This is a genomic window from Rhizobium sp. L43 (assembly GCF_002531725.1).
Taxonomy (GTDB): domain Bacteria; phylum Pseudomonadota; class Alphaproteobacteria; order Rhizobiales; family Rhizobiaceae; genus Rhizobium.
On the sequence record NZ_NWSQ01000018.1, the window covers coordinates 1 to 57392 of the forward strand.

General features: G+C 62.4%; 48 protein-coding genes and 2 pseudogenes (1 of these 50 running past the window's edge). 19 read left to right on the forward strand and 31 right to left on the reverse strand.

The genetic code is table 11. From position 1 onward, the window contains the following. Nucleotides 1-1157 precede the first annotated feature (1157 nt). Nucleotides 1158-2237, forward strand: a complete 1080-nt coding sequence (locus CO667_RS22680; protein ID WP_097620526.1) for a YihY/virulence factor BrkB family protein — start codon at nt 1158-1160, stop codon at nt 2235-2237. An 87-nt stretch (nt 2238-2324) separates the two neighbouring features. Then, the gene (locus tag CO667_RS22685) at nt 2325-3608 is read left to right on the forward strand and encodes a cystathionine gamma-synthase family protein (protein WP_097620527.1); all 1284 of its coding nucleotides are present in this window, start codon (nt 2325-2327) and stop codon (nt 3606-3608) included. A gap of 48 nt (nt 3609-3656) precedes the next feature. Here the strand turns inward: CO667_RS22685 and CO667_RS22690 are convergent, their stop codons facing one another. The 5 genes from CO667_RS22690 to CO667_RS22710 form a co-directional block, all read right to left on the reverse strand. Next, a complete protein-coding gene (locus tag CO667_RS22690) occupies nt 3657-4070 on the reverse strand; it encodes a cupin domain-containing protein (RefSeq protein WP_097620530.1) in 414 nt (137 codons plus the stop codon). Between the two features lie 47 nt (nt 4071-4117). Next, complete coding sequence (locus tag CO667_RS22695; protein ID WP_097620531.1) at nt 4118-4882, reverse strand: SDR family oxidoreductase; 765 nt, start codon at nt 4880-4882, stop codon at nt 4118-4120. 544 nt (nt 4883-5426) lie between these two features. Next, nucleotides 5427-6626: a thiolase family protein gene (locus CO667_RS22700; protein ID WP_097620532.1), complete on the reverse strand. Its 1200-nt coding sequence runs from the start codon at nt 6624-6626 to the stop codon at nt 5427-5429. Continuing rightward, on the reverse strand, nt 6604-8127 hold the full coding sequence (locus CO667_RS22705; RefSeq protein WP_097620533.1) for an AMP-binding protein: 1524 nt from the start codon (nt 8125-8127) through the stop codon (nt 6604-6606). Before CO667_RS22705 ends, CO667_RS22700 begins: the two co-directional genes overlap by 23 nt. Nucleotides 8128-8155: 28 nt before the next feature. Continuing rightward, nucleotides 8156-8566, reverse strand: coding sequence for a thioesterase family protein (locus CO667_RS22710; protein WP_097620534.1), 411 nt, complete (start codon nt 8564-8566; stop codon nt 8156-8158). Nucleotides 8567-8620: 54 nt separating this feature from the next. On the opposite strand from CO667_RS22710, the gene CO667_RS22715 reads away from it, so the two are divergent. Beyond that, a complete protein-coding gene (locus CO667_RS22715; RefSeq protein WP_097620536.1) occupies nt 8621-9589 on the forward strand; it encodes a zinc-dependent alcohol dehydrogenase family protein in 969 nt (322 codons plus the stop codon). 72 nt (nt 9590-9661) lie between these two features. On the opposite strand, the gene CO667_RS22720 is transcribed toward CO667_RS22715, so the two are convergent. Continuing rightward, nucleotides 9662-10021, reverse strand: a complete 360-nt coding sequence (locus tag CO667_RS22720) for a helix-turn-helix domain-containing protein (RefSeq protein ID WP_097620538.1) — start codon at nt 10019-10021, stop codon at nt 9662-9664. Between the two features lie 136 nt (nt 10022-10157). Here CO667_RS22720 and CO667_RS22725 point away from each other — a divergent pair, with 136 nt between their 5' ends. Next, on the forward strand, nt 10158-10616 hold the full coding sequence (locus CO667_RS22725) for a nuclear transport factor 2 family protein (RefSeq protein WP_097620539.1): 459 nt from the start codon (nt 10158-10160) through the stop codon (nt 10614-10616). 56 nt (nt 10617-10672) lie between these two features. Here the strand turns inward: CO667_RS22725 and CO667_RS22730 are convergent, their stop codons facing one another. Genes CO667_RS22730 through CO667_RS22750 form a run of 5 tightly spaced genes read right to left on the reverse strand, consistent with a single transcriptional unit; the run spans nt 10673 to nt 15317 of the window. Further along, nucleotides 10673-11410 (reverse strand): DUF1868 domain-containing protein, encoded by a 738-nt coding sequence (locus CO667_RS22730; RefSeq protein ID WP_179874202.1) that lies wholly within the window; start codon nt 11408-11410, stop codon nt 10673-10675. A 16-nt stretch (nt 11411-11426) separates the two neighbouring features. Then, the gene (locus CO667_RS22735; protein WP_179874203.1) at nt 11427-12518 is read right to left on the reverse strand and encodes an extracellular solute-binding protein; all 1092 of its coding nucleotides are present in this window, start codon (nt 12516-12518) and stop codon (nt 11427-11429) included. Nucleotides 12519-12550: 32 nt separating this feature from the next. Further along, nucleotides 12551-13375, reverse strand: coding sequence for an ABC transporter permease (locus CO667_RS22740; protein WP_097620542.1), 825 nt, complete (start codon nt 13373-13375; stop codon nt 12551-12553). Continuing rightward, complete coding sequence (locus CO667_RS22745) at nt 13375-14250, reverse strand: ABC transporter permease (RefSeq protein WP_245433225.1); 876 nt, start codon at nt 14248-14250, stop codon at nt 13375-13377. Before CO667_RS22745 ends, CO667_RS22740 begins: the two co-directional genes overlap by 1 nt. Further along, on the reverse strand, nt 14247-15317 hold the full coding sequence (locus tag CO667_RS22750; RefSeq protein ID WP_179874204.1) for an ABC transporter ATP-binding protein: 1071 nt from the start codon (nt 15315-15317) through the stop codon (nt 14247-14249). Before CO667_RS22750 ends, CO667_RS22745 begins: the two co-directional genes overlap by 4 nt. 118 nt (nt 15318-15435) lie before the next feature. Here CO667_RS22750 and CO667_RS22755 point away from each other — a divergent pair, with 118 nt between their 5' ends. Then, nucleotides 15436-16581 carry an ROK family transcriptional regulator gene (locus tag CO667_RS22755; protein ID WP_143540742.1) on the forward strand — a complete coding sequence of 382 codons (1146 nt, stop codon included), beginning with the start codon at nt 15436-15438 and terminating at the stop codon, nt 16579-16581. A gap of 12 nt (nt 16582-16593) precedes the next feature. Here the strand turns inward: CO667_RS22755 and CO667_RS22760 are convergent, their stop codons facing one another. From CO667_RS22760 to CO667_RS22775, 4 genes are all read right to left on the reverse strand, one after another. Then, complete coding sequence (locus CO667_RS22760; RefSeq protein ID WP_097620546.1) at nt 16594-17061, reverse strand: response regulator; 468 nt, start codon at nt 17059-17061, stop codon at nt 16594-16596. A 263-nt stretch (nt 17062-17324) separates the two neighbouring features. Further along, the gene (locus tag CO667_RS22765) at nt 17325-19265 is read right to left on the reverse strand and encodes an ATP-binding protein (RefSeq protein ID WP_097620547.1); all 1941 of its coding nucleotides are present in this window, start codon (nt 19263-19265) and stop codon (nt 17325-17327) included. Next, complete coding sequence (locus CO667_RS22770) at nt 19262-19924, reverse strand: response regulator transcription factor (RefSeq protein ID WP_097620548.1); 663 nt, start codon at nt 19922-19924, stop codon at nt 19262-19264. The genes CO667_RS22765 and CO667_RS22770 overlap by 4 nt, the downstream gene beginning before the upstream one ends. Further along, nucleotides 19921-21063 carry a sensor histidine kinase gene (locus tag CO667_RS22775; RefSeq protein ID WP_245433227.1) on the reverse strand — a complete coding sequence of 381 codons (1143 nt, stop codon included), beginning with the start codon at nt 21061-21063 and terminating at the stop codon, nt 19921-19923. Before CO667_RS22775 ends, CO667_RS22770 begins: the two co-directional genes overlap by 4 nt. Nucleotides 21064-21248: 185 nt before the next feature. On the opposite strand from CO667_RS22775, the gene CO667_RS22780 reads away from it, so the two are divergent. The 4 genes from CO667_RS22780 (at nt 21249) to CO667_RS22795 (ending at nt 23231) form a co-directional block, all read left to right on the forward strand. Beyond that, complete coding sequence (locus CO667_RS22780) at nt 21249-21704, forward strand: SgcJ/EcaC family oxidoreductase (RefSeq protein ID WP_097620551.1); 456 nt, start codon at nt 21249-21251, stop codon at nt 21702-21704. A gap of 220 nt (nt 21705-21924) precedes the next feature. Then, a complete protein-coding gene (locus CO667_RS22785; RefSeq protein WP_097620553.1) occupies nt 21925-22482 on the forward strand; it encodes a DUF3299 domain-containing protein in 558 nt (185 codons plus the stop codon). An 81-nt stretch (nt 22483-22563) separates the two neighbouring features. Then, nucleotides 22564-22824, forward strand: coding sequence for a type II toxin-antitoxin system VapB family antitoxin (vapB, locus tag CO667_RS22790; RefSeq protein ID WP_097620554.1), 261 nt, complete (start codon nt 22564-22566; stop codon nt 22822-22824). Next, entirely contained in the window at nt 22821-23231 is a 411-nt protein-coding gene (locus CO667_RS22795) for a type II toxin-antitoxin system VapC family toxin (RefSeq protein WP_097620556.1), read from the forward strand. The genes vapB and CO667_RS22795 overlap by 4 nt, the downstream gene beginning before the upstream one ends. A 277-nt stretch (nt 23232-23508) precedes the next feature. Here the strand turns inward: CO667_RS22795 and katG are convergent, their stop codons facing one another. Continuing rightward, on the reverse strand, nt 23509-25698 hold the full coding sequence (katG, locus tag CO667_RS22800) for a catalase/peroxidase HPI (protein WP_097620683.1): 2190 nt from the start codon (nt 25696-25698) through the stop codon (nt 23509-23511). 144 nt (nt 25699-25842) lie between these two features. Between katG and CO667_RS22805 the strand changes: the two genes are divergently transcribed. Beyond that, entirely contained in the window at nt 25843-26757 is a 915-nt protein-coding gene (locus CO667_RS22805) for a hydrogen peroxide-inducible genes activator (RefSeq protein ID WP_097620557.1), read from the forward strand. Nucleotides 26758-26814: 57 nt separating this feature from the next. On the opposite strand, the gene CO667_RS22810 is transcribed toward CO667_RS22805, so the two are convergent. From CO667_RS22810 to panC, 3 genes are all read right to left on the reverse strand, one after another. Then, nucleotides 26815-28218 carry a VWA domain-containing protein gene (locus CO667_RS22810; protein WP_097620559.1) on the reverse strand — a complete coding sequence of 468 codons (1404 nt, stop codon included), beginning with the start codon at nt 28216-28218 and terminating at the stop codon, nt 26815-26817. Nucleotides 28219-28442: 224 nt separating this feature from the next. After that, nucleotides 28443-29264 (reverse strand): 3-methyl-2-oxobutanoate hydroxymethyltransferase, encoded by an 822-nt coding sequence (panB, locus tag CO667_RS22815; protein ID WP_097620560.1) that lies wholly within the window; start codon nt 29262-29264, stop codon nt 28443-28445. Further along, the gene (gene panC / locus CO667_RS22820; protein ID WP_097620562.1) at nt 29261-30211 is read right to left on the reverse strand and encodes a pantoate--beta-alanine ligase; all 951 of its coding nucleotides are present in this window, start codon (nt 30209-30211) and stop codon (nt 29261-29263) included. Before panC ends, panB begins: the two co-directional genes overlap by 4 nt. A gap of 233 nt (nt 30212-30444) precedes the next feature. On the opposite strand from panC, the gene CO667_RS22825 reads away from it, so the two are divergent. From CO667_RS22825 to CO667_RS22835, 3 genes are all read left to right on the forward strand, one after another. After that, entirely contained in the window at nt 30445-30927 is a 483-nt protein-coding gene (locus CO667_RS22825; RefSeq protein WP_097620563.1) for a ProQ/FINO family protein, read from the forward strand. Nucleotides 30928-31102: 175 nt separating this feature from the next. Beyond that, nucleotides 31103-32089: a cytochrome c peroxidase gene (locus tag CO667_RS22830; RefSeq protein WP_097620565.1), complete on the forward strand. Its 987-nt coding sequence runs from the start codon at nt 31103-31105 to the stop codon at nt 32087-32089. A gap of 10 nt (nt 32090-32099) precedes the next feature. Further along, the gene (locus CO667_RS22835; RefSeq protein WP_097620566.1) at nt 32100-33905 is read left to right on the forward strand and encodes a methyl-accepting chemotaxis protein; all 1806 of its coding nucleotides are present in this window, start codon (nt 32100-32102) and stop codon (nt 33903-33905) included. Nucleotides 33906-33916: 11 nt separating this feature from the next. On the opposite strand, the gene repC is transcribed toward CO667_RS22835, so the two are convergent. From repC to CO667_RS22880, 9 genes are all read right to left on the reverse strand, one after another. Continuing rightward, nucleotides 33917-35203, reverse strand: a complete 1287-nt coding sequence (gene repC / locus CO667_RS22840; RefSeq protein WP_097620568.1) for a plasmid replication protein RepC — start codon at nt 35201-35203, stop codon at nt 33917-33919. A gap of 221 nt (nt 35204-35424) precedes the next feature. Continuing rightward, nucleotides 35425-36393, reverse strand: coding sequence for a plasmid partitioning protein RepB (gene repB, locus CO667_RS22845; RefSeq protein ID WP_097620570.1), 969 nt, complete (start codon nt 36391-36393; stop codon nt 35425-35427). A gap of 69 nt (nt 36394-36462) precedes the next feature. Continuing rightward, nucleotides 36463-37671 carry a plasmid partitioning protein RepA gene (gene repA / locus CO667_RS22850; RefSeq protein WP_097620571.1) on the reverse strand — a complete coding sequence of 403 codons (1209 nt, stop codon included), beginning with the start codon at nt 37669-37671 and terminating at the stop codon, nt 36463-36465. A 241-nt stretch (nt 37672-37912) separates the two neighbouring features. Then, complete coding sequence (gene ugpC, locus CO667_RS22855; protein ID WP_097620573.1) at nt 37913-38974, reverse strand: sn-glycerol-3-phosphate ABC transporter ATP-binding protein UgpC; 1062 nt, start codon at nt 38972-38974, stop codon at nt 37913-37915. A 22-nt stretch (nt 38975-38996) separates the two neighbouring features. Then, complete coding sequence (locus CO667_RS22860) at nt 38997-39851, reverse strand: sugar phosphate isomerase/epimerase (protein ID WP_097620574.1); 855 nt, start codon at nt 39849-39851, stop codon at nt 38997-38999. Nucleotides 39852-39897: 46 nt separating this feature from the next. Beyond that, on the reverse strand, nt 39898-41136 hold the full coding sequence (locus tag CO667_RS22865; RefSeq protein ID WP_097620576.1) for an ROK family transcriptional regulator: 1239 nt from the start codon (nt 41134-41136) through the stop codon (nt 39898-39900). A 41-nt stretch (nt 41137-41177) separates the two neighbouring features. Beyond that, entirely contained in the window at nt 41178-42020 is an 843-nt protein-coding gene (locus CO667_RS22870; RefSeq protein ID WP_097620578.1) for a carbohydrate ABC transporter permease, read from the reverse strand. Next, complete coding sequence (locus tag CO667_RS22875; protein ID WP_097620579.1) at nt 42017-42946, reverse strand: sugar ABC transporter permease; 930 nt, start codon at nt 42944-42946, stop codon at nt 42017-42019. Before CO667_RS22875 ends, CO667_RS22870 begins: the two co-directional genes overlap by 4 nt. A gap of 227 nt (nt 42947-43173) precedes the next feature. Then, nucleotides 43174-44472: an ABC transporter substrate-binding protein gene (locus tag CO667_RS22880; protein WP_097620581.1), complete on the reverse strand. Its 1299-nt coding sequence runs from the start codon at nt 44470-44472 to the stop codon at nt 43174-43176. 343 nt (nt 44473-44815) lie between these two features. Between CO667_RS22880 and CO667_RS22885 the strand changes: the two genes are divergently transcribed. Next, the gene (locus tag CO667_RS22885) at nt 44816-45862 is read left to right on the forward strand and encodes a Gfo/Idh/MocA family oxidoreductase (protein WP_097620684.1); all 1047 of its coding nucleotides are present in this window, start codon (nt 44816-44818) and stop codon (nt 45860-45862) included. A gap of 11 nt (nt 45863-45873) precedes the next feature. On the opposite strand, the gene CO667_RS22890 is transcribed toward CO667_RS22885, so the two are convergent. Together CO667_RS22890 and CO667_RS35955 are read right to left on the reverse strand one after the other, a co-directional pair. After that, entirely contained in the window at nt 45874-47013 is a 1140-nt protein-coding gene (locus CO667_RS22890; protein ID WP_097620583.1) for an ROK family transcriptional regulator, read from the reverse strand. 209 nt (nt 47014-47222) lie between these two features. After that, nucleotides 47223-47409 (reverse strand): annotated as a pseudogene (locus CO667_RS35955) (hypothetical protein). Between the two features lie 345 nt (nt 47410-47754). Between CO667_RS35955 and CO667_RS22900 the strand changes: the two are divergent. The 4 genes and pseudogenes from CO667_RS22900 to CO667_RS22915 all read left to right on the forward strand — a co-directional run bounded on the left by CO667_RS22900 (nt 47755) and on the right by CO667_RS22915 (nt 55436). Continuing rightward, on the forward strand, nt 47755-50781 hold the full coding sequence (locus tag CO667_RS22900) for a glycoside hydrolase family 38 C-terminal domain-containing protein (RefSeq protein WP_097620585.1): 3027 nt from the start codon (nt 47755-47757) through the stop codon (nt 50779-50781). Nucleotides 50782-51125: 344 nt separating this feature from the next. Then, nucleotides 51126-53165, forward strand: coding sequence for a methyl-accepting chemotaxis protein (locus CO667_RS22905; protein WP_097620685.1), 2040 nt, complete (start codon nt 51126-51128; stop codon nt 53163-53165). A 96-nt stretch (nt 53166-53261) separates the two neighbouring features. After that, nucleotides 53262-53912: pseudogene (locus tag CO667_RS22910) on the forward strand (ABC transporter permease); the annotation flags it as partial. Between the two features lie 18 nt (nt 53913-53930). Further along, nucleotides 53931-55436 carry an ABC transporter ATP-binding protein gene (locus CO667_RS22915; RefSeq protein WP_097620588.1) on the forward strand — a complete coding sequence of 502 codons (1506 nt, stop codon included), beginning with the start codon at nt 53931-53933 and terminating at the stop codon, nt 55434-55436. Nucleotides 55437-55496: 60 nt separating this feature from the next. Here the strand turns inward: CO667_RS22915 and CO667_RS22920 are convergent, their stop codons facing one another. Beyond that, nucleotides 55497-56135 (reverse strand): TetR/AcrR family transcriptional regulator, encoded by a 639-nt coding sequence (locus CO667_RS22920; RefSeq protein WP_097620590.1) that lies wholly within the window; start codon nt 56133-56135, stop codon nt 55497-55499. Nucleotides 56136-56270: 135 nt separating this feature from the next. Here CO667_RS22920 and CO667_RS22925 point away from each other — a divergent pair, with 135 nt between their 5' ends. Continuing rightward, on the forward strand, nt 56271-57392 hold the start of the coding sequence (locus CO667_RS22925) for a beta-glucosidase (protein ID WP_097620592.1). The gene runs 1341 nt beyond the window's last position; 1122 of the gene's 2463 nt are visible here — the first part of the coding sequence; it begins with the start codon at nt 56271-56273; the stop codon falls past the right edge of the window.

The following is a 57392-nucleotide window of genomic DNA, read 5'->3' on the forward strand; positions in this document are numbered from 1 at the left end:
GGCAAATCAACGACCCAACAGAATCACAATCCAATCGCCGCCGCCAGCAAACATTCACAGGCTCTCAGGATGAGGCTCTTTTGGGCGGTGGTCCCGGCTTCTGTGGTCGAGCCATAATCTGCAGCGCTGCGCATCGAGGCGCAGATTCCTGACGTTCGTCCTCAGATGCCTCCTGCTGGGCACTCAAGGTGCTTGGAGGTTGGCCGAGGGGTCTTCGGCCGGTTGTCCGCGGACAATCGGAAGACTAACCTCCGGTGCGCCCGCCTCGCCCTTCGAGGCCCCTTGCGGGGCACCTCAGGATGAGGCTCTCTTGGGCGGTGGTCCTGGCGTTCGTGGCCGAGCATAATCTGCAGCGCTACGCGTCGAGGCGCAGCTTCCTGGCGCTCCTATAGGAACGGCCTTCTCCGTGGTTCCTTTGAAGGCGGCATTCTCCTGCGTCCCTCATCCTGAGGTGCATAGGCCGAAGGCCGGAGCCTCGAAGGACGCGCTCCAGCGCTGCTCCTGCATTCAATCGGCGTGGGCGCACCCGCCTCGTCCTTCGAGGCCCCTGCGGGGCACCTCAGGATGAGGCTCTCGTGGGGTGCGGCATTCCTTCGCGGCTGTTGTTGGGGCAGAGCCGGCCAGTTGTCCGCGGACAATCGGACGATCGAACGGCGGCGCTCGGTTCGTTGCAGTGGGCAATATTTGGCCGGGGATAATCGGAGCCGCCATTGCGGGCCGTTGCCGCCGGCGCTATTGTTGAGGGCGGGCGCCGTTTGGTTTGTCGTGCTCTCAGTAGTCGCCGGATGGCTGACGCTAGTCTCTGGCGGGCGCGAAAGTTAGATGAGGCTGACCGGATTTCAGCTCTAAAAAGGTGTGCGATACGCCCTTTTCCGCCTCTTGAACCGTCAATGCGCGGCCCCGCCGACAGGTGTCGAAATTTCCCTCACGCAGCAGTAACGAAACTAAAGTCCGAGTTCGGTTCCGTAGCGCGTGGGAAACTCAATAAAATCAGCGGATTGCAATCTGCGAGGCGCTAGGCGTTCTGCGGCGCTGTTGGCTGCAATCGCCCTCCCCTGCGCTCCAAACCACACGAGAAAGCAACGGCTTGCATCCTTTTGCGGCACCCCGCGTTATCCACCAGCAAATCAGAGGATAGCAAATCAGGGGATAGGGTAATGGCAGATGTGCTTCCGCTCAAGAGGGTCTCCATCGCCGCCGCGATGATGGCCGCAGCGGTCGGGGCATTTGTGTTGATGCAGGCAAGGCAGGCCGGTTCGCCGGCGGCGTCGGCGGAGAGCGGCAGTGCGGAGGACGAGCATGGGCGCAACGCCGCCGTGCCCGAGGCCATACCGTTGCGCGGCCTTCGCGATGTGTTCTGGCGCCTTTATCATGAGGTGCTGGATGACCGGGTCACGCTGATTGCCGCGGGTGTGACCTTTTATCTGCTGCTGGCGCTGTTTCCGGCGATGGCGGCTTTGGTCGCTCTCTACGGGTTGGTCGCCGATGCGACCACCATATCCGAACACCTTCGCGAACTGGCGGTGCTGATGCCGCCGGGAGCCTTCGACCTGCTGGCCGACCAGATCAAGGAACTCGTCAATCGGCGCGACAGTGCGCTCGGCATCACCTTCTTCGTCGGTCTCGGCATTGCGCTCTGGAGCACGCATAGCGGCACGCTGGCGATCTTCGACGCGATGAACGTCGCCTATGAGGAGACCGAGAAGCGGGGATTGGTCCGGCTGAACCTGATCGGCCTCTGTTTCACGCTGTGCGCCATGCTGCTGACGGTTGTCATGGTGGTGCTCATCGGGGTGATGCCGGTCGTGCTTTCCTATCTCTGGCTCGATCAATTCAAGGAGCACATGGCGCTTCTCCTGCGGTGGCCGCTGCTTCTGCTCGTCGTCGCGGTGGCGGTGACGTCGGTCTATCGCTTCGGTCCCAGTCGGCAGCCTGCCAAGCTTCGGTGGATGACCTGGGGCGCGGTTCTGACGACGGTCGCATGGGCGGCCATGTCCCTCGGTTTTTCCTTCTACCTCGATCATTTCGCCAATTACAACGCGACCTACGGCACGCTCGGGGCGCTGATCGGCTTCCTCGTTTGGATCTGGCTTTCCGTCGTCATTCTCGTCATCGGCGCAGAACTCAACGCCGAACTGGAACATCAGACCGCGAAGGACACGACGACGGGACCGCCACTGCCGATGGGCGCGCGTGGCGCCTATGTTGCCGACACTTTGGGTGAGACCGTGGGCTAAGCGTTAAGGAGCGGCATCGATCATTGCTCCGCCAACGCGATTTTGATGTACCTTATCCCTTGGGCAATCCCGACAGAGGAGACGATCATGACGGCCCCGCATCCTTCCAAAACCCATATCGGCAATCACGCACTGCATCCCGAAACGCAGATGCTGAATTACGGCTACGATCCCGAACTCTCGGAAGGGGCGGTCAAGCCGCCGGTATTCCTCACCTCGACTTTCGTCTTCAATTCCGCCGAGGATGGCCGCGACTTCTTCGATTACGTCTCGGGCCGCCGCGAGCCGCCGGCGGGCAAAGGCGCCGGCCTCGTCTATTCGCGTTTCAATCATCCGAATAGCGAGATCGTCGAGGACCGGCTTGCCGTCTATGAACGGACGGAAAGCGGCGCGCTGTTTTCCTCCGGCATGGCGGCGATCGCCACCAGCCTGCTGGCCTTCGTCCGGCCGGGCGATGCGGTTCTGCATTCGCAGCCGCTCTACGGGGGAACGGAGACGTTGCTCGCCAAGACCTTCCTGAACCTCGGCGTCGCCGCCATCGGCTTTGCCGACGGTGTCAGCGAGGGTTCGGTGCAGAAGGCGGCGGAAGAGGCGATGGCCAAGGGCCGCGTCTCCGTCATCCTGATCGAGACGCCCGCCAATCCGACCAACAGCCTGGTCGACGTCGCGATGATCCGGCGCGTGGCCGACGCGATCGGCGCAAAGCAGGGACATGTGCCGATCATCGTCTGCGACAACACCCTGCTCGGCCCGGTTTTCCAGCGGCCGATCGAGCACGGCGCCGATATCTCGCTCTATTCGCTGACCAAATATGTCGGCGGCCATTCCGACCTGATCGCCGGCGCTGTTCTCGGCCGCAAGGCAATCGTCAAGCAGGTCAAGGCGCTGCGCGGCGCGATCGGCACGCAGCTCGATCCGCATTCCTGCTGGATGCTCGGCCGCTCGCTGGAAACGCTGCAGCTGCGCATGGAGCGGGCAAACAGCAATGCCCGCGCCGTCGCCGATTTTCTGCGCGATCATCCGAAGGTCGAGAAGGTTCACTACCTGCCCTATCACGATCCGGATTCGCCGGCCGGCCGGACCTTCAGCGCGCAATGCAGCGGCGCCGGCTCAACCTTCTCCTTCGACATCCGCGGTGGCCAGCCGGCCTCGTTCAAATTCCTGAACGCGCTGCAGGTCTTCAAGCTGGCGGTCAGCCTCGGGGGCACGGAATCGCTGGCGAGCCATCCGGCCGCCATGACGCATTCCGGCGTGCCCGCCGATGTCAGACAGCGCATCGGCGTTCTGGAATCGACGATCCGCCTGTCGATCGGCATCGAGCATCCGGATGATCTGATCGCCGACCTGGAGATGGCATTGCAGGCGGCCTGAGGCGGTGGGGGAAACGATGCCCGGCGGCGCCGGGCATCGGGTGTGACGTCACTTGTCGTCGATCGTCAGTTCTTTCTCGTCGGTATCCAGCACGAAAACGGCAAGCAGGCGCGCCGGCTTTGTCTTGCTGGCGTTCTTGCTGACGGCGTGATGATCGCCGGGAAATTCGGGAAAGCTTTCGCCGGCCTTATAGACCTTCTCCGGCCCGTCATTCACCTTGCTGGTGATCGCCCCTTCGAGAACGGTGGCGTAGATGAAGGCCGAGGCCGGGTGGGTATGGCCGGGCGACGATCCACCCGGCGCATATTCGACGAGCACCGCCTTCATGCTCTTGCCGGGAACATTGGGAAGCTTCTGGTCGAATACGACGCGCACCTTCGCGTCGCCGCCTGCGGCGTGAGCCTGCGTGCCGGCGGCAAGGACAATGGCGAGTGCGGTCGCCGAGATCATTTTTCTGAGCATGTCTGTCTCCTCAATTGATGGGAATGGGTCGTCAGGCGCCCGGTATATCAGGCGCTCTTTTTCTGCGGCGGCTGCCGGCTCAGCCAGTCGTCGAAGCGGATCCGGCCGAGCCGCGCATTGGGCCCGGTCACCAGCGAGGCGTCCTCGAGCTCGACGCCGAAATAGCGGGCGTGCGGATCGGCCACCACCTGGCGTGGATCGTTCGTCGCCTTGAACAGGCGCGTAACGATGTCGGTGAGGCGGATTTTCTCCGGCCCGCCGATTTCGATCGTGGCGTTGACGGGTGCTGCCAGCGCCACCTCGGCCATGACGTCGGCGACATCGTCGGAGGCGATCGGCTGCACATAAGCCGGCGACAGATGTGCGGTCTGGCCTACGGTGCCCGACTGGGCGATGCCTGCCATGAATTCATGAAACTGCGTCGAGTGCACGATGGTGTAGGGGATGCCAGAAGTCTTGATCAGTTGTTCCTGGGCCATCTTGGCGCGCATATAGCCGCTGCCCTGAAGCCGCTCCATGCCGACGATCGACAGCGCAATGTGATGCTTCACGCCGGCGGCAGCCCCTGCCTTGAGCAGGTTGCGGCCGGAGGTCTGGAAGAATTCGAGGACGGCCTTGTCCTCGAAGGAAGGCGAGTTGGCGAGGTCGAGCACCACTTCAGCGCCTGCGAGCGCTTCGGCGAGCCCCTTGCCGGTGATCGTGTCGACGCCCGAATTCGGCGAGGCCGGCAGGACGTTATGCCCCTTGCTGCGCAGTCTTTCCACGGTCTTCGAGCCGATGAGGCCGGTGCCGCCGATAATGACGATCTTCATGGGTAGTCTCCTTGTCTTTCGCGAGGAATGTCCTCTGTTGACGTGAGGTAGCTGAACGAAGGCGAGCAGGACCTGCTCGGAGTGCCGAAACCGTGACGGAGCCAAGCGGCTTCATCGGCCGGAACCGATCGGCATGAGAATGCGCCGGATCGCGGCTTCGAACCATTCTCCCTCAGTCGCTGTCGCCCTATGCCAAGGTGTAGGGCGGCTCGCGCTGCGATCGAGCCGCCTTGCGGAAATGGAGGAGATTTGCGTCAACCGGCATGGCGAGGAACGGAGACGGTGCGGAAGGATAGGCCGCGGGTTCTCGATTCCCTCTTCTCCCCTCGGGGAGAAGGTGCCCGTAGGGCGGATGAGGGGGGCCGGCTACGCCGGTCCTTCAGTAAAGCACATGCTGGACTTCGACCGACGCGCTGGGCATGGCGTTGCGGGATGGCTTATAACGGAGAGGATGTTTCGTGTGGCCCCCTTGCCGGCACCTTCTCCCCGAGGGGAGAAGAGGAGATGCCGCGCCGTCTCCGTTCCTCGCAATACTGTCGTCTCGTCAGGAAAGCCTGACAGCCTCGAACAGTGCCGTCAGACCGATGCCGCCGCCGATGCCGATCATGGCGAGGCCGGTTGTGGCGGGTAGCCAGCGATCCCCGCGGACCAGCTGAGTATATAGCCGGCTAACCAGAATCGCGCCGGAGGCGCCGAAGGGATGACCGAGCGCCAGGGCGCCTCCTTCTCGGTTGACCGTGTCAGCAGGGATGTCGAGCTGATCCAGCGATGCCAGAACCTGGGCGGCGAAAGCCTCGTTGAATTCGATGGCATCGATGCCGGGGAGCGAGAGGCCGGGCTGGCGCTGCATGAGCTTCCTGGTCGAGGCGACCGGGCCGATGCCGAGCAGGTTGGGGTCGACGCCGGCCGCAGCGCTGTCGATGAAGGCGAGGCCCTTGTCGATGCCGAGGCTTTTGGCCATGCCGCGGCGCATGACGAGCACCAGGCAGGCGCCGTCATTCATAGGGCAGGCGTTGCCTGCCGTCACCGAACCGTCGGCCTGGAAGACGGGCTTCAGGTTTGCCAGTGCTTCAATCGAGGTCGTGGGGCGCGGACATTCGTCCCGTTCCACCACACCATGCCCGGTGGGGATTTCGACGATCTCCGGCCGGAAGAGACCGGTCTCCGCCGCCGCGACGGCGAGGCGATGGCTGCGCAGCGCGAATTCATCCTGCCTTTGGCGCGATATGCCGAACGCACGCGCGACGTTTTCAGCGGCAACGCCCATCTCGGGATCGCCGATCGCCTCAGGGGAAAACCGGGCGCGGCCGTAAAAGCGCGGCAGTGCGCCATTGGCTTTCGGCCGTTCGACCCGCCATGGCGCGGTGCTGACGCTCTCGACGCCGCCGGCCAGGAAACAGGCTCCCGCCTTCGCCTGGATCAGCCGCGCGGCCATGATGATCGCTTCGAGGCCGGAACCGCATTGCCGATCGATGGCGACACCGGGAACCGCCATCGGCAGGCCGGCGGTAAGTGCTGCCAGCCGGCCGATATTGCCGCCGCCGCCGGCGGCATTGCCGACCAGCACGTCGTCTATCGCCTCGGGCGCAATGGCTGTTTCGGCAACGATCCGGCGGATGATCGGGGCAAGCAGGTCTTCGGCTGCGACCGTCGACAGCGAGCCGAAGGCGCGGCCGATCGGCGTGCGGTAGGCGGCAACCACGACCGGCTGCCAATCCTCGTCAGGCTGATAGGCGTAGGACAAGACCGTCTCCCGAAATGACCGCAGCTTCCACCTGTCCCCTGGAAATCTTGCCGCTGCTCGTCATCGGCCAGGAGGCGATATGGTAGAACTGCCTGGGGATCTTGAACCTGGCGAGCACCAGTGCGCAATGGTCGGCCAGCATTTTCGCGTCTATCGCTTCGCCGGAGACGACGGCGACGATCCGTTGGCCGTAATAGGCATCCGGCAGCCCGAAGACGACGGCGTCTTCGACCCCGGGGCAGGCTTTGAGCGCGCTCTCGACTTCGGCGGGATAGACGTTGTTGCCGCCTGATATCATCATGCCGCCTGCCCGGCCGATCACCCGCAGCATACCATCGGCGTCGAGTTCGCCGAGATCCCCGACCGTGGCACCGGCCTCGGTGACCCGGAACGCCTGACCGTCGTCGCCCCAGAGATAGCCGTCGGCGATCAGGTCGCTGTCGACGAAGATGGTGCCCGGCACATCGGTGCCGACATCGTTTCCATCGGGATCGCGAATGGAAATCTCGACGCCGGGATAGGCCTGCCCCACCCGGTCGATCGGAAAATCGATCGCGCCGCCGACAAGCGTCGAGACGGTCATAAAGCCGATTTCCGAGGCGCCGTAATATTCCCGGATGCGCGCCCTCGGAAAAAGCCGCCGCATGGACTCGACCCCGTTGACGTCGAGCTTGGCGCCGGCGGTCAGCACGTCGCGCAGGGCGGTCAGAGCGGGTTCGGCGGACCAGGCCCTGGCAATGCCGGCTATATGGGTGGGGACGGCAACCAGCCGCTCGACCGCTTCGAAGGAGAGAATGTGCGCGACGGCAGCGGCATCCCATTTCCGGATCGAATGGAAGGTGGCTCCGGCATCCAAGGCTTCGACCATGGCGTAAAGCGCCAGCCCATGCGCCAGGGCTCCGGGGCATAGGGTCGACGGGGCGTTTTCGAGTTCGAACACCACGTGGCCGCGATCGAGGCTGCGGCGCCATTGCTGGCGTGAGCGGTAATAGGCTTTCGGCTCGGCAGTGGTGCCCGAGGTAAATCCGATCAGGAAGATGCCTTCGGCATCATCAGGCAGATCGCCTTCCGGCTCGGCGAGATCGAAGGGCTCCGCTCCGGCGGTGACGACCGATATTCCGAGCCTGCGGCCGATTTCGGCGCTCAGGCCCGCATCGTCGTCGACGACAAGCACGTCAGGCGCCAGCCGCTCGAGAACGCGTTCGATCCTTTCTGCCGGCATCATCGGGTCGATCACCGCGCAGGCATTCGGCAAGGCGGTGGCGGCGACGAAATATTCGGCGAAGCCGATATGGTTGCCGAGGCTGAGGGCCGTGAGTTTCTCGACGCCGGGCAGATCGAGCGTGCGGCGGGTCGAGTGCGGCAATTGCCGGAGAAAGCGGTAAATCGCCTTGGCGCGCAAAGCGAGTTCGCCATAGCTCAGGCAGCGGCCGTCGATCACCAGGGCCGGCTTGTCCGGCCTGTGCATTGCATGTCGAAGAAGCTGCGCGTGGATCGGCATGGACACCCGCTGGTTTGAAGATCGGCCGTCAGGCTAAAGCGGCTCTGGTGGTGTCGGGGATCGGCGTGGGGCGACTGTCGGAAAGGCCGACGCAGACCCAGACGAGCCCCGCCGATGCGCAGTGAGCGCCATCGCGCCGGCGGAAGAGTTCGATCGTAAAGGACAGGCTCGTACGCCCGATTTTCTCGACGGCGACCTTGGCGTCGACGACATCGTCGACGTCGATCGGGTTGTGAAAAGTGATCTCGGCCTTCTTCACGTGATAGGCAACGCCCGAGGTGGTGTGGCGGAAATGGCCGAGGATTTGCCGATGCCGCAGGAATTCGACGACCGCATCCTCGCAATAGTCGAGGTAAACCGAGTTATGGACATGACCATAGATGTCGATGTCTCGCATCGAGACCCGGAACGATGCTAAAGGCCTGTCGTCAACGCTCATTCGATCACCGAAATTTCGAAGGCGTGTTCTAACCGCTGTTATCAGGGGGATGCAATGCAATATCAGGCGGTCGTGCGAAAATTCGGCCCGGCCGAGGAGGTCGTCGGGATCGAACGGGCCGAACTGCCGGCGCTCGCGCGCGGCCAGGTGCGGGTGCGCCTGCTGGCGCGGTCGATCAATCCCTCCGATATCATCACCATATCGGGCGCCTATGCCGGACGCACCACCCTGCCCTTCATTCCCGGCTTCGAAGCCTTCGGCGTGGTCGAAGCGTGCGGTGAAGAGGTTTACGGGCTTGCGCTCGGCACCCGTGTGCTGCCGGTGCGCAGCGCCGGCGGATGGCAGGAATTCAAGGATACCGATCCCGGCTGGTGCCTTCGTGTTCCGGACACGCTCTCCGATTTCGAAGCGGCGACGAGCTATGTCAACCCGATGACGGCCTGGCTGATGCTGCACATGAAGATCGGGCTGAAGCCGGGCATGCGCATCGCCATCAATGCCGCTGCCTCGTCGATCGGATCGATCCTGATCGGTCTCGCCAATGCCGCGGGCGTCGAGCCGGTGGCAATCGTCCGCAGCGAAGAATCACTTGAGCGCCTGCGCGGCCGGCTCGAGGCTGTTATTGTCGACAGGGCGGACGGTGATCTCGCCGCCGGGCTTGCCGGCCGACACGGGCTCGACGCGGTGCTCGATTGTGTCGGCGGCGCGCGCGCCTCCGTGCTTGCCGATGCGCTCAAACCCGGCGGGCATTTCGTGCATTACGGACTGCTTTCGGGCCAGAGCATTCCGGCTTCTTTCTGGGCCTCCCATCCCGATGTCACCTTTTCCTATTGTCATCTCCGGGAATGGGTCCATGCCGAAGCGATTGATGACGTCCAGCGCGCTTATTCGGAGATCGCCGCGCTGATCGCTTCGAAGGTGATCGCGACCGAGGTGCGGGAGGTGTTTCCTCTGGAAAGGATCGGCCAGGCGCTGCAGTCGGCCCTTCCGTTCCGGACGGGCGGCAAGGTGTTGCTCGCCTGACGGTGCGGCACCCGCCTCGTCCTTCGAGGCCCCTTGCGGGGCGCCTGAGGATGAGGCTCTCTTAAACTCCCGCTAAGCGGTTTCGTATCGCCGACGCGCGCTCTTGATCGCCGCATGGTTCCGATCGGCCCAGCCGATCAAAGCTCTCATGGGAACCAGGAAGGATTGCCCCAGCTCCGTCAGTTCATATTCGACGCGCGGCGGAACTTCCGGGTAGACGGTGCGGCTGATGAAGCCGTCCTGCTCCAGATGCTTCAGGGTCTTGGAGAGCATCTGTTTCGAGATGTCCCCGATCTCGCGCAGCAACTCGTTGAAGCGCTTCTTCTCATCATCAAGCGCCTCGAGCGCGAGCAGGCTCCATTGATCGCCGATACGATCGAGCACGCCTCTTACCGGGCATCCCAGTTTCGGCTCGTCCGTTTCCGCAGGCATGCCCTCTCCTTGGTCATCGCAGGCTGACCTTGCCACCAAAACCTGCCTTCTTGCTCGGCATCTCCAGGTTTCATAGACCTGACAGATAGTCTCCTTTTTAGACTAGATCGCCGATCCATACCAAGGAGTTTGATGCATGAGATTTCAATCGCTTTTCGCACTCGCCATTCTGGCGGGCATCGCCGTGCCTTCAGGCGTTTTTGCCGCCTCGCGGGACTTGAAGGTCGAGGAAGCCAACCGGAAGCTGGTGGTGGAGTTCTACGACCGCTTCTTCAACAAGCACGATCTCAAGGCCGCCTCCGTTGTCGCCGACGACTACCGGCAGCACAATCCCCAGGTTCCCGACGGCAAGAAGCCTTTGATTTCCTTCTTCTCCGGCTTCTTCAAGGACAATGCCCAATCGAAGGCGGAGATCGTCCGCAGCGCCGGCGATGGCGATCTCGTCTGGCTGCATGTGCATGCGACGAACGGTGCCGATGACCGCGGCCAGGCGATCGTCGATATTTTCCGCGTCAAGGACGGCAAGATCGTCGAGCACTGGGACGTGATCCAGGCGGTTCCGAACGAGGCTGCCAACAAGAACACGATGTTTTAAATGCAATGGGGCCGGCTCCCGGCCGGCCCCATTGTCTCCGCATTGCGCGCCTGGGTTCAGCCGCCTCTTGCCGGGCTCTGCAGGAAGAACTGGCGACGGAAGGCGAACATGTCTGCGAAGCGGCAGAATTCCGCTGCGCCGAGTTCGAACTCCGCCGGCAGGCCGGAGAGGAGTTTGAACAGCAGCGCCGAAAGCGCGGCCTGCTGCTCTTCATCGGGATGGCGGATCAGATAGGCGATGCTGAGGTGAAACACATAGTCCTCATGCCCGGGATGACGGAGCTGAAGCAGCTCCGACAGCCGGTCGCGCAGGTGCCTGAGACGCGTTTCCTCTGCGCTCGTTGCCGGTACGAGCCTGAGGGCGATGCCGTTGACGAGCGGTTGCCAGCCGGCAATGCACAGGCGGTAGGGCGGATCGTAGGAGAGATCGAAGCTGGAAAGCTTGTCGGCGAAGAGCGCATCACATTCGGCCAGGGGCGCATCGAGGCCGAGATCGGCAGGCCAGAAGCCCGGCCGCCGGACCTGGTCGCAGACGCCTTCGAACACTGTCATATGCCAGCTCGACGGCGGCAGCAGCGAATAGAGTTCTGATAGATCGCTTCGCTCCAGCGCGCCGTAAAGGCTCGAAAGGGCGGCATAGAGCCGGCTCGTCGGAGCGAGGTGGCAGATGATCGTATTGCCGGGAAAGGCTCGGACGCTGCCGTCGACATTGAATTTCGTATGGACGCCGGTGGGAAAGGCGCCTTGAGCGCCAGCCGATGGCTGACACTCCTTATGCTCTTGAGATTGCTGCATGATATCGTCTGGTTCCTTACTGACCCATGACGACTTTTTCGAGGAACTGCGCCGTGATGGCGTCGGCCTGCTTGACCGGGAACCAGTCGACCGCATAGGCGCGCTGCTCGGCCGGCACGCCGCCTGCGATTTTCACCGCGTCGCTGTTGACGGGCGCCGAACCCATTTCCTTGGCGAGCATTGTCTGGGTTTCGGCCGAGGTCAGCCAGTCGACAAAGAGCAGCGAAGCGGCCTTGTGCTTGGCATTGGCGGCGATACCGACGACATTGCCGCCGCCCGGCATGCCGAATTTCGGGATGTAGAACTTCATCCGCTTGTCGATCTCGCCCTTCTGCTGCAGGCCGGCGAGATGGTCTTCCCAGGCCGAGACGATCTGGAACTCGCCGCCGTTCAGGCGGGTCAGGCTATCGGCGTTCGACGAAGTGAAGCCGTAATTCGGCTTGTTGGCGGCAAACCAGTCCCAGGCGGCCTGGAAGTTGCCTGCGGCGATATCTTCCGGCTTGACGGTCGAGCGCACCACGGTCTGCAGGAAGGCCTTGCCGGCGCCGCCGCCGCGCGTATCGTTGAAGGCGAAAGCCTGCGGGTTCTCCTTGATCCACTTGGTGAGATCATCGAAGGTCTGCGGCAGCTTTGCCTCGTCGACCTGCGTCGGATCATAGGCAAGACCGGTCTGGTTGCCCCAGAAGGCAACCGCATAACGCTTGCCGTCGCCGCCATTGATCTGAGTGCGCAGCTTGGAATAGCCGGGCAGGATATCGAGCGGGCCGAGGAAATAGGCGGTGACGTCGAACTTCGGCAACTGATCGCCGCCGAGCGACATCACGTCGATATCGCCTTCAGCGCGGTCGAGTTCGGCGAGGAATTTGTTCTGATTGCCGTCAGAGGTGCCGTCGGGAATGGTCACCTTGATCCCGTATTTCTCTTCGAAGCCCTTGCTCAGTTCGCGGAAGCGGGGCTGGAGGAACCAGTTGTACCAGACGACCTCGCCTTCCTGCTTGGCCTGGGCGACGATGTCGTCCCACGGCTTCTTCAGGAGGTCGTCGGCGGCCGCCGCGGGGGTGGCGAAGGCTGCCGCTGCGATCAGCAGCGGGATCAGGCGTTGTGACATGCGATTGCTCCGATGGTTGGATGGGATGGACCTCATCCCTTGCCGCCAAGCGCGACGGCGCCGTTGCTCTTCAGCAGCCGTTCGAAGAGAAGCATCAGGATGATGTTGGGGACGACCAGGATCAGCGACACGACTGCCGCGTTCGGCCGGATGAAATTATAACCCAGATAGGAATAGAGGATGGTCGGAACGGTGGTGAAGTCAGGCGATCCGAGCACGAAGGAGAGGGCGAATTCCTCGATGCTCTGAATGAAGACGATGACCAGCGCCGCCAGGATTCCGGGTTTGAGCACCGGCAGGTAGGCGGCGGAAAAGCGCGCCCAGCGGCTGGCGCCGAGATCGCGCGCCGCATCGATCAGATCCTGGCGGACAAGCGAATAGGAAACGGAGAGAATGCGGATCGCATAGGGCAGGAACAGCACGGTGTGGCCGATCACGATGCCCAGAAATTTGTTGTAGATGCCGATCCGGTTCAAAAGCGCGGTGAAGAACAGCGCGATGACGAAGCCCGGCAGCACGAGCGGCAGGAGCGCTGTGAATTGCGCCACCGATTTGCCCGCAAATTCGAGGCGCCCGAAGGCATAGGCCGTGGGCGCGGCCAGCATCAGCGTGGCGCATGCGACGATCGGCGCCAGCGTATAACTGTTGGCGATGGCGACCGCGAGATTGGTCGTCTCCCACATCTCGGTCCAGCGGCGGAAGGAGAGTTTCTGCGGCAGGAGGTCGGGATAACTCCAGGCTTTGTCGGGATCAACCAGCGACCAGAGCACCGCCATGGCGAAGGGAACGACGAGCCAGACGATCAGCACGAGGCCGAGTCCGATGGCGAGGAGGCGATTCCAGGATTTTTCCGACATCACGCTCTCCTGCCGCCAAAGAGGATATGGGCTGCCGCAGCCAGGATGAGCGATCCGAGCAGGGCTGTGGCCATCAGGACGATCGCGACGACGGCGGCCTCGCTCCATTGGCCGAATTCGTGCTGCACGGTGTACATGTACAGGGCGAGCGAACTGACGCTCGTCGGACCGGCGATCGCCTGGAAGGAATAGTCGCCGGCGGCACCGATGAAGATGATCACCAGGGCGGCCTGCATGGCCTTCAGGGTGAGCGGCAGGATGATCTTGCGGAAGCGCGCCCAGGCGCCGGCGCCGAGATCGCGGGCCGCGTCGAGCAGATCGGTGTGGATCGACCGGACCGCGCCGCTAAGCAGCAGCAGGGCAAAGGGCATGTTCTTCCAGACCTGGAGCAGCATGACGCCGGCGCCATAGCGGTCGTTCTGCATCCGGAAGGGTTTTGAGATCAGGCCGAGGCCGAGAAGCGCCTCGTTCAGAAAGCCGTGGAAGGCGATGAGGTTGACGAAGAGGAAGGCCGCGACCAGGCCCGGCACCATCATCGGCGCCTTGATCAATGCGCCGAGCGTCAACGAGCCGGGAAAGGGATTGCGCAGCCAGAGCGCGATGGGATAGGCGAGCGCCACCGAGACGATCGCCGAGACGAAGGCGATCTTCAGGGAATAGAGGAGGGAGGCCCTGAGCAGCGGACTGGCGAGCTGTTTCGCCCAGAACTCCAAGGAAAAGCCGCTTGCGCCGGCGAAGTTGAAATAGCCGAAGGACTGGGCGACGGCCATGCCGAGCACGGTCCCGACCAGAAGCACGATCGGGCCGATCCCGGTCATCAGCAGCAGGCCGATGAAGATTGCCTGTTTCCAATTGGCGGCGGCAGCGGATGTCAATGCGCCGCCTCCAGGAAACAGAAGCTTGCGGGATCGACGCGCACCATGACGGAGGCTCCGACGGTCAGCGGCCGGCGCGTCTGGATGCGATAGGCGGCATCGCTTTTGCCGCTTCTGACAACCACGTCGGTGACATTGCCCTGGAAGGCCTGGGCCGTCACGACGGCCTGGAATATATTGGATTGCGGCGCTTGCGCCTGCGAAACGATCTCGGCTGCCTCGGGCCGCCAGCAGACGAAATGGTGCGGCGCCTTGGGGTCGCTCTCCGAGCGGATGTCGAATTCCCCGAGATCGGTGCGCACACGCCAGATCGTTTGCCCGGCCAGGCCCAATATATCGGCCCTCAGGATATTGGCGGCGCCGATGAAATCGGCGACGAAACGGCTGGCCGGGCGGTCGTAGATCGCAGCCGGCGTATCGATCTGCTCGATACGGCCGCCATTCAGCACGACGATCCTGTCGGACATGGCGAGCGCCTCGGCCTGGTCATGGGTGACATAGATCGCTGTGAAACCGTGTCTTGCCTGCAGCGCGCGGATTTCGAAGCGCACCTGCTCGCGCAGCTTGGCGTCGAGATTGGAAAGCGGTTCATCGAACAGGATCACACCCGGCCGCATGGCCATGGCGCGGGCAAGCGCCACACGCTGCTGCTGCCCGCCTGAGAGGGCAGACGGCAGCTTCGTGGCATGCGCGGCGAGGTCCACCTGTTGCAGGGCGGCTTCGAGCCTCGCATGGCATTCGGCCTTGCCCGCGCCGTTCTGCCGGGGACCGAACAGGATGTTTTCGGCCACGGTCATGTGCGGGAAGAGCGCGTAGGATTGGAAGCACATTGCCGTGTTGCGGCTCTCCGGTGGCAGCGCGGTGACGTCTTTGCCGTCGATCAGGAAGCGGCCTGACGTGAGCGGATGGAATCCGGCGATCGCCTTCAAAAGCGTGGTCTTGCCGCATCCCGACGGCCCGAGCAACGTCAGGAACTCCCCCGACGCGACGTCGATCGTGATGTCATCAAGAACCCGATGCCCGTTCGGGAAGGTCTTGCTCACGCCCTGGATGGACAGGCTCGCCAATGTTCTCTCCCGATAGACGTAATTAAGTTCACGATGTGCATTTATATTAAGTGCATGACATGAATATGACGACGGCCTATTCTGGGATTCGCTCGTCTCTATCGGAAAGTTCGCCCACTTGCACGCAGATCTGGGACCCTGGCCGCGACCGGTCAGCCTGACCGACATCGAATATGCCGTCCTGCGCCATATCCGCCTGGATCCGGGGAAAAGCCGGACGGAGATTGCCGCAGCGCTCGGCCTGTCGAAATCGATGCTGACCAAGGCCGTCGCCAATTTCGATCGTTTCAAACTGGTCCGCGAGGAACGCGCCACGCTCGATGACGGCGAACGCGGCCAGCCGCCGCTCCGGCTATCGCTGAACGACGACGCCTTTCACAGCATCGGCCTCTATGTCAGGCAGGGGCATTATGCCGTTACGCGCTCCGACCTCAGCGGCAACATCCGAGAGCGCGTGGCGCGGCAGGCTGATGCCGTCATCGAGCCGATCGTCGACGATATCGCCCGGCTGATTGCCGGCTCACCGTCACCGATCCTCGGCGTCGGACATGCGGTTCCCGCCATCGTCGGCGAGGACGGCACGCTGTTCGAGGTAACGCCGACGCAGGCCGCGCTGCCATTGCAGGAACTTGCCGAGACGATAAGCGCCCGCTTCCGGCTTCCGGTCTATTGGGATAACGGCGCCTATTGCGTCGCGGCTTTCGAAGCGCATCGGCCGCGGACACATTATCGCGGCCTGTTCTATATCACGCTGGATTTCGGCGTTGGCGGCGGCCTTTTCGCCAAAGACGCCGTCTTTCGCGGCGCCCATAACCAGGCGGCGAATATCGGCGCGCTGATCCCCGAAACCGGCGATCGGCCAAGCCTTCCCGATCTTGCCCGGCACCTCGGCTGTCCGCTCGACCGGCTCTCGGACGATTTCCTGGCGCGCTTGTTTCACGAGGGGGATAGACGCCTGCTCGACTGGATCGACGATCGCGGCGAGAAACTGTCGAAGCCACTCGCCACGGTGGTTCAGCTCTTCAATCCCGACGCGATTGTCGTCGGCGGTTTCTTTCCGCGTGAAATCCTGGAACGGCTTTGTGCCCGCGTCGACCTCGGTGCTCTCGACGTGCCCGGCCGCCGTCCGCTGATCAGGCCGACATTGTTGGTGACGCAGCTGCTCGGTCCCGCCGGGCTTGCCGAGGCGGCCTCGCTGCTGCCGATCGCCGCCGAATTGCTTGGCCAGCATTCGCCTATGGCGAACGCCCGTCGCCCGAGATAAGGGCGGCTGCGATCAATCGATGCGGGGACGTTCCGATTTCGGCGTCGCCAAGCCGTGTTTGGCAAGCTCCAGAGTCAGGATGCGGGTTTCAAGCAGGTTGAAGATGCGTAAGATCGCTTCGATCGCGTCGAAGGGCTTCGTCAAAAAATCCTTCGCTCCGAGGGAAAGCGCGCGCCGACGCGTCGGCAAGGTCGCATCGGCGGTCAGAACCAGGATCGGCAGGTAGCTGTTATCGGGAATGAGCCTTGCAAAGGTTTCCAGCAGGGCGAAGCCGTCGAGATCGGGCATCATCAGGTCGAGAAGGACGAGATCGACGGGATGCTCGCGGAAGAGCCGCAGGGCCTCGCGCGGCTCGGTGGTGCTGATCAGCGCCGTAAAGCCTTCGCGCTTGAGGATGCGCTCCAGCAGCGAAACATTGGCGGGCTCGTCATCGACAATCAGGATTGTCGATCTGCGCACGATATCGGTGGAATCTGTCATGGACCAAACTTCGTCGAAAGCGATTGCGAACTGATATCAAGCGGCGCGGCCAAATCAAAGGCGATGGCTTCTGGCATCGCCATGTTGCCGAACAAACCACAGCAAAACCCAGGACGTCATCCTCGGCCTTGTGCCGAGGATCTGCGCCGGTCCAATTAAGTGTCTGAAAATAAATGTTTTCCTGCCAAACAATTGTTGTGCTCAGATGCTCGGCACAAGGCCGAGCATGACGGAAGAGACTTCGTCAATCAACTGGCGGTGCCTTACGGCATCGCGACGTCTCGCGCCTCGGCTTCCCCCGTCGCCGCCGGCGCGCGCGGCAGATCGACGTAAAAGGTGGCACCGCCTTCCCTACGATTGCTGAAGCCGAGCGTTCCGCCCATGGCGTCGATCAGATGTTTCGACAGCGCAAGCCCGAGGCCGGTTCCCTCCTGGCTGATCCGTTCGGCCCCCAGCCGGTCGAACGGGGTAAACAGCCGGGCGACGCGGTCGGCCGGGATGCCGGGGCCGGTGTCGCTGACCTCGATGCGGATGCGGTCACCGATTGCGCGGTGGCTGACGGTCACGCTTCCCAAGGGCCGATTACATTTCACCGCATTGGAGAGGAGGTTCAGAAACACTTGCAGCAGACGCCGCCGGTCGGCAAGGACCATCAGATCCGGCTCGGCCGGTGCGGCGACCTCGATGCGGATCTGCTGCTTGCCGCAGAGCGGCCTTGCCAGCGACACGGCTTCATCGATCACTTCGGCAACGGGTTGTGCTTCGACCGAGAGATCCATGCGGCCGGCCTCTATCCTGGCCATATCGAGAACCTCGTCGATCAGGCTCAGCAGATGCCGGCCGGCTCTCAGGATCTGCGCGACGCTCTCCCTGGAATCGGCATCGGTCACGTCCATTTCCAGAAGCTGCGCGAAACCGAGCACGGCATTCAGCGGCGTGCGCAGCTCGTGGCTCATGCGCGACAGGAACTCGCTCTTGGCGTTGCTGGCACGGATCGCATCCTCGCGGGCGGCAAGCAGAGCCTCCTCGAATTGCTTGCGCTCGGTAATGTCGCGGGTGATCTTGGAAAAGCCACGCAGCCGGCCCGTTTCATCTTGCAGCGCGGTGACGACGACATGCGACCAGAACCGCGACCCGTCCTTGCGCAGCCGCCAGCCTTCCGCCTCGGTGCGCCCGTGAAGGGCCGCTTTGGAAAGCTCTTCGGCTGGAAATGTGTCCCTGGTCTGGGCGGGATAGAAGCGGGAAAAATGCTGCCCGACGATTTCGTCTGCACCGTAGCCGGTGATCCGCTCGGCGCCGGCATTCCAGCTCACCACCCGTCCGTCGGGATCGAGCCCGAAGATGCCGTAGTCGCTGACGCCCTCGACCAGTTGCCGGAAGCGTTCCTCGCTCTCGGTCAAATCGGCCTCGCGCTTTTTTAACAGCACGCTCGCATCTTCGAGCGCCTGTTCGAGGCTGCCGAGCTCGTCGCGGAAAGGGTCGGCCACCGTGACGACCTCGCCTTGCGACAAGAGATGCGCCTGGGCCTTCAGCGCATAGACGCGGCGCACGATGCTGGCCGAAAACAGGAAAACGGCGGCGAGCGCGCCGGCAAAACCGAGGAAGCCGGCGGCAATCATCAGGCTGCGCGACAGGGTGCGAACCCGGTCGGCGGCTTGCGTTCTGGCGTGAAGCAGATCGGCCTCACGCCGGTTCATCGCGTCGATCTCCTGTCTCAGCACATCGAGGACCTGTTTGCCTTCGATGAGCTTGGCCGCAAGATCCTCGCGCCCGCCGGCGCGCAGGATGTCGGCCTGTTTCAGGAGTTGGAGACGGTCGACTTTCGCGTCGACCAGGGCTCGGATACGGTCAAGGCGACTCTTCTGTTCTTCATCCCGCAATCGCCGGCCGACTTCGTCGAGCACCAGGGGCAGCCTGTCCTCGGCCCGGTTGAAGGGGTCGAGAAAATCGGTTCTGCCGGTCAGGAGATAACCCCGCATCGCCGTCGCGGCCTCGGCGATCAAGGCGTGGATCTCCTGAATGCCGGACTGGATCTCCAGAGTCACCCGCACCTGATCCTCGGCGATCCGGCTCTGCCGGTCGGCGACGAAAACCGAGGCGAGAGCGGCAAGCAGCAGCGCCAGCGGCACCATGATGATGACGATGCCCTTCGCCCGCAGCGGAAGGTCGGCGAAGCGCAGCGCCCGCCGGCGTGTCCCTGTCATGGCTGCTCTTCTCTCGATGTTGCGACGAGCCCGCCGCGCACGGCCATGACGGCGGCCTGCGTCCGGTCGCCGGCGCCGAGCTTGCCGATGATGCGCTCGACATGGATCTTCACGGTGCCGGGCGAGATCTTCAGCGCCCGGCCGATCTCCTTGTTGGTCAGGCCCTCGGCCACCTTTGCCAGCACCTCGCGCTCGCGCACCGTCAGCGTCTCCAGGGCGCTGCTGTTGGTTTGCGGTTTGGTGGCAGCGCGCCGCAGCAGCCTTGCGACGAGGGGGCCGTCGAAAAAGGCGTCACCCTGCAGGACGCGCCGGATCGTGCGCAGAATATCGTCCCGGCTGGCGTCTTTCAGCAGATAGCCGGTGGCGCCGGCGTCGATCGCCGCCTCCAGATAATCGAGGCTGTCATGCATGGTGATGATCATGACGCGTGTGCCGGGCGACACGCGCCGGATCTCCCTTGTGGCGGCGAGGCCGTCCATGCGCGGCATGCGGATGTCGAGCAGGGCGAGATTCGGTTTGTGGGCCGCGCAGGTTTCCACCGCCTCCAGGCCGTCGCGCACATCCCAGGCGACATGGAAATCGTCCTGGCCGCCAATCATGGCAATCAGCCCGGCGCGGGCGATGTCATGATCGTCGGCAACGAGAATGGATGCGGTCATCCCGATATCGTCTCCTGCTGAAGGGGCGCGAAGGCGCGGACACAGGTGCCGCCCGAAGCTCCGGCGCCGATCTCGATGCTGCCGCCGAGCAGCGCCAGCCGCTCGCGCATGCCGACGATGCCGAGCCGTGCGCCCCACTCTTGATTCTGGGGCTGGCGTGCTTCGCCGATGCCTTTGCCGTCGTCGATCACTTCGAGATGGGCTTCGCCGGCGCTGTCCTCGAAAAGGCGCACGATGAGCCGGCGCGCCCCGGCATGCTTGATCACATTGGTGATCGCTTCCTGCGCGACGCGGTAGAAGATGATCCCGGTCGATGCCGGCCAGCGATCGGCGCAGGCATCGAGATCGGCGATCACCTCCATGCCGTCGATCGCATCGAGGCGGGTGCGCAGCGCCGCCGCAACGCCGAGATCGTCGAGCTCGGGCGGACGAAGATCGGCGATCGCAGCACGAAGATCGGCAACGGAATGGCGCGCCAGTGCCGCGAGCTGGTCGATCTCCGGTTTCAGCGCATGCGCCTCGCCGACGCGGGCGGCGAGATCCTGCAGGCGATAGCTGAGGCCGGCGGCGAGCTGCGCCGAGCCGTCGTGCAGATCGAGCGCCACCCGCTGCCGCTCCTGTTCCTGCGCCTGGATCAACTGCGCAACGAGGGCCGCGAGTTCACTGCGCTGCCGCTCGAGATCGCCGAGCAGCGCCTGCTTTTCCGCGGCCTGCCGTTCGAGATTGCAGGCGTCGGCCAGTTGGCCCGCCACCACCTCCAAGGTTTGCCGGTCGTCGGCATCGATGGTGCGTCCTGTCGACGGCCCGAGGAGCGTCAGATGGAGGTCGGCGCCATCATCCTCGGAGGCAAACAGGATGCTGTCGCCTTCGGGGTTCCTCGACAGCCCGACCGCCAGTTGCACAGGCACCTCCCCCTGCAAGGGCGCAAAGACGAGCCTGGCCTGCATTGCCCCGGCGAAATCGGCAAGCCGGGACAGAACCTCCGGCGCGACCGTTTCGAATGCCTGCGCATCGAGCAGGTTCCGCACTTCGATGATGAAACGCAGCCGCGCCGCCCGTGCTTCCGCCGCTCTGTAAAGGGCTCGCATCTCTGCAACGTCAGGCGAATGGGCCGTATCCGTGTTATGCTCCAGGCCCAAGGGGACTGCTCCTGAAATGAATGACGCGGGCACGATAGTCATTCCCGTGGGAATGTCATCTATGCCGTTCGGCAGATCGGATCGGAGCCACCCGGCAGATGGGGCCGCAGAGCCGGCCACTTAGATATTGGTCATGCGGTTGACCGATGCGATGTCCGCCGGAACCGCCAGATAGGAAGCCAAACATGCGTACGATCATTGCTGCCGCCCTCGTCCTCGGTTTTGTCCAGGTCCAGTCGGCTGCGGCCGCCGAAACAGCGACCTGCGCCCCGGTGAGCGAGGAGCAAGTCGCAAAACTCTTCGACCGCTGGAACGCCTCGCTTGCAACGCTGAGCCCTCAGGAAGTCGCCAAGAACTACAGCGAGGACTCCGTGCTGCTGGCGACGCTCGCAAACAAGCCGCGCCTGACCCAGGCGGAACGCATCGATTATTTCGAGCACTTCCTGGCGAAGGAGCCCAAGGGCCACATCGACAGCCGTGACATCAAGACCGGCTGCAACTGGGCCGTCGACACCGGCACCTACACCTTCACGATGAAAGACGGCTCGAAGGTCCCCGCCCGCTATACCTACACCTACGAGTTCAAGGACGGGAACTGGCTGATCACCTCGCACCACTCCTCGATGATGCCGGAGAAGTAAGGCGACACCAGCCTCTCGCCTCGGCAGGGAGACCCCGCGTTCACCCCACGCGGGGTCTTTCCTCTGTATGACGATGAGGGGGTGCCACACGGCAAAAGCCCATTGCTCTCACTCCAAAGAACACCCAACAAGGCCCGAAGCTTTGACGGCCAAGCGGGATCGGGAGTAGCATCCGCGCGGCAGCGGCAAGGTGGTCAAAGCCGCCGGCCCGGGAGATGCAATGATGAAGCACAAATCTTTCCTCCTGATGTTTGCGGCGCTGGCGTTTGGTTCCGCATGGCCGATTTCCGGCGCCCTCGCCGCAGCTCAGCCCATTTTCTGGAGCGCTTTGCGGCCGGCCGATCAGGCCAAAGCGACGGTGCCGCTGTCGGGCAAGGCGGTGAGCGGCCCACAGGGCGAAACACTCGCCTGGCATGGCGATGAGCATCCGATCGAATTGACCGGTTTCGTTCTGCCGATCGACCAGGATGGCGACCTTGTCTACGAATTCATGCTGGTGCCCTGGGCCGGAGCCTGCAGCCACATGCCCTCCCCTCCGCCCAACCAACTGGTTCGTGTCGTTCCGGAAGAGCCTTTGCATCTCGCAAGACTGTACGAGACCGTCACCGTGACGGGTAGCCTGCGGCCCGGCCTGGATCAGGCGCAATTCTTCATGATCGACGGTAACCGCGTCCTCACCTACGGCTACAGCATAAACCATGCCCATGTCGCGACAGTAACGGCGACGACCGATCCCGATCTGCTGTCACTTTCGCCTTTCGGCATTCTGCCTCGCTAGAAGGTGCAAAGAGGGTTTCTTGCAAAAGCACCGCCAATCGCGTATATACGATAGCATATATACAAACTGCGGAGGGCTCCCATGCCGCAATATGCGCGTGTATTTCAATCCGGCAATTCGCAAGCCGTCCGGCTGCCGAAGGAGTTCCGTTTCGACGTCGACCAGGTGGAGGTGACGCGGGAAGGCGATGCGGTGATCCTTCGGCCGCGGGCCGATCGCGGCATGCGGTGGGCATCGTTGCATAGCGCCTTGGAGCGCGGCCTCAGCGACGATTTCATGGGGGAAGGGCGAGAGCAGCCGGAGGGGCAGGAGAGGCCTGGTCTTCAGGATCTGTTCAAGTGATCACCCATCTCATCGACACCAATGCGGTGATTTCCCTGATCGGCAGGAAATCCGAAACGCTGCTGAAGCGCGTGGTCGACAGCGACGAGGGATCGATCGGGCTGTCGACCGTGGTGATGCACGAGCTCTATTATGGCGCCTATAAAAGCGCGAAAATTTCCTACAATCTCGAAACGCTGCGCTTGTTCATGGCGGATTTCCCGGCCGTCGGTTTCGAGCAGGAGGATGCCTTGGCCGCTGGGGAGATCCGTGCCGCATTGGCGGCGAAGGGAACGCCGATCGGTCCCTATGATGTGCTGATTGCTGCTCAGGCAAGGACGCGGGATCTGGTTCTCGTCACCAACAATGTCGGCGAATTCCGGCGCGTCGAAGGCTTGCGCGTTGAGGACTGGATGATTGGGCGGTAGTAATCCCGGAAGCTTCGGTTCCGTAGCGAATGGCTGGACGCTAACCCCGGACTCCTCCTGTGCCTGTCACAGGAATCCTGCCACCGCGCGTCCGCGCGGTGAATGACTCATTTCGAAGTAAGAACTCTCCCGCGCCCAAGGACTTGGGCGCAATGGGTCCCTGTGACATCCCTCGGGCAAGCCCGAGGAAGGGGATGAGGGAGGAGAAGTAGTCCGTCGAAGAGAAAGAAAAAGCCGGGGCGCAGCGGTCACTGCGCCCGGGCGAAATGCTTGCCGATCAAACGAGGTCGAAACGATCGGCGTTCATGACCTTGTTCCAGGCGCCGACGAAGTCCTTGACGAACTTCTCCTTGGCGTCGGCCTGGCCGTAGACTTCGGCAAAGGCGCGCAGCTGCGAGTGCGAGCCGAAGATCAGGTCGACGCGGGTGCCGGTCCACTTGGCGGCGCCCGTCTTGCGGTCGCGGCCTTCATAGACGCCTTCCTTGCCGGCGAGGGGAACCCACTGCGTGCCCATGTCGAGCAGGTTGACGAAGAAGTCGTTCGTCAGCGTCTCGGGACGCGAGGTGAAGACGCCGTGCTCCGGGCTGCCTGCCTTCAGCACGCGCAGGCCGCCGACGAGGACGGTCATCTCAGGCCCGGTCAGCGTCAGGAGCTGGGCGCGGTCGACGAGCGCTTCTTCCGGCTTCATGAACTGATGGCGCTTGCCGTTCACATAGTTGCGGAAGCCGTCGATACGCGGCTCGAGCGCTGCGAAGGAATGCACGTCGGTCTGGGCTTCGGAAGCATCCATGCGGCCCGGCGTGAAGGGCACGCTGACGGCATTGCCGCCGGCTGTTGCCGCTTTCTCGATGCCGGCTGCACCGGCGAGAACGATCAGGTCGGCGAGCGAGATCTTCTTAGCCCCGGTCTGGGCGGCGTTGAAGTCCTTCTGGATGCCTTCGAGAACGCCGAGTACCTTGGCGAGCTGCGCCGGCTGGTTGGCGTCCCAGTCCTTCTGCGGGGCAAGGCGGATGCGCGCGCCATTGGCGCCGCCGCGCTTGTCGGAGCCGCGGAAGGTCGAGGCCGACGCCCAGGCGGTCGAGACCAGCTCCTGCACGGTGAGGCCGGTGGCGAGAACCTTTTCCTTCAGTTCGGCAATGTCCTTGGCGTCGATGAGCGGATGGTCGATGGCCGGGATCACGTCCTGCCAGATCAGGTCTTCGGCCGGAACTTCCGGGCCGAGATAGCGTACCTTCGGTCCCATGTCGCGGTGGGTCAGCTTGAACCAGGCGCGGGCGAAAGCGTCGGCGAACTGGTCGGGATTTTCGAGGAAGCGGCGCGAGATCTTCTCGTAGGCCGGATCGAAACGCAGCGCCAGATCGCTGGTCAGCATGGTCGGCAGGTGCCTCTTCGCGGCGTCGTAGGCATCCGGAATGGAGGCTTCGGCGTTCTTGGCCTGCCACTGCTTGGCGCCGGCCGGGCTCGTCGTCAGTTCCCATTCGAAGCCGAAGAGGTTTTCGAAGAAGTAGTTGCTCCATTTGGTCGGCGTCTGCGACCAGGTGACTTCGAGGCCGGCGGTGATGGCATCCTTGCCGACGCCGGTGCCGAACGAGCTCTTCCAGCCGAGACCCTGGTCCTCGATCGCGCTGCCTTCCGGTTCGGCGCCGATCAGGGACGGGTCGCCGGCGCCATGCGTCTTGCCGAAGGTATGGCCGCCGGCGATCAGCGCCACGGTCTCTTCGTCGTTCATCGCCATGCGAGCAAAGGTTTCGCGAATGTCGCGGGCCGAAGACAGCGGATCGGAATTGCCGTTCGGGCCCTCGGGGTTGACATAGATGAGGCCCATCTGCACGGCGCCGAGCGGCTCTGCCAGCTCGCGTTCGCCGCTGTAGCGCTCGTCACCCAGCCAGGTTCCCTCAGGACCCCAGAACAGTTCTTCCGGTTCCCAGACGTCGGCGCGACCGCCGGCGAAACCGAAGGTGTTGAAGCCCATGGATTCGAGTGCGACATTGCCGGTGAGGATCAGAAGGTCGGCCCAGGAGATGCGGTTGCCGTATTTCTGCTTGATCGGCCAGAGCAGGCGGCGGGCCTTGTCGAGGTTGGCATTGTCAGGCCAGCTGTTCAGCGGCGCGAAACGCTGCTGGCCCTGACCGGCGCCGCCGCGGCCGTCGGTGATGCGGTAGGTACCGGCGCTGTGCCAGGCCATGCGGATGAAGAGGCCGCCGTAATGGCCGAAATCGGCCGGCCACCAGTCCTGCGAATCCGTCATCAGCGCGTGAAGATCCTTCTTCAGTCCGTCGAGATCGAGCTTCTTGAACTCCTCGGCATAATCGAAGGCCTGGCCCAGTGGATCGGCGCGGCCGGAACCGTGGTGAAGAATCTGCACGTTCAGCTGGTTCGGCCACCAGTCGCGGTTCGTCCGGGCGGTCGGAGCCTTATGCGTGTGGGCAACAGGACATTTGCCTGCGCTGTCAGTGGGGTTGTCCATGATCGTCTCCTTCATTGCTGGATCTGTCTGCCGTTCAAAAAGATGAGCCGGGCTGGCGCCCCACTCTCTCCCCTGCAGCCTTCATATCGGAAGCGTGCAATAATTTTAAGTTGGATTTACTGATTGCTGCGATAAGTTGAGCTTATGAAGAATCTTACCCTGAAACAGCTGCGCTATTTTGAAGCCTTGGCAAGGGACGGCCGTTTCCGCCGTGCCGCCGATGCCTGCGCCATCTCCCAGCCGGCGCTCTCGATGCAGATCAAAGAACTCGAGCAGGAATTGGGCAGCGAACTCTTCGAGCGCAGCGCGCGCGAGGTAAAGCTCACCCCTTTCGGCCAGACCTTCGCGCTGAGGGTCCGCGACATCCTGCGGGCCGTGGACGAACTGGGGGAATTTGCTCGCGCCTCGCGCGATTCCTTCCTCACGCGGCTGCGCATCGGCATCATCCCGACGATTGCGCCCTATCTGCTGCCGGCTATTATAAACGATCTCAACAAAACCTTCGCCGGAATTCAGATCGAGGTGCGCGAGACGCAGACCGGCAAGCTGGTTCAGGAACTGGCGCAGGGCCAGCTCGATTTGGCGATCGTCGCGCTGCCGGTGTCGGAACCCTCGCTCACCGAACTCGAGCTTTTCAGGGAAGAATTCGTGCTGGTCAGGCGGCACGAGGATGGAGACAAGCCCGTGCCCGAACGCGAGGCGCTGCGCGAAATGCGCCTGCTGCTGCTCGAAGAGGGCCACTGCTTCCGCGACCAGGCGCTGTCCTTCTGCAAGGTCGGCCCGGCCCGCCCGCGAGAAATCATGGAAGGCAGCTCGCTCTCGACCCTCGTCCAGATGGTCGGCGCCGGCATTGGCGTCACCCTCATTCCGGAGATGGCCGTTCCCGTCGAAACGCGCTCGGCGCATGTCTCGATCTCCCGCTTCCCCTCGCCGGAGCCGTCGCGAACGATCGGCATGGTCTGGCGCAATTCGACGCCGATGGCCAAGCAGCTGCAGGAGGTCGCCGAGGCCGTGCGCCGCTCAGCTGAGACGATGCGCGAGCAATATGCGGGTGGGTGAAGGACGATGGCTGTCCGGTTGGCGACCATCAACCCGGTCGTTCACTCCCATCGGCAATTACTGCGTCAGCCGCAACGTATTCCCGCGGATCGCAGCGGCGATCGCCTCGTAGACGGTCTTGATGGTGGCAGGCGAGGCGGTGAAGAAATGGGCGCCATTGGTGGCGCAGTTGCGGATGTTCACCACGTCGGCATCGGCGCTATAGGAAAGCGTATAGATTTCGATGCCGCTCTTCTTCATCGCCGTGCATGCCGTCTGCATCGCGGAAGTGGCGACCTGGTTGCACGCCGATGATTTCGTTTGAGAACAGATCCAGTCGAACTTGTCGTTCGGGTCGTATTTCGTGTTCATTTCCCCGTCGGTCATGAACACCATGACTTTCTGCACGGAATCGGAAACGGGTGCAGGCGAGGACTTGTCTCCCCAGACGCCCTGCCATTTCGGCGACAACGTATACCATCCCGCGACCACGCCGGCGTCCAGCCGTGTGGAGCCTTCGGATGTCAGCTGGGTCACGGTGTTTTTCAGATAGGCGAAATCGCCGGTCAGCGGTGTGATCGGCGGCGGACAGAAGCTTGTTCCCGATTTGGGGTTGGCATCCATGGCGACGAAGGCAGATGTGGTCGGCGACGCATCGCTCATGCCGTAAGCGCCGATCGCACCGCTATCCCTGACCTCGACATCCGCGCGCGGCTCGATGCAGCCCATCCAGTAATAATTCTTGGAGGTGGACATGACCGGCGTGATGCCATCGATCCAATAACCGAGCTTGTAGCTGGAGGAGGAATAGACCGATTTGGGATCGGTCCAGCGTTTGGGTACCGCCGCTGTTCCATTATACGATTTGAGCCAGGCCATATTCGCCATGCCGATATTGACGCGGCTTGAAAACGGCACGATGGAAATTTTGGTTTTGTCGACCAGCGACGCGTTGGACGAAAAGGCCTGCAGAAAGCCGGCGACCGCAGTTTGCATGGGTGCAAAGCGGTTCTCCTCGATCATCGAACTCGACACGTCGAGAACCAGCGCGATCTCCAATTGCTTCACCCCCGGCAAGGCTGCACAGGACCTGATGCTGATCGGTACCGACTTGATATTGGCTATTTGCATGAAGGTGGTGGGAACGGCGTCCGCCACGTCGAGGCACAGCTCGGCCTCATCGCTCGAGACTTCGGGGTTGCCGATGACGGCGGTCTTGAGTGTCCCATTCGCGGAAAGGAAGGCGTTGACCGTGCCGGATATGCTCGCCTCCGGCATTCCGTGCTTATATTTCGCTGCGGCCGCGAGCACCGCGGAATCTGCGGCCGACTGCAAATCTACCCGGTCGTTATAGGCTCTGATGAAATCGATGGAGGCGCCGACCGCGAGAAGCAGAGGGACGGCGACCAATATGACGATGATTGCGACGGCTCCGTCTCGATTGTCGATCAGGCGGGAAAGGAAAGATAAGCGGCGTGTCATGGCATCGGCTCGAAATTGGTTTCGAGGCAGCGCTATGGCGGCAACCTTAACGACAGGGAAATGCTCAGCCACCCGCGTGCGGCAGAGCGAATTTTCTGACGCGAATCGTATAGTTGGCTCTATTTATGGATAGCTTCGCGCCCTTGAAGGCGCGCTCGGCCTGCTCTGCGGCTACTCCGCAAGGATCTAAAGCGGAGGAGTGAATCTGAACGATTGCGACCGCTTTAGGAGCGGCGCTTGAACGTATGCTCCGCGGCCGGAAACTTTCGCGACCGCACCTCGTCGGCATAGGCGGAGACGGCCGCGGCGATCCTCTTGCCGAGTTCGTCGTAGCGTTTGACGAAACGCGGGGTGAAATCGTTGAAGAGCCCGAGAATATCGTCGGAAACCAGAACCTGGCCGTCGCAGGCGGCGGACGCACCGATACCGATGGTCGGTATGTGGATGGCCGAAGTCACTTCCCGGGCGAGCGGTTCCACCGTGCCTTCGACGACGACGGCAAAGGCGCCCGAGCCGCCGATAGCATGCGCATCGCGCCGGATCTTCGAGGTCTCGTGTTCGGAATGGCCGACGGAACGAAAGCCGCCCGCGGTTTGAACCTGCTGCGGCATCAGGCCGATATGCCCCATGACCGGAATGCCCCGCTTCGTCAGAAAGGCGATGGTCTCGGCCATCTCCTCGCCGCCCTCCAGCTTGACGGCATCGCAGCCAGTTTCCTGCAGGACGCGCACGGCATTGCGGAAGGCAACCTCTTTCGATTCCTGATAACTGCCGAACGGCATGTCGACGACGACGCAGGCTTTCGTAACGCAGCGCATCACCGCCTTGCCATGGGCAATCATCATGTCGAGCGTGACGCCGATGGTGGTCTCCATGCCGTAGAGCACCATGCCGAGCGAATCCCCGACCAGAAGGAGATCGCAATGCTCATCGAGGAGGCGCGTCATCGGCGTCGTATAGGCCGTCAGGCAGACGATCGGTTTGCCGCCCTTCATGGCTGAGATGCGGGTCGGCGTCAGGCGCTTTTGAGATGCGGTGGCGCTCATTTCGTCACTCCTTTTTCCGGTTGGCCTTTTTCCGCCTGGCCCTTTCCCGGCTGCCCCTTCCCGCCGATAACCCCGGCAATCCGGTTGTTCCCCGTAGCCCGGTTGCTGCCGATCACGCGGTTGTCGAGAAGCCGCGTCGAGCCGAACCGAACGAACAGCGCGACGACGATAGACTCTTCGATCGAGCCGACCGGCTCAAGTGTCGATGCATCCCTGACGGCGACGACCTCGGGTTTTGCCAGAGGCTCGCGACCGAGAAAGGTCGTGAGCTTTGCTTCCAATTCCCTGGCATCCGTCAGGCCGTCGGCAACCAGGCGCTCGGCCTCGTCGAGGGTCTGCGGGACGATCGCCGCGGCACGCCGCTCCTCAGCACTGAGATAGACATTGCGCGACGACAAGGCGAGGCCATCGGCATCCCTGACGGTCGGCACCGATATCACCCGCACCGGTATGGCGAGATCCTCCACCATGCGCTTGATGATGACCACCTGCTGGTAGTCCTTCTCTCCGAAATAGGCGGTCTGCGGCTGCACGATGTTGAACAGCTTGGAGACGACGGTGGCCACACCGGCAAAATGCCCGGGCCTGACCGCACCTTCGAGTTCGCGGCCGAGATCGGGAAGGTCGACGACCACAAGCATCGGGCGCGGATACATGTCTTCGACGCCGGGCGCGAACAGGAAATTGACACCGGCCTGCTTGAGCATGGCTGAATCGCGTTCCAGATCGCGCGGATATTTGCTGAGGTCTTCCGCCTGGCCGAACTGCAGCGGATTGACGAAAATCGACACGACGACGAGGTCGTTCTCGGCCCGGGCGCGCGATACGAGCTCCATATGACCGGCATGGAGATAGCCCATCGTCGGCACCAGGCCGACGGTACGTCCCTGGCGCTTCAGCGCATCGAGCGTGTGGCGTAGCTCGTCAATGCTCGAGAAAACCCGCATATATCCTCCCCGCGGCCGGTCACTCATCTTGGGCGCGGATAAGAAGTGTAATCGATGCTGGAGGTCAATGCATATTCGGTGATAAAAACGATTAGATGGAATGGCGGGCCGATAGGACCAGCCTATATCTGCGCGGAAATGGCGGCTTGCGGCAGGGTTGGCAATGTGCGAACTGCGCCGCTATTGGCCCTGTCCGTCAAGATACCATCACAGTCGGTCGCTATGGAGAATGCATGGATAAACCCTGGAAGATCAGCCGCGGGCCGATTGCGGCAGCCGAGCTCGACGTGGAGAAGGCAAACGCGATCAACATGCTGTTGATCCGGCCGGTCGGCGTGCTTCCCGCCAAGCCGGGAGATCCTGTCCTCCCCTTTGCCGTCGGCCTCTTCAACGAGCTGCGCCCGCTCCTGAAGCCCGATGCCGGCGTGACGACGCTGAGGCGCGCGACGGCTGCCTATGTTCATTGCCGGCGCTATTATTTCGCCAGCGCCCAGCCCGATTCCATGCGCCACGGCCTTGACGGCGAACCGGTCGAACCACTGTCGTCAGAAGATCGGCTGGTCGCGCAGAAACGTTTCCTGAGCCTCAAGCAGAATGCCGGCAAGGCCGAGGCCCCCGAGGAGCCGGCCCCGCCTCCCCCTCCCCTTCTGAGCAAGAACGAACAGATTCGCGCAGCCCTTCTCAGCAGGAAGAGCTCGTCAGCCCGAGCCGGCTGACCCGAGATCGGGGAATATTGCGGTCGCGTTCCATAGTCTGCGCTTGCAGACGATCGCGATCGCGCGCGGTCAAAACCTTCGCGCTGTCCTCAAGTATAGTTTGCTTTACAGACCATTAATGCAATTGCGCTAAATCTAGCATCGACCAGAAACTTCCTCCGGACTTGCTAGCACGATGCGTTTCCTGATCGTTGCTTCTTTATTCGCATTGGCCGCAGTCCAGCCCGGTGCTGCCGCCGATCTTTCCGCCTATAAGCGGCCGCTGACGGTGCCTTTCGAGGGGGTGACGGCCTATTCCCCGCAGCTGGCGACGCTCGGCAAGATGCTGTTCTTCGACCCCAGGCTTTCCGGCAACAAGAACATGACCTGCGCCAGCTGTCATAACCCGTCCTTCGGCTTCGAGACGCCTGTCAAAACGCCGATCGGCGCGGCCAATACCGCGCTCGGGCGCCAGGCGCCCACGGTTTTGAACGTTGCCTGGGTCACGCCCTTCTTCTGGGACGGCCGCGCGCCGAACCTGGAGGAGCAGGCCGCCGGCCCGATCACGGCTTCGGCCGAAATGAACGGCAAGCTCGATGCCGCCGTCACAGAAATGCAGGACATCCCCGATTACAAGAAATGGTTCGGCGAGGTCTTCCCGGATAAGGGCATCTCCAAGGAGACGCTGCTGACGGCGATTGCCACCTATGAGCGGACGGTGGTTTCCAACTGGTCGCCCTTCGACCGGTGGGTGGACGGCGACGAGAAGGCGGTCTCCGACAGCGCCAAACGCGGCTTCGAGCTGTTCACCGGCACGGCTGGCTGTTCCGCCTGTCATTCCGGCTGGAATTTCACCGACAACAAGTTCCATGACATCGGCCTGCCGGACGAGGATCTCGGCCGCTTCAAGATCGATCCGAGCAGCCCGAACAACCAGCACGCCTTCAAGACGCCGGGCCTGCGCAACACGCTTTATCGCGGCCCCTACATGCACGACGGCAGCCTGAAGAGCATGGACGAGGTGATCGCCCACTACGAAAGCGGCGGCGTCAGCCGTCCGTCGCTCGATCCCGACATGTCGGCCTTTCTGCTGACGGACCAGGAACGCAGCGATCTGATCGCCTTTCTCGGAACCCTGACCGCCGAGAAGCAGGACATCCCCCTTCCGACGCTGCCGAACTGAGGTGCAGGCCATGACACTCTCCATACGCATGCAGATCCTCGTGCCGATGGTGGCGACGATCGTCGTCGGCTTCGGCAGCGCATTCCTGATCGGTTACCAGGCGGTCACCGGCCAGACCCGGGTCGCCGCGGTGGTGCAGGAGGCGGTGAACGCCAAGCTGGCCTCCGCCCAAATCGAACAGCAGTTCAGGCAGGCCACATCGGTCGTCGACCGGGTGCTGTCGATGACGAATTTCGTGTCGGCGGCCGAGATCAAGACCGAATTCGATGAGAGCAACGGCGCGCTGACGCAATCGCTCGACGAGCTCGGCGGCATCGATCTCGCGACGTCGCTGACCGAGGGCGTACGGTCTCTCCACCAGGCGCATGATGTCTGGGAAAAGGATGTCAGGATCAGCCTCGGCCTGCAGCCGGCGGACGAAGTGCCGACAGCCGAGAAGCTGGCGCGCTCTCAGCAGGCGATCCTGACCGGGATCGCGGCGGTTAACGCCATCGTCGATAAGATCGCGACAGAGAGTGTGGCCGATGCCGGCAGCGCGCTGGAGACGAAGATCGAAATCGAATTGGCGCTCGCGGGCCTTGCCGCCATCGTCGGCCTCGGCATCCTGATCGCCATCGCCCGGCATGTGTCGCGCCCGATTCAGCGCATCACCCACTCCATGCAGGAACTCGCGAACGGCGAGACGGATAAGGCGATCCCCTATGCCGGGCGCCGCGACGAGATCGGCCTGATGGCGGGCTCGGTGGAAGTCTTCCGCCAGAACGCCATCGCCCGTACCCGGCTCGAAAACGAGGCCGAGGAGAACCGGCGACTGGCGGAAGCAAACCGGCTGGTCGACCAGGAGCAGGCGGAACGGAGCGCGGCCGAGCGGCTGACGGTCGCCACATCGGGGCTGGCGGCCGGGCTGAAGCGCCTCGCGGAGGGCGATCTCGCCTTCAAGCTCTCGGAGCGGTTCGCGCCGGAATTCGAACCGCTCAGGCATGATTTCAACGCCTCCGTCGAGCAGCTCGGGCGCACGCTGCTTTCCGTTTCCCAAAGCGTGTCGATCATCAATTCCGGCACCCGCGAGATCAGCAACGGCTCCAACGAACTCTCCGGCCGGACCGAGCGGCAGGCGGCGACGCTCGAAGAGACCGCCGGGGCGCTGAACGCCGTCACCGCCAAGGTCACCGAAGCCTTCAAGATCGCCGAAGAGGCCCGCGATGTCGCCGACGACGCCACTCGCAGCGCCATGGCCTCGGGCAAGGTGGTGGCCCAGACGGTCGACGCCATGAGCCAGATCGAGGAATCCTCGAAGCAGATCAACAATATCATCGCCGTCATCGACCAGATCGCCTTCCAGACCAACCTGCTCGCGCTGAACGCCGGCGTCGAAGCGGCGCGCGCCGGCGAGGCCGGCAAGGGTTTTGCCGTCGTCGCCCAGGAAGTGCGCGAGCTTGCCCAGCGCTCGGCCCAGGCCGCCCGGGAGATCAAGGAGCTGATTGGGCAATCCTCCGCCAAGGTCGCGAGCGGCGTCGAGCTGGTCAACCAGACGGGTACCGCCCTCGGCGACATCGGCCGTTTCATCGTCGATATCAACCACCGCATGGAAGCGCTGGCGGCCTCGGCGCGCGACCAGGCGACCAGCCTGTCGGAAGTCAATTTGGCCATGGGCCAGCTCGATCAGGTGACCCAGCAGAACGCCGCGATGGTGGAGGAAACCACCGCCGCCGGCGTCACGCTCGCCGGCGAGGCCGAGCGCCTGCGCGAACTGGTCACCCAGTTCGAACTGGGCAGGGCGGAGCCCGGCGCGCGAAGCTATCGCGACGCAGCCTGAGTAAAACACGATCATGTAACGGTCCGGCTGACAGCCGGACCTTTCGCTCGCAGCAGCGCCGTCAGCATCGGACCCAGCGCAAATTCACCCCGTTCGGTCCGTCGCGTCAGGTCTCTGAGATAGCCGCCGGCCGAGTTGATGCACCCTCCCCTTTGCAGGATGCAGGCCATGACCGTGGCGGCGTTTTCCGATCCCATCACGTTTGCCGCTGCTTCATAGGCCGACGGGCTGACGGCGAGCATCGAGCGCACGACGACAGCTGCTGTCAACAGATCCCGCCAGTTGCCGATCTTGCCGCTTGGGCCGTAGTCGGCGATGTCGGGGCAGGCCTGGAGAACTGTGGCGAGCGGGAAGGATTTCAGTACCCCGACGCCGGTCCGGCTAGCGATCCGTGACCCCTGCCCGGCATCTCCTCGGGTTTCCAGCCAGTCATGTCTCGGCTCTGCCCTCACCTCACGATCCCCATCCAGCGCCTGCCCCGTTTCCAAGCCGGGTTCAGATTCAGATATGGATTCGGTGTGAGAATTCTGTATGTGACGCTCAAACTGGGATTCACTGGTGCTCGCTATCTGCATTTTCTCATGCAGTTGCAACAGGTTGACGATGTTTTCGCGGATTATCTCCAGTTCTTTGAGGATCGGCGTGAGGTTTTCGATCGTTGCGGCGCGCGGAATGCGATGCAGGATCGTCTGGAACGTCGAGGACACGCGCTCCCAGTCGCCGGGAACGGCTTCCTCGACGGCGGCCGAAAGGAGCTTGGCGATGTCGCGCCGGCAGATCGTCAGCCGCTCTTTTATTCCGCGCAGCATCTGGCGGTCGGTGGCGATCCTCGCCGCGATGGCTTCGATCTCGGTGGCGCGGGCGAGAAGCGGGGCGAGGCTGAAGCCGTAGGCCTCATTGATCTCGCCTTCCCCGCCGCGGCGCACGTAACGCTTGCCGTTCGGGCTGTCCTTGCGGGAGATGAGGCCGGCCTCGACGAGCACGGCGAGATGCCGGCGCAGCGTCGCGGCCGCCATGCCGCGGGCTCTGAGCGAAAGCTGCGCGTTCGAGGGAAAGACGACCAGCGGTTTTTCGCCGGAGATTTCGTCCTCGGGATAAAAGGTCAGCAGCGCATCGAGCACGGTGAGCGCCCGGTCGGTCACGCCGAGCCCCGCCCGGGCCTCGCAGACCGATCGGAACAGCTTCCACTTGTTGCGCGTCGTCCCGGCCCTGATCGCTTCGCCTCGCCGCTGTTTCAGCAGCAGGGCAAGCGTCATCGGCCGCCGCCCGAAGGGCGTCGTCACAGATTCACTCTCCATTTCCTTCACCTCTCATCAGGCAAAAGAAATCCGCTCACCGAAACGATGCGAGGATAAAAGTGCTGCAGCGACTTTTACGCCCCTGAAAAGACACGGGCGGCGTCACAGGACTCTTGACTGGGATTCGTGAAAATGCGATTCTCTGTCTTGCTTAAGGATGTGAGAAGGGCTTCCACGACTCGGTCGTTTGGGGGCCTTTTTCTTTTGCGGTTTCAGTCTCCTTATTTGCTCTCCTCGGCGAGGAATTGCGCATAGAGCGCATCCAGCCTGCTGGAGAGAAATTCCCCGAAGCGGCCGGCATTTTTCGCCTTCATCGAGAGCGAAAACGCCTTGCCGTCATTCTTCATTTCCGCCTGGACGGCCTTGTCCCGCGGCTGCCATTTGATCTTGGTTGCTGCGGCCTGCGTCTTTCTTACCGGCCGGGCGCTTTTGTTCAGCCCCGTATAGAGCGCCTCGAAACGTTTGTCGGAAGGCAACTGGCGAAAGCTGTCCTCTTCCATGAGCTTGGCGATATCAGCCGAATTGGATGCCTTGCCGGCCAGCAGCGAAAGCGCCACCCAGCGTTCGCGGCCGACACCGGCTGCAGGGCCGATCGCCTGGACGACTTCCGGCGAAATGCGATCCATCACCGAAATCATCTTCGAGACCGACGCCGCATTGGCGGCAAGGGCTGATGAGATGACGTCCCTGTCGTAGCCGAGTTCTTCCAGCCGGCCGGCGAAGAGCGCGCGCTCGATGAAGGTAAGATCGGCCCGGGCCGAATTCTCCTGGCCCTGGGCGATGACATGGGTGCGGTCGTCGATCGCCTTGACGACGGCCCTGACATTGCGGCCGAGCTCGCGGGCGGCGCGCAGCCGCCGGTGACCGAAGACGACCTGATAGCGGCCGTCGATCTTGGCGTGGGGGCGCACCAGAATCGGCGTATCCTGGCCGCGGGCGCGGATCGCCTCGACCAGTGCGCGGAATTCTTCGTCATCCTCCGTCAGGCGGTCCTTGACGAAGGAAGCCTCGACGACATCGGGATCGAGCTCGACGACCGCTTCGCCTTCCAGGAATTTCTCGGCCTGCTTGGCGAGCTCATCCAGCGAGCGGACGAGCGAGCGGCCCGCCCCGCGCATCGGATAGTTCGGCGCGCCCGCGTTCTCGTCGGGCATATCGGTGAGCCCTTCCAGCAGATTCTTTCGTGCCATCGCTTCCTCCGATGTCGGTCAATCAATTGATTCGGCTTGAGGAAACCGTGAATTTGTCAGCCGACAAATTCACCGCCCCCATGCCTGATGAATAAGCGCTGCGATCTCTGCGTTGACGGCGCCCATCGCCTCCAGCGCCCGGTCATAGGTTCCCCGGTTCATCGACGACCGTTCGACCTCATAAAGCGTCTGCTTGGTGATCCCGGCATCCGAGATCGCCGTCGATTTGACCATCTGGTGCTTCAGCATGAACTCGTGGAACATCGTCGACATGAAGCCGACCATCTGCGCCTGCGGCACGTCGGTCGGCTCATAGCGGGTAATGAGATAGCGATACCAGGAGAGGTTCACTTCGGCGCCGGCGGCGCGGATCGGCTTCAGGATGCCGCCGAGCATGAGCAGGAACTGCCCCATCGACATGACGTCGAGCATCTGCGGATGGATGGTGATCAGCACACTGGTCGCCGCCGTCAGCGCCGTCAGCGTGAGGTAGCCGAGCTGCGGCGGGCAATCGATGACGACGACATCGTAGCGGTCGTCGACCTCGGCGAGGGCGCGCGAGATACGGGTGAAGAAGGTCTTGCCGTCATTGGTCGATTTGTCGGCCATGGCCAGCGGCGTATCATATTCATACTCCTGCAGGTCGAGATTGGCCGGCACGATATCGAGGCCGGGGAAATTGGTCTTGTGGATGATCTCCGAGAGCTTCTTCTTCTCGCCGTCGTAGCGGATCGCTTCATAAAGCGATGAGGCCTGGTCGAATTCCGGCTGGAAGCCGTGCAGCGAGGAGAGCGACGCCTGCGGATCGAGATCGACGGCAAGCACGCGATGGCCGGTCAGCGCCAGATGCTGGGCAAGATGGGCAGCCGTCGTCGTCTTGCCCGAGCCGCCCTTGAAGTTGACGACGGCGATGACCTGCAGCTTTTCATGGCCGCGGCGATGGGGCACATACATGCGGCTCTCGGAGCGGCCATGTGCATCGAGATATCGCCTCAGCTCCAGCATCTGCTCGGCGCTATAGGAGCGCCGCCCGGAAGGCGAGGTCTGCGGGCAGGGGCCTTTGCCTTCGAGATGCAGTTTCTTCAGCGTGCTTTGTGAGGCGCCGACATAATTGGCGACCTCTGCCAGGGAGAAGCTGCGCAGCGTCTTCTTCGCATTGGGGGGAAACCGCTGGACGCTGAGCAGGTGGAGCTTCTTTGAAATCACGTCACCCTGTTCGAGAATCTGATCCTCGAAATGCAACGTCGCCTTGTTCAAGGCCGTCAAATTAGCGTTCATTGGCAGCAATCTTCCGGATAACGATTTTCGGGATCAAAAGCCCCTCTAACCGTTATTATCCGCGATTCTCCGATGCCGGCCAAGAATTTTAAGGTTAACGCATATTAACCTTTTGGGAGTTTGTTCAAGCACTTGGAACGCCAGAACGACTGCCCGCAAGGACGAAGCTTTCGTGACCGGGGGCGCGGAAACGCGCCCCCGGCCGGCACCCGGCCAAAAGGGGAGGGGGCTATCGGCCGGATCAGTTCAGCGCGGCTTCACCTGATGTGATCCGCTGCTCGTTCTCGCCGAACAGGTGGACGGTATCGTGGATCGGTGCGATCTTCAGGACTTCGCCGGGGGCCGCCCTGATCCGCTCCCGGAAGACGCAGGTGAGCGTCTGCGTGCCCAATCGAACAATGACGAGCGTTTCCGAACCGGTAGGCTCCACCACGACAGTCGTGACCTCGATGCCGTCGGGGTCGAGCCTGATATGTTCGGGGCGGATGCCGTAGGTCACGGCATCCCCAGGGCGGCGCTCGCTCGGCAGCAGCAGGCCGTCGGCGGTTTTGAAGCCGTCTTCCGTCATGCTGCCCCGGATGAAATTCATCGCCGGCGAGCCGATGAAGCCGGCGACGAACAGGTTGTTCGGCCGGTCGTAAAGCTCCAGCGGCGAGCCCGACTGCTCGATCAGCCCGTCCTTCATGACGACGATCTTGTCGGCCATGGTCATGGCCTCGATCTGATCGTGGGTGACGTAGATCGTCGTCGTCTGCAGCCGTTGATGCAACTCCTTGATCTCCGAGCGCATCTGCACCCGGAGCTTGGCGTCGAGGTTGGACAGGGGCTCGTCGAAGAGGAAGACGGCCGGGTCGCGCACGATCGCCCGGCCCATGGCGACGCGCTGCCGCTGGCCGCCCGACAATTGCTTCGGATACCTTTCGAGAAGGGTCTCGAGGCCGAGGATCTTGGCGGCGTTGCCGACCCGCTGATCGATCTCCGATTTCGGCATGCGCTTCAGCCGCAGGGAAAAGCCCATATTCTTGGCGACCGTCATATGCGGATAGAGCGCGTAGTTCTGGAACACCATGGCGATATCCCGGTCCTTCGGCGCGAGCTCGTTGACGATGTGCTTGCCGATCTGGATCTTCCCCGAGGTGATGCCTTCGAGGCCGGCGATCATCCGGAGCAAGGTGGATTTCCCGCAGCCCGAGGGACCGACCAGCACGACGAACTCGCCGTCGCCGATATCGACCGATACACCTTTGATGGCTTTGAAAGCGCCGTAATCCTTGCGCGCATTGTTGACCGAAACATGGGCCATGAAACTCCTCCCGAAATCGCCGTCAAAGTCCGTTCAAGACATTTTTGAGATAATCGAGGCCGAGACGCTCGCCTTGCCTGCGGGCATCCAGATCCTTGCCCGGCCAGCCATAGGCGGCATCCTCGTGCTCGATCGAAAGCGTGCCGTCAAAACCGTGGCCGCGCGCCTGGCTGAGGAAACGCGGCCAGTCGAGCAGGCCGAGCCCCGGCAGCTTGTATTGCCACCAGCCCTTGCCGTGATAGCCGATTGCCTGCAGCGCCTCGGCGTTAATCGCCGTGTCCTTTGCGTGCAGAATGGCGATGCGATCTTTGACCGCTTCCATCGCCCGATAGGGATCGACGCCGATGCGGATGAGATGCGAGGGATCGAATTCGAGCGCGAAACGGTGATCCGGAATCCTCAGGAAAAGCTCCTGCCAGCCCTTCGGCGTCGTGCCGATGAAATTATCTCCAGGCCCCGGCCAGTTCTCGATCGCGAAGGTGAGGCCGCTCGATTGCGTTTCTGCGATCAACCCGTTCGCGAAGTCGGCGAAGTCGTCGTAATTGGCTTCGTCGCTCGCGGTGTCGTCCCGGCCGGGGAAGATTACGAAAATTGGAACGCCGGCCTGCCCGATCGCTGCGGCGAATTCGGCCGTTCTTGCCCGAAGCTCCCAGCGCTTGTCGCGGTCGGGGTCGAGCTGGTTGCCGAAATAGGTGATCGACGACAAGAAGAGGTCGCGGCTGCGGGCGAGTGCGACGGCGGCCTCCACCCGATCCGGCGTTTTGATATGGCCGCCGACATCGATCTCGACGGCGTCGAAGCCGGCCGACGCGGCGAAGTCCACCACTTCCTCCAGCGGACGATCATTGAATGTCGAGGTGTAAAAGCCGATCTTCACCAAATCCTCCGATCTTCACCAAATCCCCGGGGCCTTGCCGACCGTTTCAATTGTTCAGGCGGTCCATATTCTTGAGGGGCGAGCGTGTGCGTTGAGCAGCATCGGCCGATGCGAGCATGAGAGCCGCTGCCATCGGCATCGCCGCCGCGCCCATGGCCGAGGCATCCTCTCCGAGCGAGGCGCGATGCAGCGACGGAAGATTGGCGTCGTCGGCGTCGAGATGCTCGTGCACATAACGCAGCAATTCGTCGACGATGCGGATCGGCAGCCTGCCGCCGACGAGGACGGCGTCGGGATCCACGATCATGCCGATATGTTTGACGGCGATGGCCAGATGCGCGCTCATTTCCTTCAGCCACTGCGAAACCAGACGCCTGCCATGCGCATCCAGCGTCAGCAGATCGTGGGGAATACTGACCTCGACATCGTGCCGCGCCAGAAAATCATAGAGGGAAAACAGCGAGAATATCTCGCCGAGAAGCTGAACCTTATGGGCTTTTTCGTCCCGGTCGTCGGCAATCGGAAGCCAGCCGATCTCGCCGCTGAGGCCCATGGCGCCGCGATGGCCGTTGCCGTCAAGCACGAGCCCGCCGCCGGGGCACGCATTGATGGCGATGTAGAAGAAGCTGCTGCTCTCGGCACCCAGCCCGTAATCGAGCTCGGCAAGGGCTGCGGCATTGGCTTCGTTTTCGATGAAGACGGGATGCTGCGTCAGGTTCTCCAGTGACGCGCGCACATCGAATGAAGTCCATTCCTGATAGGCCTTGGGCTTGCCGAGGAGCGAAATCTCCCCAAGCCAATCCGGCATGGCGAGACCGATGCCGGCCAGGCGCGCGTCGTCGATCAGCCGGCTGCGCTGGAAATGCGAAATCGCATCTGATGTCAGCTGCAGGAATTCCGCCGGCAGGATGAAGCGCTTTTCATGATGCACGCGGGCGCGGACGTTGCCGACGGCGTCGACCGCCAGGATCGTCAGATGATCGCGATCGATATTGATGCCGATGGCGAAACAGGCATCCGGATTGATCTCGAGTTCGATCGCCGGCTGGCCTCTCAGCCCATGTCGCCGCCGGGCTTCCATGATCAGGCCCTCGTCCAGCAGCCGATCGACGATCCGGGCGATTGCCGGTTTGGTAAAACCCGTCTGCCGGGCGATTTCGGCGCGTGAAATCGGCGCCTGGCGATGGATGCAGCGCAGCACGACCGCCCTGTTGTGCTCGCCTGCATCCTCGACATTGGCGCCGGTCAGATCCGGGGAGAGCCTGGCGTCGAGCGGCTGGTTCATAGGGTCAAATCCTTTATCAAGCATCGAGACCAAACCGACCCTCATCCCTTCACCGCGCCGCTGGTCATCGCGCCGAGGATCAGCCTCTGCAGCGACAGGAAGGCCACGATCGCCGGAACGACCGAGATCAGGCAGGCGGCGGCGAGCAGCTGGATGGACGAGTCGGTCTGCATGCCGCGGAAGTTAAAGATTCCGACGCCGATCGGCATCAGGTCATTTTTGGTGAGCAGCAGGAAAGGCACAAGGAATTGCGACCAGCCGGCAATCACTGTGATGATGAAGACGGAAGCGATGCCCGGCGCCGACAAGGGAAGGATGATGCGCCAGAAGACCGAAAACCGGTTGCAGCCGTCGATCATGGCGGCTTCGTCTAGACTGCGCGGAATGCCGTCGACCGTGCTCTTCAACAGCCAGGTCGCCAAGGGAACGCCGAGCGCGATATAGACCATGACGACGGCGAAATGCGTGTCCAGCAGGCCGAGCCGGTTCATGTAGCGGTAGAGCGGCACCATGATCACCAGCGGCGAGATCATCTGGAAGAGCAAAAGCCCCATCATCGACAGGCCCTTGCCGCGGAACTGAAAGCGGGAAAAAGCGTAAGCCGCGGGCAGCGCAACGATCAGCACGCCGATCCCGCTTATGGCCGCAAGCTTGAGGCCGTTCCAGAGATAGACCGGAAAGTAGCTGTTGTTGAGCACGGTGATGAAATTGTCGATGGTGGGGTTCTGGGGAATATAGCGCGCCGCGCCGCGATAGATCTCGCGCTTGTCACGCATTGCCATCGACAGGAGATAGGTGAGGGGGCCGGCGAAGAAGACGAACATCGCCAGCATGAAGAGATAGCTCAGGGCATCGCCGAGCCGCGTTCCGGTCCTGCCGCTCATTGCTCTTCCTCCTTCGGCAGGAACGACGCGTAGACGAAGGCAAGCCCGAGGCTGATGATCAGCATCAGCACCGAGAGCACGCTGCCGCCGGAGAGATCGTAGTTTCTAAAGACGATGTTGAAGACGTAGAGTGAAATCACCTCGGTCGCCCGCCCCGGGCCGCCGCCGGTCAGCGTGATGATCGCATCGAAGGTGTTGACCGTCTGGATGGTGATCAGGATCATGTTGACGAGGATGGCAGCGCGCAGCTGCGGCAGCGTCACGAAGAAGAACTGCTGCGATGCCGTGGCGCCGTCGACCTCGGCGGCTTCGTAAAGCGAGGGATCGATCGACTTCAGCGCCGCATACATGACGACCATCGAAAAGGCCGTGCCGCGCCAGATGTTGGAGATCAGCGTCGACCACGGCGCGATCGCCGGGTCGGAAAGCCAAGCGACGGTCGGCATGTGCATCAGCCTGAGAATACTGTTCAGCGCGCCGTAAGGCGCTTCGGAAAACAGCATCTGCCAGATGATGCCGCCGGCAATGCCGGGCACGACCCAGGCGATGAGCGCCGTTGTCCTCAGGATCGTGGTGCCGAACAGCCCACGCTTTTCGCCACGGATGACGGTGACGGCGACCGCAAGGCCGAGGATCTGCTGGCCGATGACGCTGCCGCCGACGAAGATCAGGGTCGCCCAGAGAATGTCGGGCAGCTGCGGCGAGCTGAGCGCATTGGCGATCGAGCCCAGCGTATATTGCTGATTGTCGCCGATCAGCGTCGCATTGGTGAAGGACAGCCGGAAAACGTCGATGACGGGATAAAGGTAGAAGATGCCGATGACGACGATCACAGGCATGATCCAGGGCAGGGGCGCCCCGGCGAAACGGCGCATGAACGTTCTGCTTTGAGGCAAGGTCTCAGCCTCGATGGCGATAGGACTCATTGGGCCTCTCTGTCCGGGTTGGCAGTTAGGTATGACTGGCCGGTTCGCGTCGGTGGCCGCCCCTCAGCCTAACCCTCTCCCCGTAAAAACGGGGAGAGGGGACGTGCCCCGCGAGGCGCTGGTGAGGGACGGAGAGGTTGCGTCTCGTCCCTTCGCCCCGCTTGCGGGGAGAAGGTGGCGGCAGCCGGATAAGGGGCAGGCCGCGATCTCCTGGCTCAGCCGCGGCATTACAGACGCTTATAAGCCTCCAATGCTGCATTGAAGGCGGCATCCAGGGCCTCCTCCGGCTTTTTGGTTCCCGAGAGCACGTCACCCATCATGATCTGGATCTGGTTCGAGATCTCGGGATAGATCGGCACGCCCGGGCGCGCCTGGCCGTCGACGAGGGCCTTGGCGAAGGTCTTGTTGGCTTCCGTCGAGAAGACCTCGTACTTGTCGAACAGTGATTTCCGGGTCGGCAGCTGCTGCTGCAGCGCGTTTGCCGGCCCCATATAGACCTCGCGTGCGAGGTTGGCGCACATCTCGATCTTGTCCTTGTCCTTGCTGAAGGAGGCGATCGTCCAGCCGCCGGTGCCGGTCGAGCGCTGATCGGCCGTCGGGCCGGGGATCGGCGAGAAGGTCCAGTTTTTGAACTCGTCTTCGTCGAGCGTCGACTTCAGCTGGGCATATTGCCAGTTGCCGCCGATGAACAGCGCCGTCGTCGCCGCTGCCGCCGCCGCATTCATATCGTCGTAATTGGCGATCGTGCTGACGCGCTTGGGGGCCGCGCCGGAATCGACGAGATCCTTGAAATAGTTCAGCGCCTTGAGGAATTTCTCCTTGTTCTCGCCTTCGCCGAACACCGGCTTGCCCGAGTCGTCGACGAGCTTGCCGCCGAGGGCCCAGTAGTTCGCCAGCCAGTCGAAGGTCGTGCCTTCCCAGCGGCCGCCGTTGAAGAGCACGCCTTCCATGCCCTCCTTGGTGGAGGCAAGCGCCGCCTTCTTCAGATCGTCCCAGGTCTGCGGCGCATCTGCTACCACCGATTTGTTGCGGTAGAGCACGCGAAGGTCGGTATCCCACCACCAGGCGCGCACCGTCTTGTCCTTGTCGGTGATGCCATCGCGGATGAAGGGGAAGAGATCGTCCACTTCTTCCTTGGAGAAATAGGGCGTGAAGTCGGCCAGCACGTGGTTGACCATGAACTGCGACAGCACGAAGGAGTCGACGGCGGCGCAATCCGGCGCGTTGCCGGCCTTGGCCTGCTCCAGCATCTTGGCTTGTTCGGTGCCGATGTCGGAGGACATGAACTGCATCTGCAATTTCCAATCCGGATGCTTCTTGATGAAATCGACGAAGAGCTTCTGGTAGCCCTCGGCGATGGCCGGATCGGAATTGTTCGGGCTGTCGTTCGTCAGGCGGACGACGAGGGTCTTGGCCGCATCGGCAAGGCCGATCCGGTCTTTGGTGGCAAGTTCCTGGGCAAAAATCGCGGATGCTGAAAATAAGATAGTGCTCAGCGCCAATGCGCTGACGGTCGCGCTCTTCATGATGGGTCTCCTCCCCATTTTGAACGAATACAGCCTGGCGGTCGGTTGACCTCTCCTCATTTCCGTGCTGCATTAATTAGATTAAGTTACTTTGATTTGATGTCAAGCCGCAGCTTGGGAGGTTGAGATGCCGGCGACATTCAACAGCAGCTAGCGCGCCCCCGGATTTTCGGAAGGGATCTGCGCCAATTAAAGTGACGGAGCGCGCCTTTCGGGCGCGCGGGCGCCGCCCACCCGCAATTTTCCTGAAGACGAGCACGAGCGATCGCCGATAGACGCGATGGCGAGGTGTGGTTTTGCCCGGCGCATCGGCAGCCGGACACGGAACTCCATGGAGGAGAAGATGCGTTTACTCATTCTCGGCACCGGCGGCATGGCCAACCAGCATGCCGCGCGCTTCAAGGCGATCGAAGGCGTCAGCGTCGTCGGCGGCGTCGACGTCGTCCCGGAAAGGCTGGCCGCCTTCTGCACTGAACACGGCATCGCCAATCATTTCACCTCGCTCGAGGAGGCTCTCGCCTGGGGCGAATTCGACGCGGTCGCCAATGTCACGCCTGACAGCATCCACCACCCGACGACGCTTCAGGCGATCGCCGCCGGCAAGCATGTCTTCTGCGAAAAGCCGCTCGCCACCGATGCGGTCAAGGCGATGGAGATGACCGAGGCGATCGAACGGTCGGGCAAGGTCGGCATGGTCAACTTCACCTATCGCAATTCGCCCGCCCTGCAGAAAGGCCGGCAGATGGTGCTCGCCGGCGAGATCGGCGCGGTGCGCCATGTCGAGGCGTCGCATCTGCAAAGCTGGCTGGTCGGCCGCCACTGGGGCGACTGGAAGAGCGAAAGCAAATGGCTGTGGCGGCTGAGCAAAAAACATGGCTCGAACGGCGCGCTCGGCGATATCGGTATCCACATCGTCGATTTCGCCTCCTACGGCTCAGGCCTCGACGTCGCCCATGTCTTCGCGCGGCTGAAGACCTTCGACAAAGCGCCGGGGCATAAGATCGGCGAATATGATCTCGATGCCAATGACAGCTTCACGATGAATGTCGATTTCACCAATGGGGCGATCGGCACGATCCAGGCGACGCGCACCGCCGCAGGTCAGATGGATCAGCTGCGCCTCCGGGTCTACGGCGAAACCGGCTCGATCGAGATGATCTACGATACCGGAAACTCGACGTTGCGCGCCTGTCTCGGCGAAGACGTGCATACGGCGACCTGGCGCGAGGTGCCCTTCGATCCTGTGGAGAGCAACTACCAGCGTTTCGTCCAGGCGGTGCGGGCCGGCAGGACGCAGGAACCGTCGTTCCGCCGCGCCGCCAATATCCAGAAGGTCCTCGACAAGGCGCTGGCCTCCGATCTCAGCCATGTCGATGAAGCACTCGGCTGAGCTGGCACGCATCACGCCGAAGCCGGCGGCAGCAGCAAGGTGTTGAGGAAGGGCAGGAGGGCGGCACCGAGCGCCACGCCGCCGCCGCTGAAGCTTGCCGGTTTCATCGGCGAAATCCAGGGGGTCAGCAACGGTCGCGTCGAGGTGTCGCGCCGCTCGATGGAGAGTTGATGGATCAAGGCTTCGATCACGCCTTGTGGCAGATCGCCGCCGATCATGACCACGCTCGGGGCAAGGAAGCCAGCCATGGCGATGATCGGGTCGAGCAGATGGCCCGCAGCGTCCCTGATCCATTGCGACAGCGATGGGGAGGAGACCTCCTGGCCCTGCAGCAGCCGGATGAATTCGTCCTCACCGATCCGCGACCGCAGGGCTTCGAAACCGACGACCGTGTTCAGTTGGACATTGTCGGGGCCGGTCAGCATTTCGCCGATGCCGCCCGCCCGGCCATGCACGCCGGAATAGGGAATGCCCCGAATGAGAAAGCCGGCTTGGACGTCGTCATCGATGATGATCATCGCCAGTCCGCCTTCCCGCATGGCGCTGCCGATCGTGCGCTCGGCGAGAAGGCCAGCGGTACACTCGTTTTCGACATAGGGACGCGCGATCGTCGACATTGCGGCGATTTGATCGCTTTGCTCGTCCGTCCAATCGCTGGCGGCGATGCCGAGCCCGATGATCGGCAATGTCGCGTGGCGATCGACCATGTCCCTGACGGCCGCATGCACCAGCACGACCTTGTCTGCTGGATCCAGGCCGAAATAGACCCGGTCATGCACCTGGCCGCTGAGATCGATCAGCACCATCTCGCCACGCCTTTGGCGAAGCTTGACGCCGACCGAGAAGGCGCCCTCCGGCCGAAGCGCGAATTCCGTGGCGGTTGCCCCACCCCCGAGCCCGTTGCGGCGGTTTGACGTGACCAGTTTCTCTTCCGCCAGCCGCCGCAGAATATTGGTAATGCCGGGCCCGGTCAGCCCGCTATGCCGCCCAAGCTCGGTCCGCGTCAGAGGCCCATGCCGGCGGATCGCTTCCAGGATGACGCGAATATTCCGGTCGGCGATTTCCCCCGACCTCAGACCCACCGTTTTGGCGCGCGGGGCGCCCATCTCCTGGGTGTGAAGCCGACGCGGCCCTGACCGAAGATACCGCATGACCGTCTTTCCTAGAGCACCATCGCGATTGTGTACTTCATCCGCGGGCTATGGGAAAGCCGGACTTGGCAGCCGCTTTTTTTGCCGAACGTCATATCAATCGCAATCAGGGCCAGATGGCGCTGACGAAGTGCGGCGGGGCGATGCCGCAAAATGCGTTAACAGACCGTCGAAACTACACCGCAATCGGAGCTTCATTCTATCGATCGCTAATAGCTGCAAGGACGATCGTTGCCGAAGCCGTCGCGGCAGGCGGGTCTGAGCCCATAGTCGACGCTGCTATAGCCAACCGAGCCGGTTTGCATCGGGTCGTTGGAACTTGTCGTGCAGGCTGACAACGATACCAATCATGATGGCAGCTGCCACGGCTGCCGATAATTTGCGAATTTGAAACATCTCACCCTCCCGATCGCTGCGCAAAAACCGGCGATTTCAGTGTGATTGCCGGGCAGATAGGGCCGGGTGGCGATCCGATAACTGTTGTTGTCGATCAAGATTCCGTTATTCGTGAAGAGCCTAGTCATTCGGCTTCGATGGGTCATGTTTGCGGACTCGTCGTCTGCGAGCTTGCCGCAATGACTTCTTCCGCACTTGACGGCAAATCAAAGTTACTTAATCTAAGGGCCGGTTGGACTCGCTGGGAGGAGGGGCCGGCAATTCGCGATGGCTGTCGCACCATCTTCATCTCCCAAAGCCATGACTCCGGATCGTTCGCCGTCGATTTTTCAACAGGGATAAGCCATGCCTCTGACCATTGCTCAACGTCTCGATCGCCTGAAAGTCCGTCTTGCCGAGCTGGCGCATTGGCGAGATCGTCACAGTGCTGCGATTGACGGCTGGACATTCGAGGGTGAGCCGATCGGCCATCATCAGGACTGGCCGCATCGCCAGGGCGTGGTGCATTTTGCCGTAAGTGCGCAGGCGCCGGAGGCCTGGCCTCTCGAAGATATCCGGCTGCAGCTCGACCTCGGCGGCGAGAGCCTGATCACGCTGAGCTATCCCGGCGGCGAGACGGAGACATTCGGCCTTGATCCCTATCACCAGGAATTCCCGGTGAAGGGCCGCCACTTTTCGATCGCGACGGAAACCGTCGCCCGCTTTCCGTTCGGCGAACCCAATCGCGCTCCGCGGTTGAACAAGGCCCGGTTTATCTGGCTCGACGGCCTGGCCCATCGCCTGCATCTTCTGTTGAAGCAGGTTGCCGAGGCGATCGATGTGCTTGGCGAGCATGAAGTCGTGCCGCATCTGCTTGATGCCGCAGAACAAGCGTTGCGCAGCCTGGATTGGCCGTCCGATACGGCGGCTTATGTCTCGCGCACCTCTGACGCGGTCATGCAGCAGAAGATCTGGGAGCTGCCGGAGCTCGAGGCCAACCCGGCGGGACTGAGCGACGAGCAGAGCGCCTCGGCGGCGTCCGCTTTCGAGGTCCTGACGGCGCGGCTGAAGGAACTGCAGAAGCGCTTTCCCCCGAATGGAGAACTGCTGCTGACCGGTCATGCGCATATCGATCTCGCCTGGCTCTGGCCCTATCGCGAGACGCGGCGGAAGATGCGGCGCACCTTCAACACGGCGCTCTCGCTGATGGAGCGTTCGGAGGATTTCCGCTTCAACCAGTCGACCGCCCATTATTATGCGCAGATGGAAGAAGAAGATCCGGAGCTTCTCGAGCGCATCAAGAAGAAGGTCGCGGACGGAAAGTGGGAAACCGTCGGCGGCATGTGGGTGGAGCCCGACACCAACATGCCGACCGGCGAAAGCCTCGTCCGCCAGGTGCTCTACGGCCAGCGTTATTTCGAAAAGACCTTCGGCGCGCGCCATACCGTGTGCTGGCTGCCGGATTGCTTCGGCTTCTCCGGCGCGCTGCCGCAAATCCTGAGACAGGGCGGCATCGACAGCTTCTTCACGATCAAGGTCAACTGGAGCGAGACCAATCATATTCCCTCCGATCTTTTCTGGTGGAAGGGCCTCGACGGCAGCCAAGTGCTGACCCACACCTTCGACAATCCGATGCAGGGATATAACGGCTTCGTTCAGGCCGACTGCTATGTGCCGACATGGAAGAATTTCCGCGGCAAGCTACAGCACGATACCTCGCTTCTGGCCGTCGGCTACGGTGATGGCGGCGGCGGCGTGACGCCTGAAATGGTGGAGCGCGAAGTGCAGCTGCGCGATTTCCCGGCGATCCCGCAGGCGCGCTGGGGCACCGTCAAAAGCTTCTATGAGAAGGCGCACCAGACCGCCGGGGAAAAGAACCTTCCCGTCTGGGACGGCGAAATCTACCTCGAACTGCACCGCGCCACGCTGACGACCCAAAGCGGCGTCAAACGCAAGCACCGTCAGGCCGAACGTGCTCTGATCACCGCCGAAACGCTCGCTTCGCTTGCCCACATGCTGGGTGCCGAAACGCCGAAAAGCCTCGAAGCGGATTGGCGGGTGGTGCTGAAGAACGAGTTCCACGACATCCTGCCGGGCTCGAGCATCCGCGAGGTCTATCAGGATGCGGAGCAGGAGCTCGGCGGCGTCATAGACCACGCGAGGGACGAACAGGCAAAGGCCTTGCAGGCGCTGTCGGTCCATCTGCCGAAGGGCGGGGTCGGCGATGCGCTCGTCGTCGTCAATCCGTCGCTTGCGCGGCGGCCGGTGAGCGCCACACTGGCCGACGGCACGGTCGTTTCGGCCGCCGATATCGTCGCCCCTTTGTCCGTTGCCGTCTTCGACAGGCACGCGCTGCAGCCGGCGGGTGGGCTGAAGGCCAGCCCCGATCGCCTCGAAAACGATCATCTCATTGTGGTCATCGGCAAGGACGGGGCGGTTGCGAGCCTCATCCACAAGGCAACGGGCCGCGAAGCGATCGACGGTTCGGCAAACCAGCTCTGGGTCTATCCGGCCGACAAGCCGCGTAATTGGGACGCCTGGGATATCGATGCGGATTATGCCGAAAAGGCCGTCCGTCTCGAGGCGCCGGAGAGCCTCTCCCTCGTCGAAAGCGGTCCGCACCGCGCGGCGATCCGTGTCGTCCATCGTTACCGCAATTCGAGCGTCACCCAGACCTATGTGCTGACGGCCAACGCCCGCCGGCTCGACATCGAAACGACGATCGACTGGCACGACCGCCGCACCCTGCTGCGGACCCTGAACCCGGTCGAGGTGCGAGCCCGAAAGGCGACGTTCGAATGCGCCTTCGGTGTCGTCGAGCGGGCAACGCACACGAATACCTCCTGGGAGCAGGCCATGTTCGAGGCGGTCGCCCATCGTTTCGTCGATATCAGTGAGCCGGGTTTCGGCGTGGCGCTGCTCAACAATGCCAAATACGGCCATAGCGCCCGCGGCAACGTGATCGGCATGAGCCTGGTGCGCGGGCCGATCTATCCGGATCCGCTGGCCGACGAAGGCGAGCAGAGCTTCACCTATGCGCTGATGCCGCATGACGGCGCCTGGCATGAAGGCGGCGTGCTCGACGAGGCGATCGATCTCAATCAGCCGCTCGTTACAGCGGAAGCCAAAGGTCTCTCCGCCGGCACTTTCACGCCGCTCGCCATCGCCGGCACTCCCGTCGCTTTTTCGGGCCTGAAGCCTGCGGAAGAGGGCGACGGCCTGATCCTGCGTCTCTACGAACCCGCTGGCCGGCGTGGCAGCCTCTTCCTCCAGCTGCCTTCGGGATGGACGGCGTCGCAGCCGCTCAACATTCTCGAAGAGCCGATGGAGCGCAAAGGTCCTGCCGACATCATGCCCTTCGAAGTCAGGACGTGGAGGCTGAAAAAAGCCTGACGCTCCATTCTTGAGAGACGCCGCCGCCGCTTCGATGCGGCGGGGTGGTCCAACGACCTCACCGGCAGCCGCTCAAGAAAATCTCCCGGATTATCGCCGCCATATCCATATCAGGCATTCACTATCCCAATCACGCATCCGAGTTGCAGCGGCGGCGAAAGTGAACTTTTTATTAGATTTTGATCGATTTGTTGGTCGGCTCAGGCCTTGGCAAATGTATTTCCTTCAACCGTAAGGTGATCTTGTGTTGGCCGTAAATATTTTCGGTCGAATGAAATCGATCGGCTATTTCGCAGCCAGCTGGAGATATGAAGACTCCTGTTGCCGCCAAGCAGGAACTAAACATGCCCGCAACCATCTTTTCGCGCATCAGCACCAAACTGGCCATTCTTTCTGGCATCGGCATTTTCCTGGTGGCGGTTATGCTCATCACCAGCTGGCAGGGTGGCAATCTCGTTCATGAACGCGCGAAATATGAGGGAGACCAGCTGATTGTTTCCCGCGATCTGGTCGATACCAAGGCTTCATGGCGCGGTATGCAGGTCGGCGTCCGTGATCTGCGTCTCGCCACTTCCGCCGACGAGATTGCCAAGGCTGCCGATTACCTTGCCGCCCGCCATCACTCCGTCGTCAAATATCTCGACGAGGCCATGGACGGACTGCGATTGCCGGTCAACCGGGACCGTATCGTCAAGCTCAAAACGCTGGCCGAGAGCCTTTTTGCTGCGACCAACGACATGGTCGAAATTGCGAAGGCAAAGCTTGTCCTCAAAGCCGGTGATCCGTCTCTCGATGCGAAGGAGAAGGGCGCTCAAGCAAAGCTGCTGGCCATTTCGGATGAGGCATCCAAGCTGATCGATGAAGGGGTGGATTCGGCAAAGGCGATGGCGGCAAAGGCCGGGGAAGAGGCGGATGCGACCGCTGCTCTCGTTCTATTCCTCAATCTTGGCATGGGTCTATTGACCATCGTCACGCTCATCGCCGCTGCCATGTTTGGCGCCCGGGTGATCGCAAAACCGATCGGCCGGCTCACCGGCAGCATGAACGATCTCGCCCACGGCAATCATGACGTCAATATCCCCTTCGCCGACCGGCGCGACGAAATCGGTCAGATGGCCCGCGCTGTCGAGGTCTTCAAGCAGAATGGCATCAAGATACGGGAACTGGATGCCGCCGGCACAGACAAGCGGATGAAGGTCATCGAAATGCAGAAGAACGTCGACCAGGTCATCACTGCCGCGGGCGCCGGCGACTTCACGCGACGCGCTGCCGCGGAATACGGCTATGAGGACCTGAATGGGTTCGCCACGGGCGTCAACTCCCTCGTTGCGTCGGTCGACCGCGGCATCGCCGAGACCTGTCGTGTGATTGCGGCGCTTGCCGAAGGTGATTTGACCGAAGACATGACAGGCGAGTTCCAGGGCGCCTTCGGCGAACTCAAGCAAAATGTCGACGCGACCATGACCAATCTGCGCTCCGTCCTTGGCGAGGTGCGTGCGGCTGTCGACATTATCAACGGCGGCGCCGGCGAGATGCGGATCTCCTCCGGAAATCTGTCGCAGCGCACCGAGCAGCAGGCCGCCTCGCTCGAGGAAACCTCTTCCGCCTTGGAGGAGATTACCGTCGCGGTGAAGCATTCGACCGAGCGTGCCTCGGAAGCCAGCCATATGGTCGACGAGGCGAAGAGAAGCACCGGTCAGTCGAGCGCTGTCGTCAGCGAGGCCGTCTCGGCCATGGGACGGATCGAGCAGGCGTCGGGCGAAATCAGCAAGATCATCAGCGTCATCGACGAGATCGCCTTCCAGACCAATCTTCTGGCGCTCAATGCCGGCGTCGAGGCGGCGCGGGCGGGTGAGGCCGGCAAGGGCTTTGCCGTCGTCGCTCAAGAGGTGCGCGAACTGGCGCAGCGTTCGGCCAATGCCGCCAAGGACATCAAGGTGCTGATCAATCGGTCCAGCGACGAGGTCCATTCCGGGGTGAAGCTGGTGACGGCAACGGGCGAAGCGCTCGGCAATATCCAGGACCATGTCGTCAAGATCGACGAGCATGTGCGCTCGATCGCAACGGCCGCAAGGGAGCAGTCGACCGGTCTCTCCGAGGTCAGCACCGCTGTCAATCAGATGGATCAGGTAACGCAGCAGAACGCGGCGATGGTCGAGGAATCTACCGCCGCGACGAACCGGCTGGCGGAGGAGGCGACCAATCTTGCCCGCCTGATCGCCCGTTTCAAGCTGGATGCCGCCCAGATGGCGCCACGCGCCGTTACCCCCCAAAGCAAACCGGTCGCCTCACCGGCGCGCACGTTCGGTCAGAAGCTCGCCGGCGCCTTTGGCGGACGCGCCGCAACCGCGACGGCCGCTGCCGCTTCATGGGAGGAGTTCTGATGCTGGCTCGGCGCGGACGGTCCGCGCCGCAGGAAGGCGGGATGAAATTTTCGATCGATGAATGCTCAGCCGGCTAGGAATAGGTGCGCTTCAAGGCGGGTCAACGACACAGCAATCGGTATCAGTCTCATGGTACTTGGCACCGGCTTGGCCTTCTTCTGGGGAAAGCCATTCATCGAACCGAAGGCGCCGTCGCTGCCGACAATTCCCCTGGGATTTTGGACTGATATCCCGCAGGTTCAGTCGGCTCTCGATGTCAACGTGCTTTTCTTTGTTGGAGTGGCACTGGCGTTCGTGTTGCGCCTCTTTTTCAACCGGACCGGTTGGGGCCTTATGCTGCGGACCGTTGGAGATAGCGAAGACGCCGCGCGTGCCTTGGGTTTTCCAGTTCTGAAAGTACGGATTCTCGCGACGAGTGTCGGCGGATTTCTCGCGGGCGTGGGCGGCAGCTTCCTGTCCCTCTCTTATCCCGGTAGTTGGAGCGAAGGCTTGTCCAGTGGGCAGGGGATCATGGCTGTCGCCTTGGTGATTTTTGCGAGGTGGGACCCGGTCAGGGCGCTTTGGGCGTCGCTCCTGTTCGGAGGGGCTGGCGCAATCGGCCCTGCTCTCCAGGGAATGGGGATCACCGGCTTTTACTACCTTTTCAACGCGGCTCCATATGTCCTGACGTTGGCGATCATGATTGCGTCGACCTCACGAGTTCAGACGTTTACCGATGCACCGGGTGAACTTAGCCTGCACCGATAAGAGCGAAGGGAAACCAACATGAATGCGATCAGTTTGGACCTGGTGGACATGACCAAGCGGTTCGGCGCGCTCACCGCACTCGATGGTGTTTGCCTGTCCGTCAGGGCCGGAAGCGTCCACGCCTTGCTGGGCGAGAATGGTGCGGGCAAGAGTACGCTCGTCAAATGCCTTGTCGGTTTCTATCAGCCAGACGAGGGCTCGGTCCTAGTAGACGGTAGAGGAGCCAATATCGCAACGCCAAAAGACGCTGATGCCCTGGGTATAGGCATGGTGTATCAGCATTTTACCCTAGTCCCGTCCATGACCGTTGCCGAAAATCTCGTAGTAAGCGAAGCGCGGTTACCAGGCTTCATCGATTGGCACTCGACCGGCGAACGGTTGCAGGCGCTGATGAAGACGATGCCTTTCCACGTTCCTCTCAACGTGCGTGTGTCTCAATTGTCTGCTGGTGAGAAGCAGAAAGCCGAGTTGATCAAGCAGCTCTATCTCGGTCGCCGTCTCCTGATCCTGGACGAGCCCACCTCTGTTTTGACGCCTGATGAGGCTAAGGACGTTCTGGGCTTCGTGCGGCAGCTCACAGGGACCGGAGAACTCAGCGCCATCCTCATCACACACAAGTTCGAAGAGGTGACCCGCTACGCCGACGACGCGACGATTCTTCGTAAGGGGCAGGCCGTTCGGACAGGCCGGGTGTCGGAAATGACCACAACGGAGATGGCCGAGGCAATGATCGGTCATGCATTGGAAAAAAGCAGCACCAAGGCTCGGACTCCAAAATATTCCGAAATGCGGTTGTCAATTCAAGGTCTCAGCGCACTGGGGGATATAGGCTTGCCTGCAGTCAAGGACGTTTCTCTTGATGTTGGAAGGTGCGAGATCGTCGGTGTCGCCGGAGTATCCGGGAATGGCCAGAAGGAATTGGTCGAGGCCCTGATGGGACAGCGAGATCGCTCGGGCGTTGTCAAAGTATGCGGCAGGGCCTTCCACGGAACCCGGAAAGAAATCGCCGATCTCGGAGTCTACGGTCTCCCGCAAGAGCCCTTGAAGAATGCCTGTGTTCCACGCATGTCGCTTCAGGAGAACATGGCGCTCCGAAACTTCGACAGACCGCCGGTCGCCGTGGGTCAGTTCATCAGCGGCAAGGCAATGGCAGAGCAAGCGGCGAACTTTGTTCAGCAGTTCCGCGTAAAAGCGGCAGGTCTCGATGCCGAAATGACCACACTGTCCGGAGGTAACGTGCAGCGGGCCGTGCTGGCACGCGAACTGACAAATGAGGTGCAGGTTCTCATTGCCTCAAACCCGACTTTCGGCCTAGACTTTAAGGCCTGCGAGGAGACCCGCGAAAGGATTGTCAATGCTCGCAACAACGGCGCCGCCGTCCTCCTACTCTCCGAGGATCTCGACGAGCTATTCGATCTTGCCGATCGCATCGTTGTCATGAGCGAAGGCCGGTTTGTTTACGAGGTTGACGTCGCAACCGCGGACAAACAGACCATCGGCAAGCATATGGCCGGCGCAGCCTGATGATATTGCGCAGCCGTCAGCCGCATGATGGTTTGGCTGGCGCGTTTTGACGATAAAGCCTCAGCCTTCCAAACCGAGGCTCGCCAGCAGGCGCCCGACATAGGCTTCCAGGCCGCCGACCATGTCGAAGCGATCTGGGTCGCGCAGCCAGAGCATCTGCAGCCCGTCCATCACGGCGATCAGTTCGGCGGCCATCGCGGTGCCGTCGATCCCGCCGCCTATCGAGCCGTCGGCGACAGCCCGTTCGAAGGTCGAGGCGAAATTGTCCTGCATCTCGGTGGCGCGAGTGAGGAACCATGCCTTGGCAGGGTGATCCTTCATCAGGCTTTCGGCATTGAGGATGGCAAAGGCCCTGACGACCTCGATCATTTCGGCGTTGCGGCGGAAGACGGTGACCATGCCCTTCAGCAGGCCGCGGAGATCGGACCCGTGGAGCCCGATGAAATCGGCGCTGTCGAGATCGCGTTTGGCAAGAATGGCGAGCAGCAGGTCGACCTTTGTGGGGAAGTGGTGCAGCAGGCCGGGCAGCGACAGGCCGACATCGCGGGCTATGTCGGCGATGGCGGCATTCTGGTAGCCGTCTTCGGCAAAGCGCCGCATCGCCGCCGTCAGGATTTCGGCGCGGCGTGTCTCTCCCTTGCGGGATCGGCGCTGCCGTTTTTCTGCCTGTCCGGCCTTCTGTTCTGAAAATTCTGCCATCGTCCTCGTCTGCCGCTTGGAGCGGCTCTTAGCCGATGTCTCCCGTGCTCTCCGTCCATACATCAGGCTTGCCCGATTGACATCCTAAAAATACCGAGTAATCGGTAGGTTTAAGGATTTCCTTGGGAGGTTTGCATGATCGATTCCATTCTCGACCAGATGACGCTCGAGGAGCAGGTCTCCCTGCTATCGGGCGCCGATTTCTGGACGACCGTTCCCGTCGAGCGTCTCGGCGTGCCGAAAATCAAGGTGACGGACGGCCCGAACGGCGCGCGCGGCGCCGGCTCGCTGGTCGCCGGCGTCAAGGCGACCTGCTTTCCCGTCGGCATCGCGCTCGGCGCTACCTGGAATCCCGATCTCGTCACCCAGATGGGCGCAGCTCTTGCGCGCCAGGCAAAGAGCAAGGGCGCCGCCGTGCTGCTGGCGCCGACGGTGAATATCCATCGCTCCGGCCTCAATGGCCGGAATTTCGAATGTTATTCCGAAGATCCGATGCTGACCGCCGAATTGGCGGTCGCCTATATCGACGGCGTCCAGGGCGAGGGGATCGCGGCGACGATCAAGCACTTTGCCGGCAATGAATCCGAGATCGAGCGGCAGACAATGTCTTCCGATATCGATGAGCGGACGCTGCGCGAAATCTACCTGCCGCCCTTCGAACACGCCGTCCGCCGCGCCGGCGTGATGGCCGTCATGTCCTCTTATAACCGGCTCAACGGCACCTATACGAGTGAGCATCATTGGCTGCTGACCAAGGTGCTGCGCCAGGAATGGGATTTCCAAGGTATCGTCATGTCCGATTGGTTCGGCTCGCATTCGACGGCCGAGACGATCAATGCCGGTCTCGATCTCGAAATGCCGGGTCCGGCGCGCGACCGCGGCGAGAAATTGGTTGCCGCCGTGCGCGAGGGCAAGGTCGAGGCTGCCACCGTGAAGGCGGCGGCGCGGCGCATGCTGCTGCTGCTCGAGCGGGTCGGCGCCTTCGAGAAAAAGCCCGATCTCAGCGAGCGGGCGATCGATCTGCCGGAAGATCGGGCGCTGATCCGCCGTCTCGGCGCGGAGGGCACGGTCCTCCTCAAGAACGACGGCATCCTGCCGCTTGCCAAGACCTCGCTCGACCGCATTGCCGTCATCGGACCCAATGCCGCCACCGCGCGCGTCATGGGCGGCGGCAGCGCCCAGATCGCCGCGCATTACACGGTCAGTCCGCTCGAAGGCATTCGCGCCGCCCTTGCCAATGCCAACAGCATCAGCCAC

Coding starts and splice junctions, on each gene's coding strand:
- katG (WP_097620683.1), bottom strand. CDS start 25,698: ATGGACAACCCCACTGACAGCGCAGGCAAATGTCCTGTTGCCCACACG.
- CO667_RS22785 (WP_097620553.1), top strand. CDS start 21,925: ATGATGAAGCACAAATCTTTCCTCCTGATGTTTGCGGCGCTGGCGTTT.
- CO667_RS22905 (WP_097620685.1), top strand. CDS start 51,126: ATGCCCGCAACCATCTTTTCGCGCATCAGCACCAAACTGGCCATTCTT.
- CO667_RS22695 (WP_097620531.1), bottom strand. CDS start 4,882: ATGAAGATCGTCATTATCGGCGGCACCGGCCTCATCGGCTCGAAGACC.
- panC (WP_097620562.1), bottom strand. CDS start 30,211: ATGCGGGTTTTCTCGAGCATTGACGAGCTACGCCACACGCTCGATGCG.
- CO667_RS22920 (WP_097620590.1), bottom strand. CDS start 56,135: ATGGCAGAATTTTCAGAACAGAAGGCCGGACAGGCAGAAAAACGGCAG.
- CO667_RS22885 (WP_097620684.1), top strand. CDS start 44,816: ATGCGTTTACTCATTCTCGGCACCGGCGGCATGGCCAACCAGCATGCC.
- CO667_RS22705 (WP_097620533.1), bottom strand. CDS start 8,127: ATGCCGATCCACGCGCAGCTTCTTCGACATGCAATGCACAGGCCGGAC.
- CO667_RS22825 (WP_097620563.1), top strand. CDS start 30,445: ATGGATAAACCCTGGAAGATCAGCCGCGGGCCGATTGCGGCAGCCGAG.
- CO667_RS22900 (WP_097620585.1), top strand. CDS start 47,755: ATGCCTCTGACCATTGCTCAACGTCTCGATCGCCTGAAAGTCCGTCTT.
- CO667_RS22865 (WP_097620576.1), bottom strand. CDS start 41,136: ATGAACCAGCCGCTCGACGCCAGGCTCTCCCCGGATCTGACCGGCGCC.
- panB (WP_097620560.1), bottom strand. CDS start 29,264: ATGAGCGCCACCGCATCTCAAAAGCGCCTGACGCCGACCCGCATCTCA.
- CO667_RS22875 (WP_097620579.1), bottom strand. CDS start 42,946: ATGAGTCCTATCGCCATCGAGGCTGAGACCTTGCCTCAAAGCAGAACG.
- CO667_RS22760 (WP_097620546.1), bottom strand. CDS start 17,061: ATGACAGATTCCACCGATATCGTGCGCAGATCGACAATCCTGATTGTC.
- CO667_RS22680 (WP_097620526.1), top strand. CDS start 1,158: ATGGCAGATGTGCTTCCGCTCAAGAGGGTCTCCATCGCCGCCGCGATG.
- repC (WP_097620568.1), bottom strand. CDS start 35,203: ATGGAGAGTGAATCTGTGACGACGCCCTTCGGGCGGCGGCCGATGACG.
- CO667_RS22770 (WP_097620548.1), bottom strand. CDS start 19,924: ATGACCGCATCCATTCTCGTTGCCGACGATCATGACATCGCCCGCGCC.
- CO667_RS22810 (WP_097620559.1), bottom strand. CDS start 28,218: ATGACACGCCGCTTATCTTTCCTTTCCCGCCTGATCGACAATCGAGAC.
- CO667_RS22890 (WP_097620583.1), bottom strand. CDS start 47,013: ATGCGGTATCTTCGGTCAGGGCCGCGTCGGCTTCACACCCAGGAGATG.
- CO667_RS22830 (WP_097620565.1), top strand. CDS start 31,103: ATGCGTTTCCTGATCGTTGCTTCTTTATTCGCATTGGCCGCAGTCCAG.
- CO667_RS22685 (WP_097620527.1), top strand. CDS start 2,325: ATGACGGCCCCGCATCCTTCCAAAACCCATATCGGCAATCACGCACTG.
- repA (WP_097620571.1), bottom strand. CDS start 37,671: ATGAACGCTAATTTGACGGCCTTGAACAAGGCGACGTTGCATTTCGAG.
- CO667_RS22870 (WP_097620578.1), bottom strand. CDS start 42,020: ATGAGCGGCAGGACCGGAACGCGGCTCGGCGATGCCCTGAGCTATCTC.
- vapB (WP_097620554.1), top strand. CDS start 22,564: ATGCCGCAATATGCGCGTGTATTTCAATCCGGCAATTCGCAAGCCGTC.
- CO667_RS22690 (WP_097620530.1), bottom strand. CDS start 4,070: ATGCTCAGAAAAATGATCTCGGCGACCGCACTCGCCATTGTCCTTGCC.
- CO667_RS22740 (WP_097620542.1), bottom strand. CDS start 13,375: ATGTCGGAAAAATCCTGGAATCGCCTCCTCGCCATCGGACTCGGCCTC.
- CO667_RS22730 (WP_179874202.1), bottom strand. CDS start 11,410: ATGCAGCAATCTCAAGAGCATAAGGAGTGTCAGCCATCGGCTGGCGCT.
- CO667_RS22710 (WP_097620534.1), bottom strand. CDS start 8,566: ATGAGCGTTGACGACAGGCCTTTAGCATCGTTCCGGGTCTCGATGCGA.
- ugpC (WP_097620573.1), bottom strand. CDS start 38,974: ATGGCCCATGTTTCGGTCAACAATGCGCGCAAGGATTACGGCGCTTTC.
- CO667_RS22735 (WP_179874203.1), bottom strand. CDS start 12,518: ATGTCACAACGCCTGATCCCGCTGCTGATCGCAGCGGCAGCCTTCGCC.
- CO667_RS22720 (WP_097620538.1), bottom strand. CDS start 10,021: ATGCCTGCGGAAACGGACGAGCCGAAACTGGGATGCCCGGTAAGAGGC.
- CO667_RS22880 (WP_097620581.1), bottom strand. CDS start 44,472: ATGAAGAGCGCGACCGTCAGCGCATTGGCGCTGAGCACTATCTTATTT.
- CO667_RS22765 (WP_097620547.1), bottom strand. CDS start 19,265: ATGACAGGGACACGCCGGCGGGCGCTGCGCTTCGCCGACCTTCCGCTG.
- CO667_RS22715 (WP_097620536.1), top strand. CDS start 8,621: ATGCAATATCAGGCGGTCGTGCGAAAATTCGGCCCGGCCGAGGAGGTC.
- CO667_RS22835 (WP_097620566.1), top strand. CDS start 32,100: ATGACACTCTCCATACGCATGCAGATCCTCGTGCCGATGGTGGCGACG.
- CO667_RS22780 (WP_097620551.1), top strand. CDS start 21,249: ATGCGTACGATCATTGCTGCCGCCCTCGTCCTCGGTTTTGTCCAGGTC.
- repB (WP_097620570.1), bottom strand. CDS start 36,393: ATGGCACGAAAGAATCTGCTGGAAGGGCTCACCGATATGCCCGACGAG.
- CO667_RS22725 (WP_097620539.1), top strand. CDS start 10,158: ATGAGATTTCAATCGCTTTTCGCACTCGCCATTCTGGCGGGCATCGCC.
- CO667_RS22805 (WP_097620557.1), top strand. CDS start 25,843: ATGAAGAATCTTACCCTGAAACAGCTGCGCTATTTTGAAGCCTTGGCA.
- CO667_RS22915 (WP_097620588.1), top strand. CDS start 53,931: ATGAATGCGATCAGTTTGGACCTGGTGGACATGACCAAGCGGTTCGGC.